61 protein-coding genes, 1 other RNA gene and 1 pseudogene (2 of these 63 only partly in view) are annotated in these 57,671 nt (G+C 40.0%); 15 read left to right on the top strand and 48 right to left on the bottom strand.

Annotated features, from left to right (window positions below; translation table 11 throughout):
- The 4 genes from LF822_RS14920 to LF822_RS14905 form a co-directional block, all read right to left on the bottom strand.
- Positions 1-994: the 5' portion of an acyl-CoA dehydrogenase family protein gene (locus tag LF822_RS14920; RefSeq protein WP_253924855.1), read on the bottom strand. The gene continues 788 nt to the left of window position 1, outside the view; only the first 994 of its 1,782 coding nucleotides appear in the window; it begins with the start codon at positions 992-994; its stop codon lies off the left edge, out of view.
- A gap of 19 nt (positions 995-1,013) precedes the next feature.
- Positions 1,014-2,189, bottom strand: coding sequence for an acetyl-CoA C-acetyltransferase (locus LF822_RS14915; RefSeq protein ID WP_253924854.1), 1,176 nt, complete (start codon positions 2,187-2,189; stop codon positions 1,014-1,016).
- A gap of 20 nt (positions 2,190-2,209) precedes the next feature.
- Positions 2,210-4,609, bottom strand: a complete 2,400-nt coding sequence (locus LF822_RS14910) for a 3-hydroxyacyl-CoA dehydrogenase/enoyl-CoA hydratase family protein (protein WP_253924853.1) — start codon at positions 4,607-4,609, stop codon at positions 2,210-2,212.
- Between the two features lie 199 nt (positions 4,610-4,808).
- Positions 4,809-5,726, bottom strand: a complete 918-nt coding sequence (locus tag LF822_RS14905; RefSeq protein ID WP_253924852.1) for a proline dehydrogenase family protein — start codon at positions 5,724-5,726, stop codon at positions 4,809-4,811.
- Positions 5,727-5,929: 203 nt separating this feature from the next.
- On the opposite strand from LF822_RS14905, the gene LF822_RS14900 reads away from it, so the two are divergent.
- Positions 5,930-6,193 (top strand): hypothetical protein, encoded by a 264-nt coding sequence (locus LF822_RS14900; RefSeq protein ID WP_253924851.1) that lies wholly within the window; start codon positions 5,930-5,932, stop codon positions 6,191-6,193.
- A gap of 12 nt (positions 6,194-6,205) precedes the next feature.
- Complete coding sequence (locus LF822_RS14895) at positions 6,206-6,541, top strand: spore coat protein (RefSeq protein ID WP_253924850.1); 336 nt, start codon at positions 6,206-6,208, stop codon at positions 6,539-6,541.
- Positions 6,542-6,583: 42 nt separating this feature from the next.
- Here LF822_RS14895 and copZ read toward each other — a convergent pair whose 3' ends face one another.
- The 15 genes and pseudogenes from copZ to LF822_RS14820 form a co-directional block, all read right to left on the bottom strand.
- The gene (copZ, locus tag LF822_RS14890) at positions 6,584-6,790 is read right to left on the bottom strand and encodes a copper chaperone CopZ (RefSeq protein ID WP_253924849.1); all 207 of its coding nucleotides are present in this window, start codon (positions 6,788-6,790) and stop codon (positions 6,584-6,586) included.
- A 268-nt stretch (positions 6,791-7,058) separates the two neighbouring features.
- On the bottom strand, positions 7,059-7,820 hold the full coding sequence (locus LF822_RS14885; RefSeq protein ID WP_253924848.1) for an STAS domain-containing protein: 762 nt from the start codon (positions 7,818-7,820) through the stop codon (positions 7,059-7,061).
- Positions 7,807-8,475: a cobalamin B12-binding domain-containing protein gene (locus tag LF822_RS14880; protein WP_253924847.1), complete on the bottom strand. Its 669-nt coding sequence runs from the start codon at positions 8,473-8,475 to the stop codon at positions 7,807-7,809. Before LF822_RS14880 ends, LF822_RS14885 begins: the two co-directional genes overlap by 14 nt.
- Before the next feature lie 12 nt (positions 8,476-8,487).
- Positions 8,488-8,844 carry a hypothetical protein gene (locus LF822_RS14875; RefSeq protein WP_253924846.1) on the bottom strand — a complete coding sequence of 119 codons (357 nt, stop codon included), beginning with the start codon at positions 8,842-8,844 and terminating at the stop codon, positions 8,488-8,490.
- A complete protein-coding gene (locus tag LF822_RS14870) occupies positions 8,841-9,146 on the bottom strand; it encodes an antibiotic biosynthesis monooxygenase family protein (protein ID WP_253924845.1) in 306 nt (101 codons plus the stop codon). The genes LF822_RS14875 and LF822_RS14870 overlap by 4 nt, the downstream gene beginning before the upstream one ends.
- Before the next feature lie 167 nt (positions 9,147-9,313).
- On the bottom strand, positions 9,314-10,123 hold the full coding sequence (locus tag LF822_RS14865; protein ID WP_253924844.1) for a VLRF1 family aeRF1-type release factor: 810 nt from the start codon (positions 10,121-10,123) through the stop codon (positions 9,314-9,316).
- Between the two features lie 154 nt (positions 10,124-10,277).
- On the bottom strand, positions 10,278-11,171 hold the full coding sequence (locus tag LF822_RS14860; protein ID WP_253924843.1) for a glycine betaine ABC transporter substrate-binding protein: 894 nt from the start codon (positions 11,169-11,171) through the stop codon (positions 10,278-10,280).
- Positions 11,172-11,336: 165 nt separating this feature from the next.
- On the bottom strand, positions 11,337-11,531 hold the full coding sequence (locus LF822_RS14855) for a YfhD family protein (protein ID WP_253924842.1): 195 nt from the start codon (positions 11,529-11,531) through the stop codon (positions 11,337-11,339).
- A 277-nt stretch (positions 11,532-11,808) separates the two neighbouring features.
- A complete protein-coding gene (locus tag LF822_RS14850) occupies positions 11,809-12,423 on the bottom strand; it encodes a PH domain-containing protein (RefSeq protein WP_253924841.1) in 615 nt (204 codons plus the stop codon).
- Positions 12,424-12,477: 54 nt separating this feature from the next.
- On the bottom strand, positions 12,478-13,305 hold the full coding sequence (locus tag LF822_RS14845) for a carbohydrate ABC transporter permease (protein ID WP_253924840.1): 828 nt from the start codon (positions 13,303-13,305) through the stop codon (positions 12,478-12,480).
- A gap of 15 nt (positions 13,306-13,320) precedes the next feature.
- Positions 13,321-14,163 (bottom strand): carbohydrate ABC transporter permease, encoded by an 843-nt coding sequence (locus LF822_RS14840; RefSeq protein ID WP_253924957.1) that lies wholly within the window; start codon positions 14,161-14,163, stop codon positions 13,321-13,323.
- Positions 14,164-14,326: 163 nt separating this feature from the next.
- Positions 14,327-15,586, bottom strand: a complete 1,260-nt coding sequence (locus LF822_RS14835; RefSeq protein ID WP_253924839.1) for an ABC transporter substrate-binding protein — start codon at positions 15,584-15,586, stop codon at positions 14,327-14,329.
- Between the two features lie 18 nt (positions 15,587-15,604).
- On the bottom strand, positions 15,605-17,722 hold the full coding sequence (locus LF822_RS14830) for an amylo-alpha-1,6-glucosidase (protein ID WP_253924838.1): 2,118 nt from the start codon (positions 17,720-17,722) through the stop codon (positions 15,605-15,607).
- Between the two features lie 87 nt (positions 17,723-17,809).
- Complete coding sequence (locus tag LF822_RS14825; RefSeq protein ID WP_253924837.1) at positions 17,810-18,826, bottom strand: LacI family DNA-binding transcriptional regulator; 1,017 nt, start codon at positions 18,824-18,826, stop codon at positions 17,810-17,812.
- Between the two features lie 134 nt (positions 18,827-18,960).
- Positions 18,961-20,127, bottom strand: a pseudogene (locus LF822_RS14820) (MFS transporter).
- A 94-nt stretch (positions 20,128-20,221) separates the two neighbouring features.
- On the opposite strand from LF822_RS14820, the gene LF822_RS14815 reads away from it, so the two are divergent.
- Positions 20,222-20,980: a TrmB family transcriptional regulator gene (locus LF822_RS14815; protein ID WP_253924836.1), complete on the top strand. Its 759-nt coding sequence runs from the start codon at positions 20,222-20,224 to the stop codon at positions 20,978-20,980.
- Between the two features lie 76 nt (positions 20,981-21,056).
- Here the strand turns inward: LF822_RS14815 and LF822_RS14810 are convergent, their stop codons facing one another.
- From LF822_RS14810 to LF822_RS14800, 3 genes are all read right to left on the bottom strand, one after another.
- Positions 21,057-21,296 carry a hypothetical protein gene (locus LF822_RS14810; protein WP_253924835.1) on the bottom strand — a complete coding sequence of 80 codons (240 nt, stop codon included), beginning with the start codon at positions 21,294-21,296 and terminating at the stop codon, positions 21,057-21,059.
- A gap of 65 nt (positions 21,297-21,361) precedes the next feature.
- Positions 21,362-21,967: a serine/threonine protein kinase gene (locus tag LF822_RS14805; RefSeq protein WP_253924834.1), complete on the bottom strand. Its 606-nt coding sequence runs from the start codon at positions 21,965-21,967 to the stop codon at positions 21,362-21,364.
- A gap of 138 nt (positions 21,968-22,105) precedes the next feature.
- Positions 22,106-22,258: a small acid-soluble spore protein P gene (locus LF822_RS14800; protein WP_253924833.1), complete on the bottom strand. Its 153-nt coding sequence runs from the start codon at positions 22,256-22,258 to the stop codon at positions 22,106-22,108.
- Between the two features lie 194 nt (positions 22,259-22,452).
- Between LF822_RS14800 and LF822_RS14795 the strand changes: the two genes are divergently transcribed.
- Positions 22,453-22,845, top strand: coding sequence for a hypothetical protein (locus tag LF822_RS14795; protein ID WP_253924832.1), 393 nt, complete (start codon positions 22,453-22,455; stop codon positions 22,843-22,845).
- A 139-nt stretch (positions 22,846-22,984) separates the two neighbouring features.
- Here the strand turns inward: LF822_RS14795 and LF822_RS14790 are convergent, their stop codons facing one another.
- A complete protein-coding gene (locus LF822_RS14790) occupies positions 22,985-23,203 on the bottom strand; it encodes a YozQ family protein (protein WP_253924831.1) in 219 nt (72 codons plus the stop codon).
- Positions 23,204-23,344: 141 nt separating this feature from the next.
- Here LF822_RS14790 and LF822_RS14785 point away from each other — a divergent pair, with 141 nt between their 5' ends.
- Positions 23,345-23,608, top strand: coding sequence for a DUF3949 domain-containing protein (locus LF822_RS14785; RefSeq protein WP_253924830.1), 264 nt, complete (start codon positions 23,345-23,347; stop codon positions 23,606-23,608).
- A 57-nt stretch (positions 23,609-23,665) separates the two neighbouring features.
- Positions 23,666-23,803: a hypothetical protein gene (locus LF822_RS14780; protein ID WP_253924829.1), complete on the top strand. Its 138-nt coding sequence runs from the start codon at positions 23,666-23,668 to the stop codon at positions 23,801-23,803.
- Positions 23,804-23,811: 8 nt separating this feature from the next.
- On the opposite strand, the gene hpaB is transcribed toward LF822_RS14780, so the two are convergent.
- The 12 genes from hpaB to ilvD form a co-directional block, all read right to left on the bottom strand.
- Positions 23,812-25,254: a 4-hydroxyphenylacetate 3-monooxygenase, oxygenase component gene (hpaB, locus tag LF822_RS14775; RefSeq protein WP_253924828.1), complete on the bottom strand. Its 1,443-nt coding sequence runs from the start codon at positions 25,252-25,254 to the stop codon at positions 23,812-23,814.
- Positions 25,255-25,526: 272 nt separating this feature from the next.
- Entirely contained in the window at positions 25,527-26,819 is a 1,293-nt protein-coding gene (aceA, locus tag LF822_RS14770) for an isocitrate lyase (protein WP_253924827.1), read from the bottom strand.
- Positions 26,820-27,281: 462 nt separating this feature from the next.
- The gene (locus tag LF822_RS22860) at positions 27,282-27,407 is read right to left on the bottom strand and encodes a hypothetical protein (RefSeq protein ID WP_256522090.1); all 126 of its coding nucleotides are present in this window, start codon (positions 27,405-27,407) and stop codon (positions 27,282-27,284) included.
- A 222-nt stretch (positions 27,408-27,629) separates the two neighbouring features.
- Positions 27,630-27,875, bottom strand: coding sequence for an aldo/keto reductase (locus LF822_RS14765; RefSeq protein ID WP_253924826.1), 246 nt, complete (start codon positions 27,873-27,875; stop codon positions 27,630-27,632).
- Between the two features lie 114 nt (positions 27,876-27,989).
- Complete coding sequence (locus LF822_RS14760) at positions 27,990-28,562, bottom strand: histidine phosphatase family protein (RefSeq protein ID WP_253924825.1); 573 nt, start codon at positions 28,560-28,562, stop codon at positions 27,990-27,992.
- A 59-nt stretch (positions 28,563-28,621) separates the two neighbouring features.
- Positions 28,622-30,418: an IucA/IucC family protein gene (locus LF822_RS14755; RefSeq protein WP_253924824.1), complete on the bottom strand. Its 1,797-nt coding sequence runs from the start codon at positions 30,416-30,418 to the stop codon at positions 28,622-28,624.
- The gene (locus LF822_RS14750) at positions 30,405-31,736 is read right to left on the bottom strand and encodes a lysine N(6)-hydroxylase/L-ornithine N(5)-oxygenase family protein (protein ID WP_253924823.1); all 1,332 of its coding nucleotides are present in this window, start codon (positions 31,734-31,736) and stop codon (positions 30,405-30,407) included. The genes LF822_RS14755 and LF822_RS14750 overlap by 14 nt, the downstream gene beginning before the upstream one ends.
- Positions 31,717-32,262, bottom strand: a complete 546-nt coding sequence (locus tag LF822_RS14745; RefSeq protein ID WP_371925928.1) for a GNAT family N-acetyltransferase — start codon at positions 32,260-32,262, stop codon at positions 31,717-31,719. The genes LF822_RS14750 and LF822_RS14745 overlap by 20 nt, the downstream gene beginning before the upstream one ends.
- A gap of 16 nt (positions 32,263-32,278) precedes the next feature.
- On the bottom strand, positions 32,279-34,033 hold the full coding sequence (locus LF822_RS14740) for an IucA/IucC family protein (protein ID WP_253924822.1): 1,755 nt from the start codon (positions 34,031-34,033) through the stop codon (positions 32,279-32,281).
- Positions 34,030-35,562, bottom strand: coding sequence for a pyridoxal phosphate-dependent decarboxylase family protein (locus tag LF822_RS14735; RefSeq protein WP_253924821.1), 1,533 nt, complete (start codon positions 35,560-35,562; stop codon positions 34,030-34,032). The genes LF822_RS14740 and LF822_RS14735 overlap by 4 nt, the downstream gene beginning before the upstream one ends.
- Positions 35,562-36,923, bottom strand: a complete 1,362-nt coding sequence (locus LF822_RS14730; RefSeq protein ID WP_253924820.1) for an aspartate aminotransferase family protein — start codon at positions 36,921-36,923, stop codon at positions 35,562-35,564. Before LF822_RS14730 ends, LF822_RS14735 begins: the two co-directional genes overlap by 1 nt.
- A gap of 523 nt (positions 36,924-37,446) precedes the next feature.
- Entirely contained in the window at positions 37,447-39,141 is a 1,695-nt protein-coding gene (gene ilvD / locus LF822_RS14725; protein WP_253924819.1) for a dihydroxy-acid dehydratase, read from the bottom strand.
- A 321-nt stretch (positions 39,142-39,462) separates the two neighbouring features.
- On the opposite strand from ilvD, the gene murB reads away from it, so the two are divergent.
- Together murB and LF822_RS14715 are read left to right on the top strand one after the other, a co-directional pair.
- Positions 39,463-40,374 carry a UDP-N-acetylmuramate dehydrogenase gene (gene murB / locus LF822_RS14720; protein ID WP_253924818.1) on the top strand — a complete coding sequence of 304 codons (912 nt, stop codon included), beginning with the start codon at positions 39,463-39,465 and terminating at the stop codon, positions 40,372-40,374.
- 314 nt (positions 40,375-40,688) lie between these two features.
- Positions 40,689-40,931, top strand: coding sequence for a hypothetical protein (locus LF822_RS14715; RefSeq protein WP_253924817.1), 243 nt, complete (start codon positions 40,689-40,691; stop codon positions 40,929-40,931).
- 44 nt (positions 40,932-40,975) lie between these two features.
- Here LF822_RS14715 and glpK read toward each other — a convergent pair whose 3' ends face one another.
- From glpK to smpB, 8 genes are all read right to left on the bottom strand, one after another.
- Positions 40,976-42,469, bottom strand: coding sequence for a glycerol kinase GlpK (glpK, locus tag LF822_RS14710; RefSeq protein WP_253924816.1), 1,494 nt, complete (start codon positions 42,467-42,469; stop codon positions 40,976-40,978).
- A 21-nt stretch (positions 42,470-42,490) separates the two neighbouring features.
- A complete protein-coding gene (locus LF822_RS14705; protein WP_371925927.1) occupies positions 42,491-43,375 on the bottom strand; it encodes an MIP/aquaporin family protein in 885 nt (294 codons plus the stop codon).
- 450 nt (positions 43,376-43,825) lie between these two features.
- Positions 43,826-44,146 carry a hypothetical protein gene (locus LF822_RS14700; protein ID WP_253924814.1) on the bottom strand — a complete coding sequence of 107 codons (321 nt, stop codon included), beginning with the start codon at positions 44,144-44,146 and terminating at the stop codon, positions 43,826-43,828.
- Between the two features lie 115 nt (positions 44,147-44,261).
- Positions 44,262-44,402 (bottom strand): hypothetical protein, encoded by a 141-nt coding sequence (locus LF822_RS14695; protein ID WP_253924813.1) that lies wholly within the window; start codon positions 44,400-44,402, stop codon positions 44,262-44,264.
- Positions 44,403-44,589: 187 nt separating this feature from the next.
- The gene (locus LF822_RS14690) at positions 44,590-44,796 is read right to left on the bottom strand and encodes a hypothetical protein (RefSeq protein WP_253924812.1); all 207 of its coding nucleotides are present in this window, start codon (positions 44,794-44,796) and stop codon (positions 44,590-44,592) included.
- 18 nt (positions 44,797-44,814) lie between these two features.
- On the bottom strand, positions 44,815-44,964 hold the full coding sequence (locus tag LF822_RS14685; protein WP_371925926.1) for a DUF1641 domain-containing protein: 150 nt from the start codon (positions 44,962-44,964) through the stop codon (positions 44,815-44,817).
- A gap of 65 nt (positions 44,965-45,029) precedes the next feature.
- Positions 45,030-45,392: a transfer-messenger RNA gene (ssrA, locus tag LF822_RS14680) on the bottom strand.
- A 93-nt stretch (positions 45,393-45,485) separates the two neighbouring features.
- Positions 45,486-45,950, bottom strand: a complete 465-nt coding sequence (smpB, locus tag LF822_RS14675) for an SsrA-binding protein SmpB (protein WP_253924810.1) — start codon at positions 45,948-45,950, stop codon at positions 45,486-45,488.
- Positions 45,951-46,094: 144 nt separating this feature from the next.
- Here smpB and LF822_RS14670 point away from each other — a divergent pair, with 144 nt between their 5' ends.
- Positions 46,095-46,952: a GNAT family N-acetyltransferase gene (locus tag LF822_RS14670; RefSeq protein ID WP_253924809.1), complete on the top strand. Its 858-nt coding sequence runs from the start codon at positions 46,095-46,097 to the stop codon at positions 46,950-46,952.
- A 44-nt stretch (positions 46,953-46,996) separates the two neighbouring features.
- Here LF822_RS14670 and rnr read toward each other — a convergent pair whose 3' ends face one another.
- The 3 genes from rnr to secG all read right to left on the bottom strand — a co-directional run bounded on the left by rnr (position 46,997) and on the right by secG (position 50,526).
- A complete protein-coding gene (rnr, locus tag LF822_RS14665) occupies positions 46,997-49,282 on the bottom strand; it encodes a ribonuclease R (protein ID WP_253924808.1) in 2,286 nt (761 codons plus the stop codon).
- A 39-nt stretch (positions 49,283-49,321) separates the two neighbouring features.
- Positions 49,322-50,065: an alpha/beta hydrolase gene (locus LF822_RS14660; RefSeq protein ID WP_253924807.1), complete on the bottom strand. Its 744-nt coding sequence runs from the start codon at positions 50,063-50,065 to the stop codon at positions 49,322-49,324.
- 227 nt (positions 50,066-50,292) lie between these two features.
- Positions 50,293-50,526 carry a preprotein translocase subunit SecG gene (gene secG, locus LF822_RS14655; RefSeq protein ID WP_253924806.1) on the bottom strand — a complete coding sequence of 78 codons (234 nt, stop codon included), beginning with the start codon at positions 50,524-50,526 and terminating at the stop codon, positions 50,293-50,295.
- A gap of 212 nt (positions 50,527-50,738) precedes the next feature.
- Here secG and LF822_RS14650 point away from each other — a divergent pair, with 212 nt between their 5' ends.
- The 6 genes from LF822_RS14650 to ytzI all read left to right on the top strand — a co-directional run bounded on the left by LF822_RS14650 (position 50,739) and on the right by ytzI (position 56,617).
- Positions 50,739-51,488, top strand: a complete 750-nt coding sequence (locus LF822_RS14650) for a DeoR/GlpR family DNA-binding transcription regulator (RefSeq protein WP_253924805.1) — start codon at positions 50,739-50,741, stop codon at positions 51,486-51,488.
- Positions 51,485-52,414 (top strand): 1-phosphofructokinase, encoded by a 930-nt coding sequence (pfkB, locus tag LF822_RS14645; protein ID WP_253924804.1) that lies wholly within the window; start codon positions 51,485-51,487, stop codon positions 52,412-52,414. The genes LF822_RS14650 and pfkB overlap by 4 nt, the downstream gene beginning before the upstream one ends.
- Position 52,415: 1 nt before the next feature.
- Positions 52,416-54,314: a PTS fructose transporter subunit IIABC gene (locus LF822_RS14640; RefSeq protein WP_253924803.1), complete on the top strand. Its 1,899-nt coding sequence runs from the start codon at positions 52,416-52,418 to the stop codon at positions 54,312-54,314.
- Between the two features lie 55 nt (positions 54,315-54,369).
- A complete protein-coding gene (locus LF822_RS14635) occupies positions 54,370-54,636 on the top strand; it encodes a phosphocarrier protein HPr (RefSeq protein WP_253924802.1) in 267 nt (88 codons plus the stop codon).
- A gap of 4 nt (positions 54,637-54,640) precedes the next feature.
- Positions 54,641-56,356: a phosphoenolpyruvate--protein phosphotransferase gene (ptsP, locus tag LF822_RS14630; protein ID WP_253924801.1), complete on the top strand. Its 1,716-nt coding sequence runs from the start codon at positions 54,641-54,643 to the stop codon at positions 56,354-56,356.
- Between the two features lie 90 nt (positions 56,357-56,446).
- Positions 56,447-56,617 carry a YtzI protein gene (ytzI, locus tag LF822_RS14625; protein WP_253924800.1) on the top strand — a complete coding sequence of 57 codons (171 nt, stop codon included), beginning with the start codon at positions 56,447-56,449 and terminating at the stop codon, positions 56,615-56,617.
- Between the two features lie 333 nt (positions 56,618-56,950).
- On the opposite strand, the gene LF822_RS14620 is transcribed toward ytzI, so the two are convergent.
- Entirely contained in the window at positions 56,951-57,544 is a 594-nt protein-coding gene (locus tag LF822_RS14620) for a nitroreductase family protein (RefSeq protein ID WP_253924799.1), read from the bottom strand.
- 15 nt (positions 57,545-57,559) lie between these two features.
- A protein-coding gene (locus tag LF822_RS14615; RefSeq protein ID WP_253924798.1) for a YdcF family protein crosses the window boundary here: on the bottom strand, positions 57,560-57,671 show its final stretch. The gene runs 473 nt beyond the window's last position; 112 of the gene's 585 nt are visible here — the last part of the coding sequence; its start codon lies off the right edge, out of view; the stop codon is at positions 57,560-57,562.

Below are 57,671 nucleotides of genomic sequence, written 5' to 3'. Positions count from 1 at the left end.
TGCTTTGCTCAAAAAGACCAACAGTACGATACACAGAGCTTTCATTAGCATACGTATTTGATGCTACTGAGGCTAATTTTTCCTGAATGAGTGGAAAGCTTGATATAGGAGTTTGAAATTGTTTACGCTCATTTGCGTATTTAACCGCCAATTCAAGCGCACGTTTCGATCCACCCACCCCTCCAATGGCCAGCTTATAACGTCCGACATTCAGAATATTAAAAGCGATCACATGACCTCTCCCCACTTCTCCCAGCACATTTCCCACTGGAACTTCAGCATCCTCCAGCACTAATGTACGAGTTGAGGAACTCTTAATGCCCATCTTTTTCTCTTCAGGCCCCGTAGAGACTCCTTTAAAATCTCTTTCAACTATGAAAGCTGTAAATTTCTCTCCATCAATCTTCGCATAAACTACAAATACATCTGCAAAAGCTGAGTTTGTTATCCATTGTTTCTCACCATTTAAAATATAATGAGTTCCTGCATCATTTAATTTTGCTGTTGTTTTAGCTCCAAGCGCATCAGAACCAGACCCAGGCTCTGTTAATGCGTATGCTGCAATTTTTTCGCCCGTTGCGAGCAGAGGCAGATACTTTTGTTTCTGATCTTCATTTCCGAAGAAAACGATTGGTAAGGAACCTATACCTACATGAGCGCCGTGAGTAACTGAAAATCCTCCGGCACGGGAAAACTTTTCAGTGATCAGTGAAGAACTGATTTTATCAAGTTGGAGTCCGCCGTATTCTTCAGGTACATCAGCTCCCAGCAGTCCTAATTCGCCTGCTTTTTTCAATAAAGTTACTGAGTGCTCGAACTCATGGTTTTCAAGGTTATCAATTTTTGGTACTACTTCTCCCAGAACAAAATCTTCTGTAGTTTTTGCAATCATTTTATGTTCATCAGTGAAATCCTCTGGTGTAATAATATCTGCTGCTGACAAATCTTCTACTAAAAATCCTCCGCCTTTTATTCTATCTTTTACTTCACTCATCTTTCATTTCCTCCCCAGGTTAAATTAATTCAAAGACACCCGCTGCACCCATTCCGCCGCCAATACACATCGTAACTACACCAAACTGTTCATTCCTTCTTTTCATTTCATTGATTAAGCTTAATGTCAGCTTAGTCCCTGTGCATCCCAGGGGGTGACCAAGAGCAATAGCTCCCCCGTTTACATTTACTTTATTTATATCAAGACCTAACTTTCTTATGACTTGAAGTGACTGAGAAGCAAACGCTTCATTTAACTCAAATAACCCTATATCCTGAAGTTCTAATCCGGCTATCTTTAACGCCTTGGGTACGGCTTCAATTGGACCGACACCCATAATTTCCGGTTCTACTCCTCCTACTGCAAAGGACCTGAATTTCACAAGAGGGTTTAAGCCCTCAGCTTCAGCCTTCTCCCGATCCATTACCAGTACAGATGCGGCTCCGTCACTCATTTGCGAGGAATTACCGGCAGTCACTGAACCCGTAACCGAGAACGCCGGCTTTAGTTTACCTAATACCTCTATTGTGGTACCTGGCCGAACCCCTTCATCCATGGAAAATGTTTTTGTTGTTTCTTTTACTTTGTTATCATCCCCTACGACCCGGTGCGTCACTTTGACAGGTACAATCTCTTCTTCAAATCTGCCTTCTTTTAAAGCAGCTTCTGCCTTTCGATGACTATGGGCAGCGAATTCATCCTGATCTGTTCTTGATATTCCAAATCGTTTCGCTACCTCCTCGGCGGTGTGACCCATGGACATATAGTACTCCGGTGCGCTTTCAACCAACTGTACATTCGGCTTAATCACATGACCACCCATTGGGATTAAGCTCATGGACTCTGCCCCGCCAGCAATTGCCGTGTCACTGTGCCCCAGCATAATTTTCTCTGCTGCATAAGCGATACTCTGCAATCCGGAAGAACAATAACGATTAATAGTAACAGCTGGTATTTTATAGTGGAGTCCAGCTAAGCCTGCTATGTTACGGGCCATGTTCATCCCTTGTTCAGCTTCGGGCATGGCACATCCAATAATTACATCATCAATGTTTCCATCGTAGTTGCCTGCACGCTTCAACGTTTCATTTATTGTCAAGGCTGCTAGATCATCCGGGCGTGTTGTTGCCAATGACCCTTTTTTTGCACGCCCTACAGGTGTTCTAGCGCCTGCTACAATGACAGCTTCTTTCACGATTAATCCCCCTTTAAAAATTAGTTACGAAGTGGTTTCCCCTTCATTAGCATGTGCTGCATACGCTGCTGTGATTTCGCTTCACCTACTAAACTTAAGAAAGCTTCTCTTTCTAAGTCTAATAAATATTGCTCATCTACCAGAGTTCCTTCTTTCACGCGTCCGCCAGCTAAGACAAAAGCAAGCTTCTCAGCGATCAATAAGTCATGCTCGCTGGCATAACCGCTCAAGGCTAAAGATTTAGCTCCAAGAAGCATTGTTGCATACCCCTGCTCCCCTACAACTGGAACCTTATTGCGTTTTGGCGCTTGATACCCTGAGTTTGCCATACCTAAAACCTTCTGCTTGGCATCATGTAATAAATGATCCAGGTTTGGGCTGATCGAATCCCTGTTATCCAGGAACCCATTCTCCCTGGCTTCTTCCCCCGAAGTTGAAACCTTGGCCATAGCGATTTTTTCAAATACACTATTCGCTACCTTTTGCAGATCGAACTCTACACCTTGAGGAACATTACGTAAGTGTTTAATATATAATTCTTTATTCCCTCCACCGCCAGGGATGAGTCCTACACCAGCTTCTACGAGACCCATATACGTTTCAGAGGAAGCTTGAATCGCTGCAGAAGGAAGACAGACTTCCGCTCCACCACCTAGAGTCATCGCAAAGGGAGCTGTTACAATCGGCTTATCAGCATATTTAACTCGCATCATTGCATCCTGAAAGTGCTTTACGACCATTTCTATTTCGAAAAAATTAAAATCTTGAGCTTCCATCAATATCATGCCGAGGTTCGCACCTACACAAAAATTCTTACCTTGGTTTCCTATTACCAATCCTTCAAAATGATCGTCTACTTTTTCTATCGCATGATTAATCATTTGAATGATATCTAAACCAATGGCGTTGCTTTGAGAATGGAATTCCAGTCCCGCCACACCGTCTCCTAAATCGATTAGGCTTGCTCCTGTATTTTTCTTTATGACTTCATTTGTCTGTTTTAACCTTCTTATATTTATAGACTTCGGATTAAAGACCTGAGGCTCATAACTCTCATTATCGTAAAAGAAAACGCTTCCATTACCTTGTTTATAGAAGCTCTCGTTCCCACCTTCAAGCATATGGACTACCCAGTCAGGTATGGTATCCCCCTCTTCTTTCATGCGTTCTACAGATTCTCTGACTCCGATTGCATCCCAAATTTCAAATGGACCTAATTCCCATCCAAAACCCCAGCGCATAGCTTTATCAATTGAAGGGATATCGTCTGCAATCTCTCCGAGCAGCTCTGCTGAATAAAGTAGGACTGGCTTGACAACAGACCACACTAAGTCACCAGCCCGGTCACCTTTTGCATTAACCAGAGTTTTTACCTTACGATTCGTCCCTATTTCTTGTTTAGCCATTTCCACTGCTTTGGACTTAAGCTTTTCTTTTGGTCCATATTCCAGCGTCTCAGGGTTTAATTGAAGAATTTCAGAGCCATTCTCTCCTTTTTTCTTTAAGAAAAATCCCTGGCCGCTTTTAGAGCCGATCCATCCATTCTCCTGCATAGTGGTCATAAACTTTGGAACCTCAAAAGCTTTCTTTTCGTTTCCTTCCACTTGATCATAAACATTCTTTGCAACATGAATGAATGTATCTAGTCCGACTACGTCCAGTGTACGAAATGTAGCGCTTTTCGGCCGGCCGATTAATGGACCGGTTACTGAATCTACCTCACCTACACTATATCCCCCTTTAAGCATTGCCTGGACAGTAATTAATAACCCATAAGTACCGATTCGATTAGCTATAAAGTTCGGTGTATCTTTTGCTTCCACTACACCTTTACCAAGTTTATCTTCGGCGAACCGCTTCATAAATTGCAGCACCTTCTCATCAGTTTGCTTGGTAGGTATAACTTCAAGCAACTTAAGGTAACGAGGCGGGTTGAAAAAATGTGTACCTAAGAAGTGCTTTCGGAAATCTTCACTACAATCTTCTGACATCGACTCAATGGATATTCCAGAAGTGTTTGAACTTACTATACTTCCTTTTTTACGGTATTGATCAACTTGAGCAAGCACTTTCTTCTTTACATCTAAATTTTCTACTACGACTTCAATAATCCAGTCTGCTTCTGCAAGCTTATCCATATGATCAGAAAAGTTGCCGGCTTCAATCAGTTCTAAATTTTTCTGGCTGGTTAATGGAGATGGCTTATGTTTTTTTAATGCTGCTTTATTCGTTATGGCCACCCGGTTTCTCACCGAAGAATCATTTAGCGTCATTCCTTTTTTCTGTTCATCTTCGGTCAGTTCTTCAGGAGCCATATCTAACATTAATGTTGGAATTCCGACATTCGCCAAGTGAGCGGCAATTCCGGCTCCCATTACTCCTGAGCCTAATACTGCAGCACGCTTGATTTTATGGTTCATGGTTGATCCCCCTATCATATTTTGAATGAATACTCATTCATTTTACAAGCAAAAAAATATAGTGGTGCAAATATTGGTATCTATTTTATACTATAAATTATTTTCTGACATTTCGCAATCGTTTTTATTCAGAAAAAACACAGGACACGCCTTTAAAACCAACATGCCAGAAAGGTACTGACATGCGGTCATTTACTAACTATTTACCCGTAACTCCTTTTAACACAAAAGCTACATTTGCCGGTCGTTCAGCCAGCCTGCGCATAAAATACCCATACCAATCCGTCCCATAGGGTACATAAACTCTCATCTTATAACCTTCTTGAACCAATTCTTTCTGCCGTTCTACTCTGATGCCATAAAGCATTTGAAATTCGAATTGTTCCAGGGGGATATTATGATCTTCTACGAGTTTTAATGTATATTCGATCATAGCGTCATCATGGGTTGCCACTGCCGTATAATTTCCATTCAGCAGATGCATTTTAATTATTTTTTTGTAATTTTCATCTACGTCTTTTTTATCTGGAAACGCCACCTTCGGAGATTCTTTATATGCGCCTTTTACAAGACGCAGGTTAGGACTGTACTGGTTAAGATCTTCTACGTCCTCAACTGCACGATATAAATAGGATTGAATAACTGTCCCGATATTACGATACTCATTTTTTAATTCTTTGAACAGTTCAAGGGTAGTATGACAGCGTTCAAAATCCTCCATATCAATTGTAATAAACACATTATTTTCCTCTGCAGTTTTCATAATTTTTTTCATATTATCTAAAGCAAGTTCATACGAAATGTCTAACCCCATTGAGGTCAGCTTTAGCGACAGCTGTGAGTCTAATTGATGTTCAGCAATCGCTTTAACTGCTTCAATACATTCATCAGCCGCTTCTTTTGCTTCCTCTTCCGTATCAATGAATTCGCCTAAATGATCAATGGTGACACTCATTCCTTGATTATTTAATTTCTGTATGGTCTCCACTGCATTAGGTATGGTTTCTCCAGCAACAAACCTTCCAGCTCCGAATCGTAAACCATACCTTCTGGCCAGCTTAGTAAAAAATCTATTTTTAGATAAAAAAAGAAAGAAGTTTCTTAAAATTTGTTCCATTACACCCCTACCCCCAAAAATAAGTTAACCAAAGTTGTAAGAATATTCATTTTTGTAAACGATCACACACTAACATTTTATCACCGGTTTACAAAATTGGGTATATATTCGCACAAAATAATATAGTGTATTTGGATATTTCTTTCATATTCGACAGAAAGTTGGATAAATTAATATTGATTTTAGAAAAGGAGGATGAAATTATGCAACAACAAACCCCAAATCCTAATATTAAGCAATCCCAGCCAATGGAACAGGCACCTGATATCGTAAGTACTAAAGATCAGCTGTATATTTCGGATATGCTGTCATGGAATTTAAACGCATGCAAAAAAGCTCATTTCTTTGCAGGACAATGCCAAACACCTGAGCTTCAGCAGGCGTTAGAAGATGCTGGACAAATGCATCAGCGTCACTACAACAAAATTTTAGAACACTTAAATACAAGCTCTCAAAAAATGAATTAAGGAGAAGATGTTATGCAGCAAAATCAGCAAAATAAAATTCAAAATCCAGAGACCCAAATTCCAAAAACACCAGAAATGAATGAACGGGATTTCATTAACGATTTCTTAACTACCGAAAAATATATGACGGGGGCTTACAATATTGCCCTGAATGAAGCAAGCAATCAAACCCTTTATCAAGACATTGCTACAATTTTCAAAGAAACTCAAGACTGCCAGCGAAACTTATATAATTTAATGTTTAAAAATGGCTGGTATGCTTTAGAACAGGCAGAACAAACAAAATTACAAAATGCCTACCAGCAATTTTCAGGCTATAAAAACCAGTTTCCCTATGCCGTTCAATAAATAGAAGGCCCAATTCGCATTTCCGAATTGGGCTTCTTTTCATTAACCCACCGGCTCATAGCCCTGGGCTTCAATAGCTTCTTTCATCATAGCTTTTGTCACATAGGCATCATCAAAAGTAACATCGACTTTTCCACTGTCAAGATCGATATTAACCCCATGGACTCCTTCCAGTGAATTTAAAGCATTCTTTACTGATTTCTCACAGTGTTCACAACTCATTCCATTTACTTCTAAAGTAAGTTGCATGTTTAATCACCTATCTTTCATAATTTTATTATCTTAAGTTGGACTACACTGAACGGGAAGACATAGAAGTACCCTGTAATACTTGGAGCAGGAACTCCTTGCGCAGCACCCCTGAATTATGGGAATATCCATCCCTTTTTATTCAACTGTGTCCTTCATATAGGATGTATTCCACAATTTTAATCAAATATAACTTTCTAATACAAATTTACAGCGAACCATAGAACAAGTTTTCTAATACAAAGTGACAAGTGCTTTTGTCTTTACCTCAGGTACAGTATTTTGCAACCGCCTGCTGTAAAGAATGAATAAACTGTACGTTAAGCGGCAAATTGAGCTCGTGAAGCTGTTTGGCCTGCTGTGGCTTTACTCCAATAACGATAATCTCTGTTCCCATGTAAAATAGAGAGGTCATCATGTCTGTCAGTACATGGATCCCCTCTCTGTGGATCTCGCCAACTGCTGTAAAATCAAATAGAAGACGGTCAATATCCTCTTTTTGAGAAGCATGAAGCAAACCTTCTTCAACGGTGTGAAACTTATCAGATGTAATATCTCCAAACAGTGGAATCAACGCAGTGTTTAAAGTAAGTTCAATGAAAGGAGCGGAAAGTTTATTGTTCTGATCAATGGCTTCCTCAAGCTTCTCTTTTTCTTCAAGTAATTCAAAATTTGTATCGTTCAAACGAGACCTGAGTTGATTTAATGTTTTAGTCACTCTGTTCAACTTATCGTCTTTCATCATGAGAATTACTTCTGCATACAAATCGTTATTCCATGTAGTATAAACATCGGCAGTTAAAGGATCATTCCCGCCATTAACCGGTTTTAAATGAGCTTCCACCGAAGATTTATGAATGTCTGGAGAAATCCACTTTTTAACTTTTTCGATACTTTCTTCGTCTATTATATGAAGAAGGTTTTCCTGATTTCCCCACAGCTTAAATGCCTCTTCTGAATAAGTCTGTACGGTGAAATTTTTATTAATTTTATAATAAGGTAAGGGAAAGGCACGGTCAGCTTGTTTCATTAACTACGCCTGCCCTTCCGTCGTTAAACCATTTATTTAAGTGATTAAGATCCTTTATAATTATAACCTGGTCCGACTCCAGTTCTTCAAGTTCAAATTTTCTTGCCATCCGTCCACCAATCATAATGATTGGCTTCCACTCCAATGTAAGAAATTCCTTTACAAGCTCTTTTAGTGTAGGCAGGCGGTAGGAAAGGGCAGCAGATAAGCCGATTACGTGAGGTTTATAATGATGAATCTGGATGAGGGAGTGGTTCATTTCCAGGTTCGGTCCCAGATATCGAACACGCCATCCTTGTTCTTTAAAAGATTCTGCAACCATCTTTAAACCTATATAATGCTGCTCGTCCTCAACTCCAAATAACAAAGCTTTTAACCTCTTCTGATGATCTCCGCGAATAGATAGAGTATCAGCTTCGACCTTTGATAATACAAAATCACAAATAGCTGTAGCCAAATGTTCATCTGCTACAGAGATTTCATTTCTCTCCCAGAGTTCTCCTACGAAATACATAGCAGGGGTAATGATATCTTCATATAAATAGAGCCTGGGGTATTCTAACAGCAACTGTTCGATATAGACTAAAGCCTCTTCCTCATCGCCTTTAAGAAAGTAGTGTGCCAACTTTTCATGATGCTTTGTCAAAATCTTCACCTCTTACTTACCTCACTCACGCATTTTTTCAAGCGCGAGTTTTAAGTGATTAATAAATGAATCCTTTTCGTCTTTGTTTTCCCAATCCACCTTGTCTAAGTTCTTAATTAAGCGCTCATAATTGTCTATAATTAACTCGGTGCCTACGCCGCGTGAAGTTAATACATTTTGCAGCCAAGATGTATAGTCTAAAAAGAAGGCAGCACTCTTCATCTCATAGGCTGCATATAAATGATCAAGATGATGGTAGTTGTCCTCTTCTGTACGCTCCCGGCCATTTTGGCCAAACCGTTCCCAAAGAAATGGATAAGCTGCATAGATTTCTTCAACTATCTGAAGTACTAACCGATCTTTTTCCCGATTAATCATAAAGCTACGACCTCATATTTTTTAACCTGCGGAACAATTCCCTGCAGTTCTTGGTCCGGGTAATTCTTTTCAAGCTCGTGGATCTTTTTGAATTGTTCGCTTCTTGCCCAATTTAAATAGGAAGATTTATCTTTCCATTCCATGTGTACCGTTAATTCTCCCTTTTTACGTTCGTTTTGCAGCAATTGAAAGGATAGAAACCCTTCTGCCTCGTCAACCAACCGGGAACGGTTTTGATAAATAGAAATTAATTCATCTGCTTTATGATCAGGAACAACCACAGTTGAATCGACGACGTACATATATGAAAACTCCTCTATGGTTATTTTTATTGAATATTATTCTATCATATAGACTCTTATCATGTATAACTAGAGACACCAACTGTTTTGGCAGCGTTCTATAAATAACATTAAAAAGAGAGCTGAACCGCAGTCCAGCTCTCTTTATTATTTGAATATATTGTTAATTATTGTCGGACAACTTCGTCCACGACTTTTGTTTCTTCATGGTCTAATAAATTCTTATTAACAAAATCATTTACAGGTTTATTCATATTATCTTCCAAATCCTTTAGTTCTTCTTTATCTCCGACCATATAAATGCGCTCCCATTCATATTCTTTAGCCAGTTTGTCTAACTTAGGTGCGACGCTCTTATACCAACGATAACGGTTAGCATCAAAGCGCTCTTGAAACTGATCCTGTTTTGTATTTTTTGCTCCGCCTGATCCCATAGAAGCATTTGCTCTATGAGGACCCTGATGCTGCTTCCAGTCTTCAGTATCCAAGTCAAGCTCAAATAGTTGGGTGTCGTTAACCATTCCCAGGTTTGCATCAATACATTTGATCTGATTTTTCTGAGTTAAAATAATTCCTGTTTTAGGAAACTTCTCCCTCATCTGCTTCAATTGATCCAATACCGGGGAGGATTCCCAGTAAAATTCGCTTTCTACCGGCATTTGGAAACGTTCCGCAAACCATATGGTATCGTCACCTGTTGCTATAATTACAGCGCTTTTGGCAAAATTTTGTTCATTCTCTTCAATATAATTTTGAACTTTTTCCTTTACGGTCCAGAAATTTCTTTTTTCATCCGGGTCACCATCTTCTTTCAAATAAGATTCAAAGTTATTCAAGCCATTTTTTAAATGTATTTTCCATTCTCCTCCCTGTTGATCCGGGTCAGAGGGATCCGTATTCAAATACATCGTAAATACCTGTTGAGGCTTTTCTAATTGTATGTTCTCCAGTTTCTTAATTTCTTTATTTAAATCCATAAACGACATCGACTCCTTTTTCTTCATTATCTGATTTATAATTACTATGTTTCCGCTCAGGAGCGATGTTAAACTTCAATATTTTTCATCCACTTCTTCCTGGCAGTATTATAAAAAAAACAGCCCGCTATTTAAGCAGGCTGTTCTCATACTGTTACTCCATCCATTCATCAATTACATCTTGGTTTTCGTCAATCCACTCCTGTGCGCCTTCTTCTTCAGATTCCGCTTCATTAATTGAAGACATTAGTTCGCCTAATTGCTGATCATCAAGCATAAAGTTATCAAACATCTCAACTAATTCTGGATTGTCTTCTTCTAAATCCAGCCTGGCTGCATAAGAAATATCCTCGGAATCTCCATATACATTTTCAGGATCTTCTAAGAATTTAAGGTCCATTTCAGAAAATGCCCAGTGAGGAGTCCAGTGTGTAACGACAATCGGTTCTTCATTTTCCATAGCGTTTGTCAATTCTGTCATCATAGAGCCTTCAGAGGATGCTGCTAATGAATAGTCAAGGTCATATTCTTCGATAGCGTCATCTGTAAGAGACATGATGCTTGCTCCAGAATCTATTCCAACGATTTGCCCGTCCAGCTCATCCGAGTGATCATTTAAATCTTCTACAGAATTAACATCTTCCATATATTCTGGCACAACAAGTCCAAGCTCGGTACCTTCGTACCATGTTTCACGCCAATCAATATCTTCCTCATACTGCTCATAGAAGGAAGCATCTGTATTTGGAAGCCAGATTTCCATTCCGATGTCCAAATCACCCTCAGCAAGTGCTTCATACAGCACGCCTTTTTCAACTTGTTCTAACTCTACTTCATAACCTTCTTCTTCTAAAATAATTTTCCACATATTTGATACGGCTATATTTTCTGCCCAGTTGTTCATCCCGATACTGACTTCTTTATCGCCAGATTCATCCCCGTCGTCACCAGAGGACTCTGACTCTGAATCTGAATCTCCGCCACAGGCGCTTAGTATTAATGATGATCCTAATAAGACAGCCGGCAGCCATTTACGAACATGTTGCATAAGTATTTCCCTCCATTTTTTAAATATTACATTATTTTTTCAATACAGTTACGAAGTATATCATAAAATGTCGAAAGTTAAAACAAAACAAACTGTACAAATAATTATAACAGTACAATCTAATAAAGCACTCAGCTTCTGGTTCAAACTGAGTGCCTGGTATATTTAACGTCTTCTTTTACTTTCGTGGTTCGCTCGGCGGTCTGCAGCTTCACTGCGTTTCATTGCTTCTATATCGTCTTGATCAGCCATATCCTGAGCAAACTCTACATCTAAACCATCGTTCTTCTCTTGCTTAGGTGTTTGAGACAGTTTTTGTTTCTTTCTGGCATTCGATTTATTATGCTCATCTCTTCCCATTTGTCCACCCTCCTCGTTTATGATTTCAATCATAGGATTTGCCAATTGAATGTTCTTATTCTAGACATATTTTTTTAAATCGTTTAGGGACTTTGTCACATTTAGAACTCCAACAGGATTAAATCGCGGCACTCCAGACTCATTCAATGAACTGATGTTTTAATAAATTCAAACACTGCGTGACCTGGAATACTCTTTAGAGCTTCTTAGTTCACGAACTAAAAAAGACAATAAAAATAGAACTTCCATAAAAATTGGAAGTTCTATTTTTATACGGCTAATTTTTTATAAATAATTCAAATACATGACCAAAATCTTTAATGTGATATTGATTCTTCGTCTCTAATAACCAATTAAATGTGGTTTCATTAATATCCCTGAATTCATGGGACAATCGCGTTTCGTGTGTTCTGCTGTTTTGCAGCGTTGCTGAAGCCGTATTTAGGCTCTGATGCGCATATTCAGAGAATGCTTGGTTTTCTTCTGAAATCTCCGCTATTTTAAGAAGAGACTTATATAAATCCTTCACTTCTTCTATAAACTTCTTATGCACATCAATATCGAATTCTTCACCGCCAAGAATAAATTTTAATTCGACATCTAAATCAATCGTTCCAGCTGTTTCTAATTCGATATTGGAGAAAGTATGTGAGTAGTAAGAATAGCGGCGTAACGTTCTTTTTTTACTTGTAGCACTTGTACCATCGACGTGAATAAGAGCTTTGTTTGTAAAGCAATATTCATCTGCTTTAGACTTTATTAAGAAATAAATTTTCTCGCCATCCTCATGCATTACATAATCATCGGCATCTACTTTATCATAATCCTCAGGAGCGATCACACTGCCTATATCACTTAATCCTAAAGCATCAGTTGCCATCTTTTTGAACATATAAACCCTCCTGATAAATCTTCATTTATACCATTTTACCATAGTTAAAAGGGTTTATTTATCTGCAGTAAACGAAAGGCCTTTCATGAAGAACTTGTTAAAGAACATATAGATTACAAGGACAGGCAGGGTGAAGACCATGGAAGCTGCCATAATATAGTTCCAATAAGTTACGTATTGCCCTTTAAATGAATTAAGTCCTACAGTTAACGTATACATATCAGCGTCCGTCATAATAATCAGAGGTCGCATAAAGTCATTCCAAAAGCCCATAAATACGAAAATGGCTTGAGCTGCCAGTGCCGGCTTGGCTAACGGAAGTACTACCTTCAAAAACATGCCGAACCTTCCAAGCCCGTCAAGTGAGGCTGCTTCCTCTAATTCTTTCGGAAAGTTAATAAAGAACTGTCTCATCATAAATATAAATGTGGCATTGATCATGGCTGGAACAATCATTCCCTGGTAGCTGTTGAGCCAGCCCAGCTCTTTAAGAATTAAATAGTTAGGAATCATTGTAACTTGAACAGGAATCATGATCACGGCTAGAATAAGCATAAACCACACCCGTTTACCCGGAAAACTTATCCTTGCGAGTGCATACCCTGCCATTGAATTAAACAGCAGGTTAAGTGCTGTCCCACCTCCCGCTATCGCAACGGAGTTTGAAAGCCAGCGAAAAAAGAGCTCCTCTTCGATAAAGATTTGTTTATAATTCTCAAATGTGAATTCTCTTGGGATAAAGCTCATTACACCGCTCGATATTTCAGCAAACGTTTTGAAAGATGATGATAGCGCCCAAACGAAGGGAACTAATGTAATTAACGCATAGGTGATCAACACAACATATAACAGTTTCTTTGCCCACGACCTTTTTCTTTCCATCTTTGATCCCCTCCATTAATTGAATTGTTCTTCCTTCGAAAGCACCCGTTGAAGTATACTTGCAATTAAAATAATCAGTGCCAGCATAAATGCAATGGCTGTTGCGTACCCCATAGTGCCTAAAGATTTGAAGGCATATTGATAAATAAGGAGCACGACAGTAAGTGTAGAATTTGATGGTCCTCCGGATCCCCCTGAGAAAATGTACGATTGATCAAATAATTGGAATGTGCCAATTAATCCCATAATGACAACAAATGAAGTAATCGGTCGAAGCTGAGGCACAGTTATGTGCCAGAAACGCTGCAACACATTAGCTCCATCAAGCTCGGCCGCTTCGTATAAATTCTTCGGCACCCCTTGTAAAGCTGCAAGGTAAATAACCATGAATAATGGAGCTGTCGCCCAAATGTTCATAATCATAATCGAATACAATGCAATATTAGGATCGCCTATCCAGTTGTATGTAGGCATATTTAATTTATCCAGCACATTATTAATGAGTCCGTTTTGGTTATACATCCACATAAAAATCAATGTCAGTACTGCTGAAGAAGTTAGTGTCGGCAGAAAATAAATAATTCTAAAGATTTTCTCACCTTTAAGGCCAGCATTTAGAGTAGACGCTAGAAATAAAGCTAGAAACGTTTGAACTGGCACTACAATTCCTACATATAAAGCCGTATTTAATAAAGCTCTTTTAGCTCTGGAGTCATCCATAATTCTTAAGTAGTTGTCTACTCCCGTATAATCAAGAACCGTACTGCCTAACAGCGTTACATCAAAAAAGGACAGGAAAACCGCATACAGAACAGGTCCTAAAATAAATACCAGTAACACCAGGATTGTAGGCAGCATAAAGCCATACCCTTGAATGATGTTCCTAAGTAAACGAGTGTAGTTTCTTTTCTTCTTACTATTTGCTTTAGAGTAACTTCCTGCCTCAGCCCGTTCCATATGAGGCCCTCCCTTTTATAATTTTCTATAGAGGCTGAACCATACTCAGCCTCTATAGAATCAATCAGTCACTAATTTCGTCATTTGCTACTTCTTCTCCAGTTTCAAGCGCGTCTTCGAGAGATTTCTCTCCCAAGAAAGCGGAAAGGAATTCATTATCGAAGTTATTATATATGGTCGGAAGATTAGGGCCATCTGACCAGGCAGTAGCATATTCAGCCCCTTCTACCAGTGGTCCGCGAACTTCATCCTCTTCGTATCCTAGTTCTTCAGCCACTGATTGCCGCGCAGGCAATTCCAGCCCTGATTCCGTCCAGGTCTTCATACCTTCTTTACCAGTAAGGTAGGAAATTAACTCCCAGGAAGCTTCCTTTTGTTCTGATGCCTGATTCATTACATAGGAAACCGTATATGCCATGGTTGCTTCTGTATCATCAAATGTAGGAACTTCAGCAACTCCATACTCCATGTCAGGGAAGGTTTCATTTAAGTAAGGTACATTCCAGTTACCTTCCATCACCATAGCAGCCCGACCCTGTCCAAGCATTTCGCCGGTGGATTCTGAACCCATTTCAGATGGTGCAGCAGCTGCTTCATCTTCATTCCTTAGATCTACTAGAGGCTGTAGTGCATCGATTACTTCCTGACTTCCAAAGTTCGCTTCTCCTTCAGTCACCATATCACCACTACCGGATTCGCCGATGAACTGGTTACGTGCCATTTCAGGTGAGACTCCAAGACCAACTGTATCTTCTGTTGTAAGCTCTTTGGCAGCTTCTTCAAGCTCCTCCCAGTTGGTCGGCACTTCTACCCCTGCTTCATCTAACATTTCTTTGTTATAAAACAGTCCAAGAGTGGAATAGCCTTTCGGAAAACCGTACACTTCATCCTCTTCGTCTTTAAAAGGATCGATTAAATTTTCTTCAAAATCTTCAGCATCAAAATCATCTTCTACATAGCTGTTAAGAGGTTCCAGTACTCCTGTTTCAATAAGAGCCGGAGCTTCGACTGCATCTAAATAAAAGACATCAGGTCCTTCTCCACCTACTAATCGAGTTTTAAGTACATCCATGTATTGATCTGCAATAACCTCATGCTTAACCGTAATATCAGGATGTTCTTCTTCAAAGTCATCTAATTGCTGCTGTAACAGCTTCTCTTCTTCAGGAGATGAGGACCATCCTGCCAGCGTTACTTCCGTTTTTCCATCTTCTGTTTCCCCGTCACTTCCACCATCACCAGATGTCCCATCATTTCCTGAACATCCTGATGCCAGGAGTGTAAATGTTAAAAGAGCGCTAATGATCCACCATTTTGATTTCATACATATTCCTCCTCGTTATTATTTAGACACTACAAGCTGGGGTGATAATACTTTTAAGCCTGTAGTGTTACCTAACACTTGTGTTCGAACTAAACCGTCTTCTCTAAACACCTTCAGACTTAAGTAACCTCTTCCAATTGGAATTCTCTCTACTTCAAGTTCATTCATCCCATTGATAAGTGTCGGATTCAAATGAATCTCACCTGTTAGAACATTTGGAAACAAGCCTAAAAGGGACTGCACTAAAGTTAAAGATGTTCCAGCTGCCCACGCTTGAGGGGAGCAGGCTACTGGATAGCGAATTAATCTGCCCCGCTTCAGGTCATAACCACAAAACAATTCAGGGAGTCTGTAATAATCAAATGAGGAAGCAGCTTTAAGTAACCCTTCTACCGTTTTATTAACCTCTTCCGTATACTTCTTTTTACTCATTCCTAAGAGAGAAAGGCTGTTATCATGAGGCCAAACGCTACCGTCATGGTAACTCATCGGATTATAAGCTTTCTCCTTTACTCCCATTGTTCGAATCCCATATCCTGAAAACATTTCATTAGACAACAGCCTTTTTGCCACAGCCCGGCTTCGGCTTTCAGATATCATATTAGAAATTAACGTATGTCCTGGATTTGATGTGATGGTGCCGACCTGCTGCTTATTTTGATCCAGGGCAATAGCATAGAAATTCTCATCATCCATCCAGAAAGCGTCCTCATATAAGCTGCGCAAATCCTCTGCTTCGTTACGAAGAGTGTCAGCCCGTGCGCTTTGATGAGTTATTTCAAAAAGCTCAGCCATGCCTGACTTCGCGTGATAAACGTACCCTTGCACTTCAGCCAGGGCAATCGGTGCTTCTGCATATTTTCCTGAACGGTGAACGATCGAATCAGCTGAATCCTTCCACCCTTGATTAGCTATTCCTTTTGAGGACTCCTGAAAATATTCAACAAAGCCATCCTGGTCCCGGTCCCCGTATTTGTTAACCCATTCCAGAGCACGTTCTACATGTTCCTCCAACAGCTCGAATGTCTTTACATCTCCTGTCCACTTTACATACTCACTTAAAAGCACAAGAAATAGTGGTGTTGCGTCAATCGTCCCATAGTATGGAGTAAAAGGAACCTGGTTCGTATTCGCAAGCTCACCGTATCTAATTTCATGCATGATTTTACCGGGTTGCTCATCTCTCCACACATCTACTTTCGTTCCCTGCATGGAAGCCATAGTAAAAAGAGTCCCTTTTGCTGCTTCAGGATAAAAGGGAAGCATCTGCCAGGCTGCAATTAGACTGTCTCTTCCAAATGGCACTCCAAACCACGGTAACCCTGCTACAGGAAATGGCCCATGACCTAAATCTGTAAGCAACACACGGAGGTCATTCAAGCCCTGTTTTACTGAGTCAGTGAGTACCTTTGAATCAGAAGTAACATTTGGCAGGTCTTCATTCCACTGCTGGTGGGAAGCTTCAAGAGAAGCAAGAGCTTTATCATAATCTAAAACTGTTCCGCTGAATTTATCTTTGATAGAAGCTGAAATGTTAACGATCAATTCTTTTTCTTCCTGAGGGTTAAGATGCATTGGAAAATGTACTAAAGTATGATCATTTCCATCGACCTCACCTTTGATACTCCATGTTACCGTTGTGGAACGAATAAGGTTATCAGCTCCTTTATATTTAAAAAATAACTGATCTACCCCAGCCGTCTCTTCGATGATTTCTCCAATTTCTCCTGACTGGAACCCACGGATTAGAAACATATCTTTAAAGTCAGAACAGGCTTTTATACTAAATGTAAAATCTAAAGATTGAGGACTGAAATTTTTAAATGATATTTTTTCATATAGCACATCATTTACAATAAACTGTTCTATGGCAAGCTCTACAGATTCCCTCCAAAGCTTAACCTTCCCTTCTTCTTCCTGATGAGGGTTAGTAAGAATCATACGGGAAACATAATTACTGGAGCCGTCAGAATCTAATAAAATTGGAGATTCTCCATTAATAAACGTTTCTAAATGACTTAGGAATCTTGTATCTTCTATGTAGAGACCGAGTCCGTAAGTCTCCTTTGGATAGATATCTCCTCCCGGGGTCGTTAGTAAAAACATATTGTTTTCTTTAATTGCTCTATAGTCCAATGAAATCCCTCCTGCTAAACTTTTCCAAAACGTTTCGGGTAACTTCCAAAATAAAATCCGAAACGTTTCGGATTTTATTTAAAATTTTTAACGAATTGAAGTCGAAGTTGATTGTCGAATCTTTAATTCTGTTTTTAAAATACATTTTTCTGGTTTTTGTTGATTTTTAAGTATATTAATCAGCATCCTTGCCGCGTAATAACCTAAATCATATTTATTTTGTGCGATAGTCGTTAATGCTGGTGATACGTAGCTGGCTAGCGGGATGTCGTCATATCCTATGATGGACAATTCTTCAGGGATTCTGTAACCTAAATGAGTTGCTGCATCGATGGCGCCGATTGCCATAAGATCACTTGCACAAAAAACTGCTGAAATTTCTGGATGTGTTTGAAGCAGTACAATCGCTTGATTATAAGCTTCTTGTTCAATAAACGATCCATCCTTCACATATTCAGGAACGTAAGTAATTCCATGCTGCTGAAGACCTAGTTTGTACCCCTGCAGTCTTTCCTTACTGACAAAAGCCTGTTCATGACCGTTGATCATCCCAATATTACGATGGCCAAGTTCAGCTAAATGACTCGCAGCAACCCTTGCTCCTTCAATGTTGTCAGTCGATACGAATCCGACGTGGTCGGAACTTACAGGAATATCAATAAACACACAAGGGATATCTGATTCCATGACTTCTTCTAAATATGGGTCATCTGTTTTAATTCCTTGAAGAATAACTCCATCTACCCTTCTTTCTTTACAAAGCTGCGTGTACGTTTTCTTTCTTTGCTTTGAAGAATCGGTATTAAATAAGACTAGATCATACTCCGTTTCAGCTACATAGCTGTTGATGCCGGACATTACTTCTACAGTAAAGCCATCTTTTATACTTTCTTTAGTAAAGCCGGATACCAGCAGCCCAATCGTTTCTGACTGATTTCTAACCAGACTTCTTGCAAGCGAATTTGGACTGTAGTTTAATTCTTCAGCAACCTTTTCAATTCTTTTCCTCGTTTTTGCATTAACATCTGAATAACCGTTTAAGGCGCGAGAAACAGTAGTAACTGAGACTCCAGCCTGCTTAGCAATGTGTTTTATTGTTGTCATGACGTGCCTCCAAAACGTTTCGGATCAACTTGTTTATTAGCTTATATGAATTTTCAAACAATTGCAACCCCTTTCATATTAATTTTTTTAAAAACAGGATCACTCTTTTTAACAACGAGTAACCCTGTTAACTGCTAGCTTATATTCTCAGCTGCGACACTACCCCCATTTCTCGTGATCGAGAAAAACGCTGCACATAATGCCATGAATACAAATAACCCCCCAACGGAAGCATTGTGAATAACTGATGATTGTTCTATTACTACCGCTCCTACCGTGGAACCCATAGCAATCCCAAAATGAAGCGCAGAATTATTAAGACTCTGCTGAATATCAGACGTCTCTGGTGCAGATGTAATAAGATAGCTCTGCTGAGCAGGCGTTATCGCCCAGCTCAGCATACTCCACACAACCATTATGATTAAAAATAATGGAAGTGAGAAGGTGACATACGGGATAAGAAAAATAGCAACAGCGAATAACCCGATAATAGCAATTATGCTTCGCTCTGCTCCCCACCTGTCAGAAATCGAGCCGCCAATACCCCCGCCTAATACCGCTGCTACCCCAAAGATAAAATAAACTACACTTACCCAAGTACCATTTAATCCCAGCATTGTTTTAAGAAAAGGAGTCAAATAAGCGTATAATGTTAGGTGACCGGTAAGAAATTAAATCGAGGTAAGCTGGGCGGAAAATATTTTACTGTTTTTCAATGTGCGAATTTGTTCTTTAATCGGCAGAGCAGGCTTAGGTTCAATTTTTTCTAAAGAAAACGCTACTCCGATCATGGATGCAATAGTTAAAATAGCAACCAGCAGAAATGGTGAACGCCACCCAAATATATTACTTAATGTTAAGCCAATTGGTACACCAAGAACTAATGAACCGCTGATCCCCATGTAAATAATACCAATGGCCCGTGCCTGGTAATCTTTCTTTACAATCGAAGAAGCAATCGTAATACCCAGTACAACGAGCAGCGAGCCGCTGGCCGCCGATATAATTCGAGCTGCTAGGATGATCGAGTAAGTTGGACTCCAAAAAGCAAGTAAGTTCCCAAGGAAAAACACAAATAGAGATAGGAGTGTTAGTTTTTTCCGCTCCACCTTTGCCGTCAAAGTTAATAAAATAGGGGACGCAATGGCAAACACAAGAGAGAATATTGTAATCAGCAGGCCGGCTTGACCAATAGTTACATCCAAATCTTCAGCCACCAGATCCAGAGTGCCGCCAATAATAAGTTCTACAGTTCCCACAACGAATGATACAATAGCCAGCATATAAACTTTTTTATTCATAATATGTCTCCCCTTTTGTTAAGTTACCACTACAATGGTAACCTTATAACAATAGAAAGACAACCGTTTTTTTTAATAAGGAAAGGAAGAGATTATGTTACAAAAATTTGGATTCACACAGTATGAAAGTAAAGTTTTTGAGGCTCTTACCGCCAGTTCTGCTCCACTTGACGCCTCAACCATTGTTAAACACTCAGGTGTTCCTAAGTCCAAAGTATATGAAGTATTAAATCGCTTAGTTGAAAAGGGATTACTTCTTACTTCATTTCAACAAAAGAAGAAGCTGTACTGCGCTCTTCCTTTGGAAACTACCATTGAGAAATTAACCTCAGAATTTGAATCTCATATTAAGGATTTAAAGGAAAGAAAGTTTTCACTGCCTCCTGGTGATGAGCAAGTGTGGTCACTGAAAAGCAAAAAGAGTATCGATGCTTTACTTTACAACAAAATAGAACGGGCAGAGCATTCCATTTATGTATCTGGATGGAGTAAAGACATAGGATCTCTCCTTCCTCTTCTAGAATCAAAAAGTACAAACGGTATTGACGTTGAGATGCTTTCAGTCGGGGCAATTAACTCCAAGCTTAATCAGCTGCACGTGCTTGAGCCGGCTGAAGGACATGAAGCATTAGAGCAGTACCAACTTATTGTTATAGATGAAGAAGATATTCTCTTTGCAGGGGTTGAAGAAGGGAACTGGCAGGGAATCACGACAAAATCTCGTCCTCTGGTTAAATGTTTCATTGAATTCTTTCAACATGATATCGCCCTGACGACGATTACCAAGAAATACGAACAAATCCTTATGGAAGATGAAGATATTAAGAAGCTCCTTATGAGACTAAGATATTAAGAAGCTTTATAAATAAAATCGAGTATAAAACCACAATGGTTTTATACTCGATTAGTTGTGAATAAGCATATGCCTTTTATACTTTTTCCACCACGTAAGCTTTTTTCTCTCGAAAATATTTCTCACCATTTTCAGAGGAATGCTCAAAGAACCCTTCAAATTTATCGGTAACTTTATACTCACGTTCCGGATCTGTAAAAAGCTGAGATTCATTATTAGCCAGCAGTACTACATCCGTCGTACTTACAAAACTGTCTAACTCTTTAGCAGAATAGTTCTTTCCTACTTCTACATTGTTTAATCGTTGTTGTGCCAATTGATCTACCACCTTTCCTAATAGAACGATTCCCACATTCGTTTACTATAAAACATGAGAAGAGGTTAGATAGGCAGTAATCGTTTACGGTATAAACGTATAATAAATTCAATAAATAAAGGAGTAAAGCGTTTTGGAAAATACCGTTTTTGATAGTAGCTGTAATATGCCTTCTTTAAATCAGACCAGTGGGGACACTCCTCTGATTGCGTGAAACGGACCACGTCTATAACCTTTATTTTATGATCTGGTGTCAAAATAATATTTTTCAGATGGGTGTCTGATGGATTCAACCCACATTTTCTAGCATAATCAAGGGCCTCGTCGACCATCGCTACCATAACCGGCGTAATAGAAACCCCGCTGACAAGGCAATCATAAAAGGTAATCCCTTGTAAGTACTCTAAGACTAAATAACCTTCTCCTGCTTCAATAAGCTCTGGATAATAAACATGATTTGCTAATTTGGCATAAATGGATGCTTCTTTAAATGCCAATTCTCTAAACTCTGTGTAGAATACTTTAACTGCAGCCGGCCGAACCCCATCCAGCTTGAATACTGCCGCGCTTCTTCCTTGGCCGATGAGTGTAAACTCTGCAGGAACACCTTTTACCTTATGATCAACAAACCGAACACCCTGAACTAATTCAGCAATGCTTTTTGTTTTCATGTTCATCCCCTCTAAAGAGCTTCTTTTAATTCATTATATCAAAATTTCCTTGATTTAACTTAATTTTAATTTAAAAAGAAAACAGCTAAAGAAGAGGATGCAAAAAGCCGCTGACAAGGTGTAGTCAGCGGCTTATTATTACAAGTCGTGATCTGAATGCTGGTTCTGGCGGCTGTGATTGGCCTGCTTTACTTTATGCGAGCCCTTCAATTTTTCCCCATACTCTTGCTGTGGGCTTTGGGGCAGGTCTGGTTGGTCTTTTTGTTTAGGTCCCTTTCTTCTATTTGTCACAGTATTCCCTCCTTTATCAGTGCTTAGTTTTTGATAACGAATGACAAAATATTCTTATTCACCTTAAACCAACTGTTTAGAAATCATTAAATATAACTAAGAGCAAGATAAATTATTCTGGTTCTTTATATCCCTTGACATTGATAATCATTATCAATTAAAATGAAAAAAACGCGTAAAGAGGTGAAGGATTTATGCATCAGCCTTTAATAGTTACAGAAACTTTCGATCACATTTTTAATGCGGCCTACTCTCAGCTTACACACACAATTTCTTTTAATAAGTTCGAAACCATTTCACTTAACGGAACTCCTCATTATATTGAACCGCTTGGGTGGTACGTCCCTTTGATCAGCAATAATTCATCATTTCACATGTCTTCAGCTAAGTTGGAGGAATATTATGAGCAGGGATTCGTAACTACTTATGATGATCTTGTATTAAAAAAGAATTATTGTCAGTTTAAAGTCAATCAATCTTTAGATTTAAATGAAAAAAATTACTTCACAAAATATGCTGCTCAATTAAATGATACAGAACTTCTCCTTCAAGAGTATGAGAAAAGCAGAACCCCCGTTGCCAATTAAGGGGCATTGAAAAACTAATGATGAAATGTATAAATAAGTACAGTAAAAAGGTAGAACGCGCCTAATATAATAGGTGCTCTTCTACCTTTTTGTCTTATAAGCCATTTTTCAGTGGCTTCCGATTACACCCGCTGTTTTTTTATTTTTCCTCTTTCTTTTTTATCTCTTCTCCTTGGTGGCTGATTAAATGGCCATCTTTATCAACTTGATCAATCTTAACATCATACGTGCCTTCCGTGAAGGTATCCGACACTTGTTCATGTGTATCCGCTAAACCCTTAGACGTTTCATCTTTGCGCTTATAGTCAGATGCTTCGTACTTTCGGTCACCGATTGTCTTTCTATTTTGTTTTTCCACACCAACACCTCCTCCTACTTTATTTATTTGCAAAATACCAACGAATAAACATATTCGATTATTCGAATAGAATATTGTATAATACCCTGAATTTCTGAAACCCCTGCGACAGGTTTATCGTATAGAGAAATAATACGAACTATGGAGGGATTTACTATTGGCACACTTATTATCATCCTTGTCAGCATTGTTGTGTGTGTAACGATTATTATGGTGCCTGTACAAATTCGATATTTAAAAGGGATAAAAGAAGAGATTGAACAAAAAAATATTTCTCAGGAGAAATATTTTGACCAAATGCCTGTTCAGGAGGAAATCCTTCACGCTAATTCGCAAATCCACCCTTTCTTTATTCCTGCTAATATAATTGCATGGTTATGGTTAAAGATAAAGAAAGAAGTGTAATGCTTTTGAATAAAGTTTACAGCTTATACTCCATACTATCACCAGGAGGTGGCTTGAATGAGTAAGAAAAGTAATGCTGATAAAAGTAAAAAACCTAAAACAGTAAATACCCAGGGGCTGTCAGAAGATACGACTGATCAGCAGCCCGACTCACAGCTGGAACAATCTGCAAAGAAACACAACAAAAGAGTTTAGAAAGCTGACTAAAATAAGTCAGCTTTTTTCGTGAATTTGTTGTTAACAAAAGAAGCAGCCTGATCTAAATCATAGGTTTGGTAAATCATTTGCGCCAACCTGACAGGGTCTCCAAAGAAAAAACGTTCATATAACGTCTGTCTGGAACCAAAGCTGCTCATACACAAGTCAAAAGCCAGTTGAAAGAGCTGAACCCTATCTTTTCCTTCCACTTCGAAGCCTTGCATATAGTGATTAAGCTTAGGACCTATAGGGGAATTAAATTGGTTCTCATCCGGCAGGTTTATCATCCCGCTCGCACCGAGGAGCTGTATGATTTCTGTAAATCGAGGATAATAATCTTGAAACTGATTCACAGCTACATACAAGGGCATTCTTGCTGGCAATAGTACTTCATGTTCATTAACTTCGGCTTGAGTCTCTGCAGCTGAAAGCAAAGCTTTTGTGCTTTCTAGCCCTTTTATAATTTCAGTCACTTTGCTTTGTACGTGCTGGAATTCATTAATGTTGATTGTATCTACTATTAATTTTGCAATTCCAAGAATAAATTCTGTTTTTATTACTTGTCTGCAAACTATTTGATGAAGATTAAACGGTATGAAATTTCCGAGCTTATAAAAATCATTTGCTGTCTTAATGTTGTCGTAAAAAAACACACGATCCCAGGGAACTAGAACATTATCAAAAATCACCATACTATCCATTTCTTCAAAACGTGAACTAAGAGGAGAATTATAATTAGAATAGTCGTGAATTAAAGATTTACGGCAGACAAATTTCAGGCCTTCTGTGTTACTGGGAATAGAAAAAGCAAAAGCATGAGAGGGGTCCTGGATACCGGGAGCTGAAAAAACTATAATTTCATCTGTCATTCCACCTTGAGTTGCCAGCAGCTTTGCTCCTTTTATGACTATACCTTCTTCAATCCTTTGAACCACACGTGCATTTGTTGTATCTTCGTTTAAATAGTGAAGGGTTGAACGATTAGTCTGGGGATTAATAAATGTGTGAGTGAAAGATAAATCCTTAGATACGGCAAATTCATAAAAATCCTTTAAGTGATCTGGAAAACAATTAGCTTGATTTTCCAGTAAATGAGCAGAACTGACAAAAGCAGCCAGAGCGGTGTTCATGTAATCAGGACTTCTTCCCATTAGTCCACCGGTGTGTCTTGCCCATGTTTGAATCATTTCTCTTCGTTTTTCTAAGTCTTCTTTTGTTCTAGGAATTAAATACGAAGCACCTATGATTTCCCCCTTGTATAGACCTGTCATTTTTTCTTTTAGATCTTCACGATGTTGAAGATCATATAGCTCGGCCTGACTTTTCATGACACCTTTAAACGCGGCATGTTCTGAAACAGCACCGTTTACTTTCTCCCCTGAAATCCATATTTCAGAGTTCAATTTGTTAATTCGTTCTAAGTACTCAGACCCTGTTATTATCGACATTATTCCCACCCTGCCTTCTATACAATTTGAATAGTATAGTTTATGGCTGGGCGTATGAATGGTGCCTGAGTAATTGAAGTCAGAGGATGACTTTTGAGGAATTTTAATTATCATCAGTACAGGGGCAAACCTTTTAATCCCTTGTTTCTAAAAAAGCCCCCCTGGCTTGGCAGAGAGGAACTTTCCTAACCTCTGACCAGTCAAAAGGGGGCCGCTGTTGATTCGACTTAATGAAATCAAGCACATTTCATTTATATCAACCAGACATAATTTTAAGATTTTACAGTATTACTTTTAAATTGATCGGCCTCCGTGGATCCTTTAAGAGCTGTAGTCGAAGAAGTCCCCCCTGTGATAACTTGGGCCACCTCATCAAAATAGCCTGTGCCTACCTCGCGCTGATGTCTCGTTGCTGAATATCCATATTGTTCACTTTCAAATTCGTTTTGCTGAAGTTCAGAATATGCTTCCATCCCCCGCTCTTTGTATTGTCTTGCAAGTTCAAACATGCCGTGATTTAAAGAATGGAATCCAGCGAGAGTAACAAACTGGAACTTATATCCCATAGCTGCCAGCCGCTCCTGGAATTCAGCTATAGTTTGATCGTCTAACTTGCTCTTCCAATTAAATGACGGAGAACAGTTATATGCCAGCAATTTCCCAGGAAATTCTGCATGAATCGCGTCTGCAAATTTCTGAGCTTCTTCAATATTGGGTTCTGAGGTTTCACACCAGATCAAATCTGCATAAGGAGCATATGCCAGCCCTCTGGCAATAGCCTGGTCTATACCCGCTGTTGTTTTGTAAAATCCTTCTGCTGTACGTTCTCCAGTTATAAATTCATGATCTTCAGGATCCATGTCGCTTGTAATTAAATTAGCTGCATTTGCATCCGTTCTGGCAATGATGATCGTAGACACTCCCATTGTATCTGCCGCGAACCTTGCGGAAATAAGATTACGTACTGCCGTTTGAGTGGGCAGGAGTACCTTACCACCAAGATGTCCGCATTTCTTTTCGGATGAAAGCTGATCTTCAAAGTGAACTGCAGCTGCCCCCGCCTCTATCATACCCTTCATAAGTTCAAATACATTCAACTGTCCGCCGAAACCTGCCTCTGCGTCTGCTACAATCGGAGCAAACCAGTCAATTTCCTCTTTCCCTTCCATGTGGCAAATTTGATCAGCTCTTTGAAGGGCTTGATTAATTCTTCTTACCACCTGTGGTACGCTGTTAGCGGGGTACAGGCTCTGGTCTGGATACATGTGACCGGAAAGGTTGGCGTCTGCTGCTACCTGCCAGCCGCTCAAATAAATCGCTTTAAGTCCAGCTTTCACCTGCTGCATAGCCTGATTACCGGTCAAAGCCCCCAACGCATGTACATAATCCTCCTTATGTAGAAGGTTCCAAAGCTTTTCTGCTCCATGTTCAGCTAACGTATGCTGAATATCAATCGAACCCTTCAGCCGAATTACATCTTCAGGTTCATAAGGCCTTACAATTCCTTCCCACCGCTCATTGTCTGACCAATCCTTACGCATTCTTTCGATTCGTTCTTTTTTCATATTAAATTCCTCCTTAAATGTATGTGTTAATGATTTCAGGGTATCTCTCCCCGTAGTCTGTACTTTTGATCCTTTACCTTCATCTTTTCCTAACATCTTCCGCATTGGTATATTCCATGAAATACTTTAACATGGTACAAATTACGCCCACATGGACGGTTCAAGTCCCAATGCGCCCATCACTTACTTATTGTTCCATAAATTTCTTTGCATCCTCACCAGTCATTCTTTACTGTAATTTGTACATCTGTATATAGTTTTATTGATTTCCTAAGATTCAATATTGTCTTTGACGCTCTAGAAAGACTAGAGCGTCCTTAGTTGTTATCTCTTCAATTCTTTCTAACAATTCTCCAGTAATTGAAACTCCCGCTAATACCCTCTTCATTCATAACCCACCACCGTTGTTATATATTAACACAAAAATAAACCCGATGTTATATAACAGAGAGACTAAAAAAATTACTCTTCTTTCTTAGAAAGACAACGATTACATTCCATCATATACGTATAATTACCGCCTTCTACTTCTGTACCACACTGTGGGCAGGGTACCCCGACATTTCTTCGCGTTTGATTTGTTTTCATGATTTCTCCTCCTTTTTATATAACAGAAGTACATTTAACTAACTGTTATAAAACAGTGTACGATGCTAACTCTAGAATTGCAACCCCTATTTTATAATTTTTTGAATTTTTGATTAGTAAGCCTATTTTATTAATTTAGAAAATCCTTCTAGAAGAGCCTTTATAGGTTTTGATACAAAGAAAAAAACCCACCATTGATGGCAGGCTCGATTTAGTCATGATTTACTTAAAGATTTGATTTATCTTTTCTGCTTCATCAGCGGATAATTCCAAGTTGAGTGTTCGCAGGTTATCAACTACCTGCTCTTTACGTTTAGTCCCTGGGATAATTGCATCAATAGAGTCCCGGGTCAAATACAAGGCAAGTACAAGATGAGAAACTTCTGCTCCTTTTTCTCTTGCGATCCCCCGTATCTGGTCTACTTTTTTAAGGTTACGCTTAAATTCCTCTCCTTGGTGCAAGACCAATTGGGTTAACTGCTATATTTGACTTTCCAAGCCTGGCGAGTTTGTGCATAAATTCATCAATTTCTTAGGAATTAGTAACACAATACCTTACCACGATTTGGATAAAACAAACATTTAACTATGTAAATGACTCAGGTCGTTGAATACTTCTATGTTCCACTTCTTTCCTTCCAGCACCAAAATAGTTAAAGAAGTGTTGCCTAACGATTCCTCGATTTCTTCTCCTGTCAATTCTCCAATTAAATGCTTTAAAAAAGAGCCATGACTGACAACGAGAATGCTTTCATTTACGTGCTGATCGGTCACATCTGTCAAAAAATCAAGCGCCCTCTCTAGAGCTTCCTCCTTTTTCTCAATCCCGAGTTCCAATTCCCGCCAGTTTTCTCCCCATTTCTTAACACGCTCAGTTTCAGTTGTTCCTTCAATTTGACCCCCGCCAAGCTCACGTAATCTTCTATCAAGATTTAATCTGTCCATTACCCCCTCATCAACGAGGGTTTGAGCAGTTTGCCGGGCTCGGCTCAAATCACTGCTGTAAATACAGGACCAGGATGCACTATCCATTTTTTGGGCTAAGGCAAATGTATCTGCCCGACCATATTCATCAAGTGGAACATCGTAATGACCCTGGGCCCTGCCTTCTTTATTCCAGGAAGTACTACCATGTCTAATAAAACCAATTCTCATACTGGACCTCCTCTTTTTCTACATTTTACCATAAGGAAAACCCTTGCCGGAGCAAGGGCTTACTTTTTCCATAACGCAAGTACGTTTTTGACCTTTCCATATTCTGAAGCATGAGGACGGTCATCGCCATCACCATATCCGTAGTCCACCATCCGGTTACGGTTTAAGCAGAGCTTAGTAAATTCTTCTTTAAAGAAATCAAAGGTTTCAAACCGTTCTTTAAGGTGAGGGAATTTACTTTGATATGCATGAATCGCATTGGCGAGTTTATTCCAAAAATGTTTTTCTTCCATTAGGTTATGATTATCCATAATACGGGCTAAATATCTTAGATGACATATAAACAAGCCTGTAAAAATAAATTGCGTCAGGCCTTCAGGCGGCTCGCTTCGCAGCACACTTTTAATCTCATCTGTCAGTCCCTCTAATTCTTTAAAAGGCTGATCACTTATATTTACATCATCAACGAAATCTTTGACAGCTAGACGATGCGGCTGAGAGTCCTTTAATATGAGGATTGTATTTTGACCATGCGGGGAAAACACAGTGCCATACTGATAAAGAAAATGTAACAGTGGATCCATTACAATCTTGAAAAATTTCTCCATCCACTCTTCTTCTGCTAAGGTTGAATTTTCTATTAAGCTTTGTATATAAGGCTTTCCCTTCTTATCGATATGAAGGAGAGCTGCCAGAGTGATTGCCTGCTCTCCTTCTTCAAGATAGCTGTATATGCTTTCCCGCCAAATCACACCAAGCATTTCAAGGTATTGATAAGGTGCATTCTTCAATTGATCGTAATATTTGTGAGGGACATTAATACTTGCCACCTCCCCTGGAAGAATAACTCGGCACTCCTCCTTTAAAAAAGAGTCTCTTTCATATATTCCCTTAATAAATTCAGTAATTTGAGGAGCAATCAGCGTACGCTCTGCAGGTAACCCTCTGTAGACCAGTGTATTTAAAATGCTCATCGGTATTTTCACATGCTTTTTTAATGGATGATCCTGATTTACAAATGTCCGTATCGATTGCTGGGGCAGATAGTGATCTTCGCCTGTACCTAAAGGAATAATTAAGGACTGGGCCAAATCATCAGGATACTGTTGGATAATCACATTTTTCCACTGCCACTCATGAATCGGTATCAAAAAATAATCCTTTACAGCAGCATCATGTGCTTGAATCTGGTTCCAGAAGTCTTCAATTTCTTGATCGCTGAGTTCTTCTTGAATAATGTGATTGTAAGAGAGACCTTCTACAGATTGGAAGCTTGCCGTCTTCTTATGAACAGCAAGCCATAATAATCTCACAGAGTTCTGCCTCTCAGGTGCATAATTCAAATAATCATCATACCCAAAGCCAATCCGTCCTTTATTATAAGTGATCCAGGGATGTCCCGACATCTCCCCTTCTAATTGCGCATAATCCTGCATGATTAAACGATCCGAAGAAGTGGAATTGTCTTTCAGCTGGTGCGCGTCCGCCAGAAGCGTATGATTTAACTCTTTCACTAAATGTCCAGCCGTTTCAGCAGACATGCCAATTAAGGGCTGGACGTCTAATAAAAATTCAATGGCACTTACCGCTTTTCTCTCCTTCTGTCCTTCAACAATCATAATGGATCGTGCATCTACCTGATAACTGTCAAAATAATGGGATTTTGCGTTGTATCTATAATATTTTTCTGATGTTATTGTCAGCTGATACTCTGCCCAAACCGCTTCATTTAATTTATTAGGATGGAGCATATCTTCATACATATATTCAGAAATCATTTTTGCCAATAATTCCTGATTTACTTTCGTCCATTCATTTTGCTCCAATACCGAATTGATTGTTTCAGCGTATAACATGTGTACCCTTCCTTCTATTAGCTTTTTGAATACCAAAGGTTTGAAATACATAGTCTTCCTGGATAGGAAAGACCTCTCTTCCTGCGATGCTGTTAATAATTACACTATTTCGATAGGCTCCCAGGCCTAGATCGGGTGCTCCTACTCCATGAGTGTGCATTTCACCGTTTTGAATGTAGATATTCGCCTCCAACCCACTTCTTATTACATAATTCTCTTCCACCTCGTATCTACCATGCTGATCCCAATGAAAATGACAGCTGATAGGTGAAAGAAAATCTGGTACAGCCGGCTTATAGCCTGTACCTAAAATAACTGCATCACTGTGTCGTTGGAAGTTGTCTCCGTTAATAAGATGTCTTCCTGCGATTTTCCATACCGTATCCTGGCATTCAATATGTTCAATCTCCGACATAGCCTGAAGTCTGGTGTTCATTTGTTTATCCCCGACCGTTCCTTCATATAAAGAATCATAGATTTCTGAGATAGTTTCAGCACTGATGCCTTTATAAAGTAAATCCTGGCTATTTAGGAGCTCATCTTTTTTGGATTGTGACAGCTGATAAAAGAACCGAGTGTAGTCCGGCGAAAAATGTTCAAGCCCAAGCTTTGAATACTCCATTGGAAAGAATCCGTTTGATCGTGTATACCAATGGATATCGGCTTCTGTTCCTTTTTCTTTGATTACATCAAGAAAAATTTCTGCTGAACTTTGCCCAGAGCCGACAACTGTAATAGCTTCAGCTTGGTTAACAGTTTCTTTTTTGTATACATATTCAGAAGAGTGAAAAACGGATTCACCAAGCTGTGATTTTAAATGCTCGGGTACGAAAGGGACAGAACCTATCCCTATGGCAAGATTCCTGGTGTAATAGCTTTTTTCATTACCTCTTGCTAAGTTTTGAACAACAACTTGATAGATTTGCTCTCCGTTCCATTCATTCAAGTGCACTTCAACCACTTTACTGCCAAAATTACAATTTGACAGCCTGCGAGCAGCCCATTGACAATAATCATTGTATTCTTTTCTTGAAATATGGAATTTTTCTAAAAAATAAAAATGGTACATGCGGCCGTGTTCCTGTAAATAATTCAAAAAACTAAACTCACTTCTTACATCAGCTAAAGAGATCAGGTCTGCGAAGAAAGGCACCTGAAGTGTAGTTCCCTCAATCATCATCCCTGGATGCCAGTTAAAATCAGGTTCCTGTTCGAAAAACAATCCATCGACCTGCCCTGATTCTTCACTCATAGCAGCCAGACCTAAATTAAATGGTCCCAGTCCAACTCCTATTACATCATGCACGTGGGTCATCATGATTCCACCTCTTTTCAAATTCTTCTCTTTCACAAAACATCAGCATGGCTTTTTTATCTGGCAATATAATTTCTTTCACCTTATAGAATCCACATTTCTCAAAGACATGGATCATCTTCTCATTGCGGTGATCCGGCTCTGCAATGACTTTGTTCGTGTGCGCACACTTAAACTGAAAAGCAACCATCTCCCGGAGAAGCGGCAGAGCGAGTCCTTTACCCAGATAGGATGACTCCCCAATTAACAGGTGTATTCCCTGATCAAAAGGAGCAGGTTCATAGCAATTCTCTACTACGTCACCCCTCACCCAGTATGCCTCCCAATAACTCATCGGAATTCCATCTATAGAGCCTATATATAATGATTGATGAGTATCTTCTCGAGCTTTATGCATATGCTTCTTTAACACTTCTTCTGAATGGTTCAACTGCCAGAAAGGAATCACGTGGGGCTCGTGCATCCACCGATGAATCCTTGAGAAATCTTCTTCCATAGCAAAAGGTCTAAATGAAATTTCCTTATCTATTTCTTTATCCAATACACTATGTTTCATAAGAACCGACCTTACTGGCAAGAGGGTTGTCAACAGATGTATAAACAGACTGGTGTGCCAGTGATCCCTGTAATTCATCCATATCATGGAACCTCGTCAATAGATTCGCCTTACATGGAAGGCTGGATTCATTTAGTAAACTTCTAATTAATGGAGAATCCTGCTCATACTCTTGTAACCTCTCCCTCAATATATCAAGAAGTTCCCTTTCATTGACCAGTTCATTGCTCCCAAAGCTGTTGACTAACCCAAATAAATGGTTAAAGAAAAAGTAGTAACGGATTCGTTCGACTGCTATATTATCTGCGCAAATGGTATCACTCGATTGATTTAACGCAGGCAGGTATTTTTTTAGTTTCTCTGCTTTCGATTCACTAAAATAATAGCCCTGGTTATCTCGGTAATAGAATTCTTCCGGGTAGCCGCCTGACAGTCGGACTAAGGAGTTCTGCTGATGTGCTTCCAGTGCTAAACCATAAGTTTCGAATAACCAAAGCAACGGGTCTAACGAAAGGGATAAATATTGCTTAAACCAATCCTTACTCACTTCCTCTTTTGACCTTCCTTCTCGGCGGGCAAGACTCGTCACGATGGAGAACAGCCTTGACTGTCCTGAATCTATTTCTTCCTGGCAAAGTCCCGCAATTAGCGAAACTCCTTCTGTGTGACCTTCTTTAAAAGGATTTTGTCTCAAAACTGCATCGTAGGCAGTAGAAGAATGGTTCACTTTAAGCTTTAAATATGCTGGATCCTTTAATACGCGAAACTTCGGAAACTTATTCCTCAATTCAATCCCGAACTCCGTGTTTATTAATCTTGAGACCTCCACTCCCCGGTCTAGTTCTTTTTGAAGATTTCCTCTCAGTGAGTTTGTTATTTTTATAGGCAGTGAGAATTTAAACATATAGTCAGCCCGTTCATTATAAACCGTCCTAAACGAAGATGTCGCTTTAAATCTTGAACCCGCCGGTCCTAGATATACCAACTTGCCTTGAGTAATCAAATCTTTCACTTCTTGATTCTTAAGCATGTCCTTCGCTTGCAGAGGATGAACAGGAAGTAATGAATAGTCTGCTTCGATCGTTTCCTTAAGCCAGTTGTCGTTAACCTCAGGATCGTTCGATAATTGGTCGACCACCTCTTGTGAGGCTGATTGATCAAGAGACGAATCTTGAATCACGACATCATTTTTTGCTTTAAAATAATGAAGCTGGAACTCCCCTTTAAGTTCCGGCGAATACAATTCATCTTCCTTTTCAGACAACCCTTGCCGGCTTTTGGGAGTTGGATGCATGAGGTGTCCAAGCAATAATGACTGCTCTGCATCAATGTAATGAAAGGTGGGATCCATTAATTCTTCCTGATCAGACTGCCTGTTCTCAATTATGTCATTTATTTTTTGACAGCTTAAAATGACACGGAGCATTAGTTCATCTTCGGCATCATTACGGTTATTTTCAATGGCCAGCTCCTTTATTATGGTGGAAACAAGTGTGATATAATCCAGCTTTATAAGTGAACCCATTTTTCTTAAGTAAATGGGAAATTTGAATTTATGTCTTCCGGTTTCAGACCAGTATTCAACAGGAGCAATAATGATTTCCTTCAGGTTCGATAAATATGATTCAACGGTTCTTATATTTTCTCCTTCATCTGCAAACCTGACATTTCCCGTTTCTCTTAAATAACAATTGAGGAAGGCTTGCATTGAAGCTTCCTCTGCTAAGTTCTTTAAGTTCTTCATATTAAGACCCTCCTCTTATCTACTTCCTGGATTCCTAACTCTATTATTCTTTTAAAAATTGCTTTTATGTCTGACAAGCTGGTTCTGGGGTTAAGCAGTGTCAGCTTAAGGTATACATCGTTATTTACTTTTGTTTTCGCTGCAAATGCTGCACCCTCGTATAACAATTTCTGCTGAATGACCCGATTCATCTGATTAAGCTCAGATTTAGAGATTTCTTCTGCCGTAAAACGGAAGAGCACGGTATTAAGTTCAGGATTCCGGTTCACTCCCTCTAGTTCTTTTACTGCTTCAATCTCATCAGCCGCCTGCTGGGCAATAACAAAAGTATGGTCAATCATCTTTTGAAATCTCTCTATTCCCACTACTCTCAAGGAGGTCCACAGTTTAAGAGCGTCAAACCTTCTCGAAGTCGCAACAGTTTTATTGACTAAATGAGGGATTCCCTCTTCTTCGTCTTCTTTAGGATTTAAATAATCCGCATGATGATTAAGATATTTAAAACAGGATTGATCGTTAATAAGAAAGGCTCCACAGCTGATAGGCTGATAAAATAATTTATGAAAATCTACAGTAATTGAATTTGCTTCCTGAATTCCTTTGAGCTTTTCCCTATGAGAGTGACTTAAAATAAGAGCTCCCCCATATGCTGCATCTACATGAAACCAAAGATTGTTTTCTTTTGAAAAATCAGCTAGTTCCTTCAATGGGTCGATGCTTCCAAAATCTGTCGTCCCACATGTACCTACTAAAGCGAAAGGTAAGTCCCCGTTATTTTTAAGATGTTTGACTTTAGTCTTCAAATCAGTAAAGCACATCCGGTGATCTTCGTCTGTTTCTATAAGCACTACCGCTTCTTCACCAAGACCCAGCTGAGCGGCAGACTTTTTCACAGTGAAATGGGCCTCTTTGGAACATAGAATCTTCAGGCGGGATGAGTGTGAAGGAAGTCCTTCTTTCTGTACATCGTGTCCAAATTCTCGTTCACAATAATAGTCTCTCGCCAGTAGCAGCCCCATATAATTTGACTGAGTCCCACCGCTTGAGAAGACACCATCAGATTGTTCTCCTAACTGAAATTGATCAATAAGCCAATGAATCATCTTTTCTTCTACAAAGCCGGCAGCTGGACTTTGATCCCATGAATCCATTGATTGATTAAACACAGAGAGAATTAATTCTGCTGCAACCCCAGGCAGTAACGGAGGACAATGTAAATGTCCTACCGCTTGTCTGTGATTGACATGTATACTGTGATTCATAACTGATTGATCAAGTTCTTTAAGAAAGTGAGGCAGATGGTCCCCCTTGCAGCTTGCCTGCTTTAGAGCCTCTACTTCCTGCTTCACTTCTGCTGGGGATTTTCCGTTATATGGTTTGGTTTGTTCCATTTGAAAGTCAATTAGCTGGTTAGTTACAGCTTCCATCATTTCTTCGAATGCTTTAATCCCTGACTGACCACTATGAAAAAACAAATCTTCAAAAGATTGGTCGTTATCTTCTTGTAAGGTTTTGGATTTGACGTGCATTATTCGGCTCCTTCCCCTTCTACCGCATGTAGAATGGATTCTCTTAATATTTCAGCTACTTCGTCAGCCTGTTCTTCAGAAATAATTAGAGGTGGCAGAATTCTAATTACGCATCCATGTCTTCCTCCTACCTCTACGATTAGTCCCCGCTTAAGGCACTCAGCCTGTATAGAGCTTGCTAGCTCTGGATTAGCCGGACGACTCCCATTCTTATCCGGTGAATACTGGCTCTTAACCATTTCCACCCCGATCATTAATCCTCTGCCTCGAACTTCACCTACCTCAGGAGTATAAGCTTGGACTTGTGTCAAAGCTTCCATTAACCGGTTCCCTATTGCATCGGCATGCTCAATCAGCCGTTGCTCCTTTATATATTTCATCGTTGCATTTCCAGCTGCCATAGCCATTTGGTTCCCTCTAAATGTTCCGATATGGGCTCCTGGCTGCCATTGATCCAATGATTGATCATAAATGACTACAGAAAGAGGCAGGCTCCCTCCTATAGCTTTAGAGGAAACAATAACATCAGGAACGATGTCTGCATGTTCAAAGGCGAAGAACTTGCCCGTACGTCCGATGCCGGTTTGTATTTCATCAATAATCAAAGGTATACCTCTCTCTTCCGTAATTCTTCTCATTTCTTTTAACCATTTAATATCCGCAGGAATAGATCCGCCTTCTCCCTGTACTACTTCTAAAATCATAGCTGCCGGCGGCAGAATACCGCTCTCTGGATCATCTAACATATTCTCAATATATTGACTGCTTATTTGATGGGACTGTTCACCTCCGAAGCCAAAAGGGCAGCGGTATTCGTAAGGATAAGGCATAAAATAAGTATCCGGCATTAAATTATTCACCTTCTCCTTTGGACCGAGAGTTCCGCTGATTGCCATCGTTGCATGGGTTGACCCGTGATATCCCCCGTGGAAGGTGAGAATTCCTCTTCTTCCTGTTGCTGTTTTCACTAATTTCAGTGCTGCTTCTATCGCATCTCCTCCAGTAGGTCCGCAAAACTGAATTTTCGCCCTGGCGGCTAACTTTTGGGGAAGATTAGAAAACAGCTCATCGACAAAATCTTCTTTTACTTGAGTAGTAAGGTCTAAAGTGTGTAATGGAAGCTGGCTGTTTAATACTTCCTGCATCGCTTTCACGATAATAGGATGATTATGGCCGAGAGCGAGTGTACCCGCACCGGCAAGGCAGTCATAATAAGTTTTTCCGTCCATATCAGTAACATATATTCCATTTGCTTTCTCAATCGCAATCGGAATTCTGCGAGGATATGATCTTGCATTTGATTCCCGGAAAGATTGGGATTGTAATAATGTTTCGTTTGCTGCAGATATATTTAGTGTCACTTGAAATCTCCCTTTCTAAATGAAAATGATTATCAATTGATTTGCAACTCTAGCTTAATTGATAATGATTTTCATTGTCAATGATACTTGTGTCTCACTTGTTAATTTAAGCTCATTGATTCACTCTGGTTTATTAGGCATATTCAGCTATTGTTATCAATCGTTACTTAATCTGACTTTCCACCCCATAAAAAAAGAAACGCCGGTAACAGCGTCCCTGATCAGTGCTTGAATATGATGTTAACTGTAATATTCACGGTGTCTTTATAACTAAACTCGTTCATAGAAAGATGAGCTTTTAAAATTCTTCAAGCTGTCTGGAAAATCGGCAATTTTATGCATTGGTCTTTCGGCTGCTGATAAAAAAACTATTTGTTCACACGTTGATTTTCAAACCTTATTAATTTTGCAGGAGGCTTGCTTGCTCAGCCATAATGCCAAAATTGTCCCTCTAAAGGTATAAAAAAAGCTTGCAGAGAAAACATAGGTTTCTCTGCAAGCTGAAGGGTTTTTTAGTTGTTTATTAATCTAAATCAAGGTCAGTTACTGCACCTTTGGCTGATGAAGAAACAAGTCGCGTATATTTGGCAAGCATACCTGTTTTATGCTTCGGTTCAGGCCGCACCCATTCCTTCCGTCTTTGTTCAAGCTCTTCATCTGTTACATCAAAATTAATCTGCTGTGTTTCACTATCGATCGTAATGGTGTCGCCTTCTTTTAATAAGCCTACAGGACCGCCTGCAGCAGCTTCGGGAGCAACGTGACCGATTACAAAACCATGAGAACCGCCAGAAAAACGACCGTCTGTAAGAAGAGCTACTTTTCCTCCGAGCCCTTTACCTACAATCATTGCTGTAATAGAGAGCATCTCAGGCATGCCGGGTCCTCCTTTAGGACCCACGTTGCGAATGACGACCACATCTCCTTCTTTTACCTGATTTTCAACAATTGCTGTCGTCGCTTCCGCTTCACTGTCAAACACACGAGCAGGACCTTCAAAACGACTGGCCTTCTGTCCGGACATTTTAGCTACTGCGCCCTCTGGTGCCAGATTTCCTTTAAGTAGGACTAACGGACCATTTGGCTTAATCGGCTTATCAAAAGGTACAATTACCTTCTGTCCTTCTTTTAAAGACTCGGCCTCTTGTAAATTCTCAGCCAGCGTTTTTCCTGTAACCGTCAGACAATCGCCATGAAGCAGTCCTTCTTCCAATAGGACTTTCATTACAGCTGGTACACCGCCTGCTTCGTAAAGGTCCTGCATCACATATTTTCCACTTGGCTTCATGTCAGCAAGGTGAGGAACATTCTGACGTACACGTTCGAAATCATCCAGAGATAAATCTACCCCGGTAGAATGAGCCATAGCCGTTAAATGTAAAAACGCATTAGTAGAACCGCCTAAAGCCATTACAACAGTGATTGCATTTTCAAATGCCTTTTTCGTCATAATATCGCGCGGATATATCCCTTTTTCGAGAAGCTCAACGACCATTTCACCGGCTTGTTTACATTCTTGTTCTTTATAATCATTAACAGCTGGAGTCGATGATGAACCAGGAATACTCATTCCTAAAGCTTCTACTGCGGATGCCATTGTGTTAGCTGTGTACATGCCGCCACATGCTCCAGCTCCAGGACAGGCATTACATTCAACTTGATGCAGTTCTTCGTCATTGATATTACCTTCGTGGTATTGGCCGACAGCTTCAAAAGAAGAAACGATATCAATGTCTTTTCCTTTTAATTTACCTGGCTGGATCGTCCCGCCGTACACATACACGGAAGGAATATTCATTCGTCCGATTGCCATCAAGCATCCTGGAGTTGTTTTATCGCACCCGCCGATAGCTACTACACCGTCCAGGCGTTCTGCGTTGGAAACTGTTTCGATAGAGTCAGCGATAATCTCACGACTCGGGAGAGAATAATGCATGCCCTCGTGCCCCATGGCAATACCGTCAGACACCGTGATCGTATTGAAAATCATAGGAGCACCGCCATTACTGGATGCCCCAGACTTTGCTTCTTTAGCAAGGTCATCAATATGTACGTTACACGGTGTAACCTCGCTCCACGTGCTTGCTATACCAATCATCGGTTTTTTAAAGTCTTCGTCTTTAAAGCCTACAGCACGAAGCATGGAACGGTTCGGTACCCGGTTTACCCCTTCACTGATGACTTTACTTCTAATACGCAGATCTTTTTTCTCATCCATTAAGCTCATCCTTCCATATATAAGTGCATTCAAAGTAAAATTAAAGCTACTTACAATGATGATACAGATTTCGACTAAAGTTCGCAATCAATATTCTGAATATAGACAACTTTCTTTTAAATAAAGCGCTTACACAGGTTGATGTGCTGTAACTTTTTCCAGAAAATCCATATAATAAAAAAGAGTAAATGAGAAAGAATTCACCTTTATTACATAATCCCTCCACTATTACAATAAGTCATTTTTGTTAAAATGCTTTGAATTGCCTTGATTTTGTTATAAACTGCTTAAGGAGAAAACTATTTAATAGGACTGATATGAATGGAATCACAAAAAATCTATAATAAATTACTGGAATTGGTGAAGAAAGATAACGTTAAAGTTAATGAAGTACTTAAGAAACACCTTTATACAAAGCTGGGCGGGAAAGCAGATTTTTTCATTACGCCAACAAACTTCAAGGAAATTCAAAATGTAGTAAAGTTCTCGAATGAAGAAAACATCCCTTTTACCCTCCTCGGCAATGGCTCTAACTTAATTATTAAAGATGGGGGCATACGCGGCATCGTCATCAGCCTTAAAAACCTGGATGATATCTCAACGGATGGAAACACCATTGTTGCTCAAAGCGGAGCTCGGATCATTGATACCTCACGCCACGCTCTTAAGGAAAGATTATCTGGCCTGGAGTTTGCCTGCGGTATACCAGGTACAGTAGGAGGAGCCTTATATATGAACGCAGGAGCCTACGGAGGAGAAATCAAAGATGTGCTCGATTATGCCTACGTAATTGATCGACAAGGGAATTTAGTTAAACGGCTTGCTTCTGAATTAGAGCTCGATTACCGAACAAGTAACATCGAGAGAGAAAAAGACATCGTTATTGAAGCCACTTTCAGCTTAAAGCCAGGAAAATATGAAGAAATCAAAGAAGTGATGGACGACTTAACATATAAAAGAGAATCAAAACAGCCGTTAGAGTATCCATCCTGCGGAAGTGTGTTTAAGCGTCCGCCTGGATATTTTGCAGGAAAGCTTATTCAAGACAGCCAGCTGCAGGGGAAGAATATTGGAGGAGCGGAAGTATCTACGAAGCATGCCGGATTTATCGTAAATAAGAATAATGCGACAACCACAGATTACATTTCCCTCATAGAACACGTTCAAAAAACGGTGAAGGAAAGGTTTGGAGTTGACTTAGAACGTGAAGTACGAATTATAGGAGAAGATTAAATGGAGATCTGACTGTCTGTGCCAGTCAGATCTTTTGTTTATCATCTAATGCATCATCGTAATGACGATTTGCCGAAAGCTTCAAATAATGCTGTGAATTTTAGTACATTTAATTTCGTTCAACCGCGCCTTAGTTTCAATCAAGATTTTGGTTGTATTCGCGATACTGATAGCAGGAAGTTATCAGAAATTTTTCGTGAATTATTAACATCCGAATGTCCTTCAGCTTAGTTTTTAAAAATTATAAGACAGATACCCTCTCTTTCGCCTCAAGGTATTCATAGGATAGAGAAAAAGGAAAAGGGGGTTCTCCTATGTCCGCTTTTGAGACATATCAGCGTATTTACGAGTTAGAAGCACAAGTTAAGGAATTAGAAGAACAACTGGAAGAGGGTACATCCACTACTGAAGAAGGAGATAACTTTTTATTATTTTTGGTCGCCGTGCTTGTACTCATGAATGTTGACCTTAGTGATGTTACAGACATTATGACTAATTCAAATTTTGTTACTGAAGGAATGCAGCTGTTTGATGTTCTTAAGAACTTAAAAGTCTAATTTCAATTGTTAAACACAAAAAAGAGCCCCTTAAGGGCCCTTTTTTATTTGAATTCACGAGTTGCTGCAACTGCCTTCTTCCAGCCACTATATAATTGATCCTGCTCAGATTGTTCCATTTCGTTTGTAAAGGTTTTTTCAATATTCCATTGCTTCGCGATATCGCTTTTATCCTTCCAATACCCCACAGCAAGTCCAGCTAAATACGCAGCGCCTAATGCCGTAGTTTCCTGGACAACAGGACGTTCTACAGGTACACCTAATATGTCACTTTGAAACTGCATAAGGAAGTTGTTTTTTACGGCACCTCCATCGACCCGCAGCGTTTTTAAATCAATCCCTGAATCTGCAATCATCGCATCAAGTACGTCTTTCGTCTGGTAAGCGAGTGATTCTAAAGTGGCACGGATGACGTGGTCTTTGGACGTACCTCTTGTTAGACCAAACATCGCACCACGTGCGTCACTATCCCAATATGGTGTTCCGAGCCCTACAAAAGCCGGGACAAGATACACCCCTTCCGTCGACTCCACATTGAGTGCATGCTTCTCACTGGCCGGAGCATTATCAATCAGCTTCAATCCATCCCGCAGCCATTGAATGGCTGAACCTGCTACAAAAATACTTCCTTCCAAAGCATATTCAACCTTACCATCTACTCCCCACGCCAGAGTAGTCAGCAGTCCCCGTTCAGATTTAACTCCTTCTTCTCCCGTGTTCATCAACATAAAGCAGCCTGTGCCATAAGTATTTTTCGCCATTCCTTTTTCAAAGCAGGCCTGTCCAAATAATGCAGCCTGCTGATCTCCAGCGATCCCGGCAATTGGGACTTCATGACCGAAGAAATGGTAATCGACTGTATTCGCATACACTTCAGAGGACTGTTTCACCTCGGGAAGCATGCTTTTAGGAACCGTTAAAATATCCAGCAATTCCTGATCCCATTTAAGATCATAAATATTAAACATCAGTGTCCTTGAAGCATTTGAATAATCAGTTATATGAGTCTTTCCGCCGGATAATTTATAAACAATCCATGTGTCCATAGTGCCAAACAGCAAATCGCCATTCTCAGCTTTTTGGCGTGCTCCATCCACGTTATCAAGTATCCACTTCACTTTCGTACCCGAGAAATAGGGGTCGAGCAGCAGTCCAGTTCTCTCATTGAAAAGGTCGTTATGTCCTTGAGCCCGCAAATCTTTACAAATATCCTCAGTTTGACGTGACTGCCAAACAATTGCTTTGTAGATCGGTTTACCAGTATGCTTGTCCCACACTACAGTGGTTTCACGCTGGTTGGTTATACCTATTCCTGCGATTTGATCTGGTTCAACATCTGATTTCCTTAGTACGTCTGCTATACATGCAAGAACTGAAGTCCATATTTCATTCGCGTCATGCTCAACCCAGCCCGGTTTTGGAAAAAACTGTTCAAATTCCTTCTGCCCTGTTTCAATAATTTCTCCTGCTTCATTAAATAAAATAGCTCTTGAACTAGTTGTCCCCTGGTCTAATGATAGAATAAATTTTTCACTCATTTAAGATCGCCTCCGTTTTTTTTAACCTACTTTTTCTTCAATTTGATCGGCCTTTGTTTCTCCTTTTTTCAGTTCAGATGAAGCAGCACCTATTAAAATAACTGCCATAATTACACTTAAACCCCAGAAGACTGGAGTAAAATCCCCTAAGAACAATGCTTGATAGAAAACTGCACCGTAGATCCCTCCAAGAATAGGGCCAGCAATAGGAATCCAGGCATATCCCCAGTCTGATCCTCCCTTGCCAGGAATCGGCAGTAATGCATGAGCGATTCGCGGTCCTAAATCACGCGCCGGGTTAATTGCATATCCAGTTGCCCCTCCGAGTGACATACCTATGGCTACGATCAGCGCCCCGACTATAAGAGGATTTAACCCATCAGTAAAATCATTTGCCCCGATAAACAACAAGCCCATAAGTAATACGAAGGTACCAACCATCTCACTTACTAAGTTTGAGAAAGGACTGCGGACGGCAGGATCTGTAGAAAAAACAGCAAGCTTCGCACCCTGGTCACTCGTTTTTCTCCAGTGAGGGAGATAGTTTAAAAATACGATAACTCCACCTATAAAAGCACCAATCATTTGAGCTGTAATGTACAATGGTACTTTGGCCCATTCAAATTCTCCCACAGCAGCAAACCCTAAGGTTACGGCGGGATTAATATGCGCTCCAGAGAAATTCCCCACAGCATAAACTCCCATAGCCACTGCAAGACCCCACCCAATCGTGACCACTACCCAGCCAGCACCTTCAGCTTTTGAGTCCTTCAGTACAACTCCGCCTACTACACCGCCGCCAAAAATGATAAGAATCATTGTACCAATCAACTCGGCTGCAAATTCCGACATAGTTTTTTTCCTCCTTTTTTCATGATAACTATGGGAATAAGAAAAGAGACCCACACAAAAATAAAGTAAGCTGCAGTTATCGTGCAGTACTAAATCTTGTGTGAGTCTCCTAATCTCCGTCACATAGTTAACTTGTTGTTTACAATCTACCTTATTGTGTAAGCGCTGTCAACTAATTTTTAATAATATTGATAGATTTTGATGTATTTTAGCAATGGTTCGCTTAAATTGCATGTAATCATATTTACACATGCCAATCGTCATAGTTCTTTTATACACAAAATAACTCATTTAAAGTTGCTCAAAATTGGGCAGTTTAAATGAAGAATCAATCCCGGAAGATTGTAAAAACTTCAGAGGAAAAGAGTGCGATTTCACAAAAGCTGATTCGCATCCCCTAAATAAGTAACCAATGTCTATTCCTTCTTCCAATAACGTGTGCTTTAATGGAATAAGAAAAGCATATGTGACGCACTTATGCTTTTCTTATTCAGGCACAATGGTCTATTTTTTCTTAATCAAATTAGATACTTTAGAATATTGAGCACGAACATCATTCATCTGTTGTTTCAAATCTTGAACTTGTTGATTGAATTTTTGAACTTCTTTCAGGAAGCTCCCTGATTTAGCAGCGTCTTCTTCAACTTCAAAGTTATTTAACAGAGAGTTAATTGATTGTTCAGCTCTTTCCACCGTGTCGGCTTCAAGTTCAACTTTGCCTTCTAAGGCTTCTTTATTTTTCGGATCCTTCAGCTGCCCCAGTAAATTAGACGCTAGATCCATAATTCCATTCATTTCTAATTTTTCTTTCTTAAACTTACTCATTTCACATTCACTCCTCCTGGATTAATTGAATATCGTATAATTAAAAGTCCTCAAAGCAGCCCTGTACAGCTTCCTTGAGGACTCGAGAGGGACACTCGCTTGAAGTTAATTAAAATTAACCGATAGTTGCAAGAATATCAGTAATTGCTTGAATGATAATGTCTCTTTGTTCCTCGGAACCAAGAAGAAGCGCAATTAGTAACGCCAGCAGCAGCAGAACTGTAATCAAGAGTGCAGCTAGAGTAGTTAGAATCATTTTATTTCCCCTCCCTCTATCTTTTTTTAGGAGACGTCTCTAAATACCATATGCAGGAATTGCTTATATGAATGGCTAAACGCCTTACTAAGCAAAAAAGAGGGATTTGTCTATATCTATTATTAATAATAGATTTTCATTTTTTCCTAAAAAAGAACGCCCGGCTAAGGACGTTCTTCTTTTTTATTTATTCTTCTATGATAAAACCACTGTCCATGACAGCTTGCTTAATATCAACCGGTGATGCTGCTTCTTCGTTGTAGATAACTGCAAGTTCACCGAGGGTAGAATTTATCTTGGTTTCTCTTACTCCCCAAACAGCCGCTACATGTTTTTTTAGGCTATCTTCTTGCCCATTGTTTACTTCTTTAACTTTAACTACAAATTCTTTCACGTCTCCACCTCTTTAGCATTACTTTGCTTTTAACCCGCTGCCCATTCCTTCAAGAAAATGAATAAAAGTGGAAAGTGATCGGTTCACTTCGGGGTCTTTCACTGATTTCATCATCCCCCATATTCCAATTTTCTCGTCTTTTTCCTGTTTATCTCGTAACTTTAATATTATATAGTTGAATCACAGCATATCCCTTTTTAAAAAAATTCATAAAAAAACCACCAATTATGTATTGGTGGAGACGGTGGGAGTCGAACCCACGTCCGGAGATATCGGCACTCGGGCTTCTACAAGCTTAGTTGATATATTATATTTCACTCACTCTTCAGCCTACCAACAGGCTTCAAAGGAGCTAACCTGATTAGTCTCTTCGTCCTTCCTCAGGTGGTGGAAGAACGCGTAGCCCGCTTCAGTTTGAGACCCTTCGATCTGGCACACGAGCGATGCCAGGAAGGATCAGCTATAGACTACTTACGCAGCTACAGCTAGGTTATCGTTAGATTCGCCAGTTATTTTAGGCAAATGACGTTGTACGAGTCGTCGCCTCGACCTGCAACCCGAGCTCGACCTATCCCCGTCGAATCCGTAACGTCCCCGTTAGGATTAAAATGGGAGCCTCAAGCTCACTTCAATATCACTTTTACGACATCAATTATTATATCACAAATACAAATAAATTCAACCCTATACTACTTTAGGCTGTCTTTAATCGCACGGTCGATTTCACGCTTCACCTGCTTCTGCTTTAAGTCTTCCCGTTTGTCATATTTTTTCTTCCCTCGACCTAAACCGATTAACAGCTTGGCTACACCATTTTTAATATAAAGCTTTAACGGCACGAGTGCATACCCTTTTTGCTGGGTGGCGCCGATCAGCTGGTTAATTTCTTTTCGGTGCATGAGCAGCTTACGACTTCTTGTCGGTTCATGATTGTAGATATTCCCTTGTTCGTAGTGAGAAATATGCATATTATGAATAAAAACTTCACCCCGGCTGATCCGGGCGAAGCTCTCTTTCAAGTTTACCCGGCCTGCACGAATAGATTTTATTTCAGTCCCTTGTAAAACAATTCCTGCTTCAAAGGTTTCTTCTATAAAATAATCGTGACCGGCTTTTTTATTTTGTGCAATGGTTTTACCTTTACCTCTTGGCATAACGGTTTCCTCCTAATTCAGCTTCATTAATTGTATCAAAAAAGCAAGGCTAATCCAATTTTGAAAGAATTCATCTTAATAGAATTATAATGGACATTGTGAGAGTATATTTTTAAAACTACATAAGTAAAGGGGGCTGATTGAATGAATCAGCAGCTTCTTCAAGTCCGCCGATTGAAGGTGGACGACCTGCCCGCATTAGAAAAGATGAAAACAGGCATTGAGGATGATTATGTCATTCACATTTTTGATCGGTTAATCCATTCTTCAACACAAGGTCTGTTTGGCCTTTTCCAGGGGAACCGCCTGATTTCACTTGCAGGCTATAGTCTATTCGGTCAAAACCAGTTTGCCATGATCGGCCGGCTCCGCAGTGATATGCGTTATCGTGGTAAAGGATTTGCAGCGGATCTCCTTAAGCATGTCATTGAACATATTAAAGATAAAAATTATATAAAGTGGATAGGAGCTAATACCCACGTACACAACCTATCCGCGCGGCGGCTCCTTGAAAAATCGGGATTCACTCCAGACAAAGTTACTCATTGCTTAACCTTAACTAAACCAGCGTCTCTCAGCAGCCACACCCCCGGCCCAATCTGGGAAGAAATAGCTGGAACACAAACGAAAAGAAAGATCCTTCTCTCAATAGAATCAAACGAGTTAGGTTTATTTCCATATGAATGCTATTACCCTTTTCCTTACGATCCCGCTTTTTTCACTGACCATTATTTACACGATGCTCATTTGTACATGAATCCTTCTGGAGATAGGTTTGTACTCATAAAGAATGATCAAAAGAAATATAAATATTCGCATACTAAATATTTTTGGAATGATCATTATGAGCAGCCGGGATTTTTTGAGACAATTCTTCATCACTGGCAGCAAAACCCTGAAAATACCGGGTGCTGGATTGATATTTCAGAAGAAGGTTTTAGAAAAATTCCCGACCTGTCACCATACGATGTTCAAAAGCCCTGGGTGCTTTACAAGCATTAGTCATAAGAAAACGCGCTGAATAAACAACAGCGCGTTTTACTTTTTTATTTCTTTTTCTTCCGTCCTTTTTTAGGAACTCCTTTATTTCTGTAAAAAGGTTTGTTCCCTTTTTGTTTCTTTTTCTTCTTCTTTTTATCATCCGGGCCTTTTGCGTCGATTTGCTTAGGTCTTGCTGGGCGTTCTCTCTGCGGGCGCGGCTTCATCCCTACAACTTCAAAATCAACTACCCGCTCATCTAAGTTAACATTGGAGACCCGGATCGTAATTTCATCACCGATACGATACATAGTCCCTGTTCGTTCACCAATCATAGCAAATTGCTTTTCCTGGAAATTATAATAATCATCGGTCAGAGTACTTACATGTACCAGACCTTCTACCGTATTCGGCAGTTCCACAAACAGACCAAAGCTTGTCACAGAGCTGATGACGCCGTCATACTCTTCTCCAATTTTATCCTGCATATATTCCGCTTTTTTCAAGTCATCCGTTTCACGTTCCGCATCGACCGCCGCTCTTTCCATTTCTGAAGAATGCTTCGCTATATCTGGCAGCTGGTCCTTCCAATGCTTCCTTGTTTTATAATCAAGTTCTTTATTAACTAAATACGTACGGATTAAACGGTGAACGATTAAGTCCGGATAACGCCGTATTGGCGATGTGAAGTGAGTATAAAATTCGGTCGATAATCCAAAGTGTCCGAGACTTTGCGGGTCATATTTCGCCTGCTGCATCGAACGCAGCATCAGCTTGGAGATGATCATTTCTTCCTGAGAGTCTTTAACGGATTCCAGAACTTTCTGAAGCGCCTGCGGGTGCACATTTTCTGCAGTTCCTTTAACGGAATAACCTAAATTAGCTACGAATTCAAAGAAATTCTGAAGCTTCGATTCATCAGGGTCTTCGTGAATACGGTGTATAAAAGGGACGTCCATCCAATGAAAATGTTCAGCCACTGTTTCGTTTGCAGCCAGCATAAATTCTTCAATAAGACGTTCAGCTACAGAGCGTTCTCTCAGCTTTACATCTATCGCTTTACCTTCATCATCAACAATGACACCAGCTTCTTTAAAGTCGAAGTCGATTGCCCCGCGGTTGAATCTTTTTTTACGAAGTGTAGCCGCCAGACCTTCCATTTCCGTAAACATCGGCACGAGATTTTTATACTTATTTGTCAGCACTTCATCATTTTCTTCTAAAATCAAGTTCACATCTTTATAAGTCATTCTTTCATTCGTTTTAATTACACTTTGGAAAATTTCGTGCCCTACAACTTCACCTTTTGAATCAATTTCCATCTCACAGGATAACGTCAAACGATCAACCTGGGGGTTAAGGGAACATATTCCGTTCGATAGACGATGAGGGATCATCGGTATGACTCGATCGACTAAATAAACACTAGTCGCTCTCTCCCTCGCTTCTTTATCGATGGGTGAGCCCTCTTCTACGTAATATGTGACATCCGCGATATGAACACCCAATTTATAGTTGCCGTTGTCCAGCTTTTTCACTGTAACAGCATCATCTAAATCTTTAGCATCAGCACCATCAATCGTTACAATGGTTTCATTGCGGAGATCTCGTCGGTTTTTAATCTCGCTTTCAGAAATTTGATCAGGCGTCTGCCCCGCCTGCTCTAATACTTCTTCAGGAAAATCCGTTTTAATTCCGTGCTTGTGAATAATAGAGATAATATCAATACCGGGATCATTTTTGTGACCTAATATTTCAACAATTTCTCCTTCTGCACTCATCCGCTCCTCCGGGAATTTAGTAATTTCTACAATTACCTTGTGCCCATCCACTGCTCCGTTGACTTGTGCTTTAGGTATGAAAATGTCATGAGGGATTCTCTTATCATCAGCAACGACAAAACCAAAGTTACGACTTGATTCGTATGTGCCTACAACGCGGGTGGTCGCTCTCTCCAGAATACGGATCACAGTACCTTCAGGCCGGTTTCCATCTTCGTCTCTCTTTTCTACCCGAACAAGGACTTTGTCATTGTTCATAGCCGAATTAAGGTCAGAATGATGTAAATAAACATCGTCTTTAGCATCGTCATCGGGAATAAGAAAGGCAAAACCTTTCGCATGCATTTGAATTTTACCCCGGATGAGGTTCATTTTCTCAGGCAGACCGAAACGGTTTTTACGCGTACGGACAAGTTCACCTTCCTCTTCCAATTCATTGAGTGCTGTCATTAACACTTTTAATTCTTGAGAGTCGTTAAGTTCCAGAACCTCTTCCAGATCCTGGACAGATAGAGGTTTTGAGGCTGTTTCATTAAAATACTGCAATATTTGTTGTTTTAATTCTGGGTTCATTATCTTTCCTCCTTATTTTAAGGAACAAGACTCTAACCTTCAGGACCAGTCCAGTAACTCTAAAAATTCTAGAATATCTTCATGAAGCTGTTCTTTTTCTTTGTCCATTGTAATTACGTGGCCAGAGTTTTTGTACCATTTAATGTCTTTATGATCAGTTTCTACATTTTCGTAAATATAATCAGCACTTTCTATGTTAATCATTTCATCTTGTTCAGCTTGAACGACTAAAGCAGGAGTGTAAATTTGATCAACTTCATCATGAACACTTGTGATGAAATCTCCCAATTGTTTAAACATCTCCTTAGACTCATTCATTAATTCTTCAACTTCCTGCTTGATCGTTTCCTCATCTTTTCCCTCTAATTGCTTGTACTGGTTTGCTTTAAAGCGGAAGCCTTGAGTTAATTGCTCTTCGTTATCGAAAAACATAGGACTGCACATCGTGACAATACCCTTAATTTGTTCAGAATATGCAAGTTTTAACCCAAGAACTCCACCTAAAGATAATCCCGCTACGGCAATATCCTTATATCCTTCTTCCCGAAGGTAGTTAAGTGCGTCCACAACGTCACTCCACCATTGGTCGGGTGTAGCGTCTATTAAAGCTTCAGGCTCTTTCCCATGACCACGGTAAATGGGTGCATGTGATGTATAGCCATTTTTCTGAAGAAACCGGCCTAACATACGCACATCAGCAGAATGGCCGGTAAAACCGTGTAGTAAAAGAACCGCCTTATCTCCACCTTCAAAAGTAAATGGCTCTGGGTGCTTAATTTTCATATATCTTCTATCTCCTTTACTTTAATCTCATCTATGAATTCTGCTTTTATTAAATTCTCCAATTTGAATTAATATTCTCTGCTCCAGGTACCGGGACGTCGTATAATGCTCTCTATCCACCATTATGCCCTCAGTACCTGGTACTAATCCTCCATAAGTATTCAGCTGCATTACACACACCAATAATAAAAGCCGTGCACATGCACGGCTTCGCTGCAGATATTTACTTATCCTAAAATATAGGCAGATAAAAAAGCAAGTACGAAGAACAATACGCCTGTAACAACCGTTGCCTTGTGGAGTACTGCATCTATTCCCCGAGCTTTTTGTTTGCCGAACAACTGTTCAGCGCCACCAGAAATTGCGCCGGACAAACCTGCACTCTTTCCAGATTGCAGCAGCACAAGAACAATTAATACGATCGTATCTATAGCTAATAATGTAATTGCAAGTGTTTCCATGATATGCCACACCTCCCAAAGACGCACAATAAACTATTTTAAATGTAGCACAAAACAATATATACAGCAACAAGATTATAGTAAGAGATCCCCGTGATTGTTTTTGATCGTTGGAATGATTTATTTTGAATGAATTTGAATGTTTATGATTGATTTTTGTAAGGGCTTACTTTACAATAGAATTAACAAGTATTACGAAAGGGGGCAACGGGTTGCTTACACCGGAACGTCACCAATTCATTTTGGAGCTCCTTAACAAGCATCACACGATTAAATTAAAAGAATTAGTTGAATCTACAGGTGCCTCAGAATCCACAATCCGCAGAGATCTAGACCAGTTGGAGCAACATGGGGAATTACGCAGGGTTCATGGCGGGGCTTCATTGCGAAGACCGTCTATTGAAGAGCCAAGCATCGGGGAAAAGCGATCCCAGCATCATGCTGAGAAAGTATTAATAGCAGAAGAAGCTTCCAGACTTGTAGAAGACGGACAGTCTATATTTTTAGACGCAGGAACAACAACGTATGAGATGGTCCCTTACCTGGCAGGCAAGAAAATCACAGTAGTAACTAACGGATTACCGCATTTGGACGCTTTAGCCACCCATAGTATTCCTACTTATGTACTCGGTGGTTTTGTAAAAGGAAGAACACAAGCTGTTGTCGGTGCAAGCGCCCTTCAGAACCTCTCACAGTACCGGTTCGATCATTGCTTTATGGGAGCTAACGGAGTCAGTCTTGAGGATGGATATACTACCCCTGACCCTGAAGAAGCTGCAATAAAGAGAACGACTCTTACACTCTCTCAAGCCAGACATATGCTGATTGACGCTTCCAAATTTAATGAAGTTACATTCTCACACATTACTCCCATTTCAGAAGCAAATATTATTACGAATTATAAGGGTGCTTTGCTGGAGCAAATCCTGGAAAAAACGAATATAAAGGTTGTGACATCATGATTTACACTTGTACATTAAACCCTTCTATTGATTACATTATGCATGTGGAGGAGTTTCAGCTGGGAGAGCTTAACAGAGCTCACAAGGCAATGTACTACCCTGGAGGGAAAGGTATAAACGTCTCCCGTGTAATGAAACGGCTGGGGGTCTCCACTACCGCTCTAGGGTTTATAGGGGAATTCACAGGACAATTTATAACTGACTTCCTTGATAAGGAAACTATTTCCCACCGCTTTGTAAATACAAAAGATTATACGAGAATTAACGTAAAGCTTAAAGGTGATAAAGAATCTGAAATTAATGGACCAGGTCCAAACGTCTCAGAAGATCAGCTCAGTTCTCTTTTTCAACAAATCAAATCCTTACAGCCTGAGGATATATTCATTTTAGCTGGCAGTGTGCCTTCTTCACTGCCAAAAGATTTTTACTCTCAAATTGCTGACATATGTGCTTCTAAGAACGTTCCACTTGTAGCGGACACCTCCGGAGATGCTTTAAAGCAGTTAATTGGAAAACCCGTATATTTCTTGAAACCGAATGACCATGAACTTGGAGAATTGTTCAATACAGAAATTGAAACTAAAGAACAAGCTGCCTGCTACGCAAGCAAACTTGTGGAGAAAGGCACAGAACATGTTGTAGTTTCCATGGGTGGTAAAGGGGCTGTTTATGTCAGTAAAGAAGAGCAATTATTCGCCACGGTTCCTCATGGTAAGGTGAAGAACTCTGTAGGGGCAGGCGATTCTGTAGTGTCCGGTTTTATTGCAGCCGTCAGTCAGGGACAATCTGTTAATGAAGCCTTTAGAAGCGGTGTGGCAACAGGAAGTGCTACGGCATTTCAAGATGATTTATGCCACAAAGAAGATGCAGATCTGCTAAAGGATCAAATTGAAATATCCCCTATTTCTATAAAGGAGGGTCTATAAAATGAAAATTACTGATTTATTAACTAAAGATACAATTTTATTAAACATGACAGCTTCCTCTAAACCAGAAGCTATTGATGAATTAATAGGAAAGCTTGATCAAGCTGGTAAACTAAATGACCGTGACGATTATAAGAAGGCTATTGAAGAACGTGAACAGCAGAGTACTACCGGAATTGGAGAAGGTATTGCTATCCCACACGCCAAAACGGCTGCAGTTAAAGAGCCAGCCATTGCTTTCGGTCGTTCCCAGGAAGGATTAGATTATGAGTCACTCGATGGCCAGCCGACGAATTTATTTTTTATGATTGCAGCGTCAGAAGGTGCTAATCAAGCACACTTAGAAACGCTTTCGAGCCTTTCTTCATTTCTAATGGATAAAAACTTCCGTGAGAAACTGGAAACGGCTAAAACTGAAGATGACGTAATAGAAGCGATTAATGCTAAAGAAGCGGAATATAATGACGCAGAAACTGAAGAATCTGCAGAACCAGCAAGAAAAGTGCTTGCCGTAACTGCTTGCCCGACAGGGATTGCCCACACTTATATGGCAGCGGATAAATTAAAAGAAACAGCGAAAGAAATGGGCATAAATATTAAAGTTCAAACGAATGGTTCCAGCGGTGTAAAAAATAAGCTGAAGCCTGAAGATATTAAAGAAGCCAGCGCAATTATTGTAGCTGCCGATACTCACGTTGATATGAGTGAATTTGATGGGAAACCTGTCATTGAAGTTCCTGTAGCTAAAGCCATTCATGAACCTAAAGAATTAATTACAAAAGCCATGAATCAGGATGCACCAGTTTATCACCACGAAGGTGGCCGCTCTGAATCGACTGGAGAAGGTAAACAACGAACTGGTATTTACAAACATTTAATGAACGGTGTATCCAACATGCTCCCGTTTGTTGTGGGCGGTGGAATCCTTATCGCCATTTCCTTTTTCTTTGGAATTAATTCGGCAGATCCTGAAAGTGAACAATACAATCGTTTTGCTGAAATGCTGAATACAATTGGCGGAGGTAACGCATTCTTCTTACTAGTCCCTGTACTGGCTGGTTTTATTGCTTCAAGTATTGCTGACCGTCCAGGCTTTGCACCTGGTATGGTCGGTGGGTTAATTGCCACAACTTCAGGTGTAGAAGGTGCCGACGGAGGCTCGGGCTTTCTAGGTGGTTTAATTGCAGGTTTCTTAGCTGGTTATTTAACTCTGTTTATTAAGAAGCTGCTTGAAGGTCTTCCAGCTATGATGGATGGATTGAAGACGGTTCTTTTCTATCCAGTATTAGCTATTTTCAGTACAGGAATGATTATGCTTCTGATCAATCCACCATTAACCAGTATATATACAGGCTTACTGGACTGGTTAGAAGGCTTAAGTGGAGCTAACGTAGCTCTTCTAGGAATTATCATTGGCGGTATGATGGCAGTAGATATGGGAGGGCCAATTAATAAAGCCGCTTACACATTTGGAATTGCCACATTGGATGCAGGTAACTATTCTATTATCGCTGCGGCTATGGCTGGCGGTATGGTACCGCCTTTAGCAATGGCTTTATCATCAACGATTTTCAAAAATAAATTTACGAAGCAGGAGCGTGAATCAGGAAAAACAGCCTATGCGCTCGGTGCATTCTTTATTACAGAAGGGGCTATACCATTTGCTGCCGCCGACCCTGCGAGAGTTATTCCTTCCATGGTCATTGGGTCAGCTTTAACAGGTGCTCTTACGATGTTATTCAGCATTGGACTAACAGCTCCACACGGAGGAATCGTTGTAATTGGTCTCGTTGAAGGTGGGTTTATTCAGGCCGCCTTATATATATTAGCTATCTTAATTGGTTCAATCGTTGCAGCAATTATTGTAGGAACCTTGAAAAAAGACCTAAGAAAAGCTTAAAATAATAGAGTTAGGGTAATCTTTCAAAAGAGACTTATTTTGAGGAGGAATTAAAATGGTAGAAAAAACATTCAACATTACATCATCAGACGGCGTACATGCTCGTCCAGCTACTGTACTTGTACAAAACGCAGGGAAGTATGAGTCAGATATTAACCTTCATTACAAAGAGAAGGCTGTTAACTTAAAATCCATTATGGGTATTATGAGCCTTGGTATCCCAGCTGGCGCTGATGTAAAAATCACAGCTGAAGGAAGCGACGAGCAGGAAGCTATTGATCACATGGCGACTACAATGAAGAATGAAGGGTTGGGGGAATAACAGCATGACACAGCTACAAGGGATTGCAGCTTCCAGTGGTATAGCAATTGCGAAAGTATACCGTCTGGAAGCCCCAGACCTTTCTTACAACAAGACAAAAGTAGATAATCCAGATCAAGAAATAAAAAGACTACATGACGCTTTAGATATTTCCAAGCAGGAATTGGAAAAAATTAAAGCCCATACAAAAAAATCTTTGGGTGATGAGCATGCAGAAATCTTCTCCGCGCATTTGCTGGTTCTAAGTGATCCTGAACTCATTAAGCCGATCGAGGATAAAATTAAAGCTGACAATGTGAATTCAGAAGCAGCGTTAGATGAAACAGCCAACATGTTTATTGACATGTTTAAAGGAATGGATAACGAATACATGCGCGAGCGTGCTGCCGACATTCAGGACGTTACTAAACGTGTAATGGCACACCTGCTCAACGTCACCTTCCCTGATCCGGCGCTTATTAACGAAGAAGTAGTGATCGTAGCAGACGATTTGACTCCTTCAGATACAGCACAGCTTAATAAAGAATTTGTTAAAGGGTTTACAACGGATATCGGCGGGCGCACATCCCACTCTGCTATTATGGCTCGTTCTTTAGAGATTCCAGCAGTTGTTGGAACAAAAGAAATTACGAGTAAAGCTGACAAAGATGTCATGATTATCGTAGATGGTATCGATGGTGATGTAATAATTGATCCTTCTTCCGACGAAATTAGCAAGTATGAACAAAAACAGCAGGATTTTGAGAAGAAGAAGCAAGAATGGGCTAAGTTTAAAGATGAGCCTACGATTACTTCTGACGGGCAGCACGTTGAACTAGCAGCTAATATAGGCACACCGGAAGATATTGCAGGTGTACTTAACAACGGCGGCGAGGGTGTAGGTTTATACCGCACGGAGTTCCTATACATGGGCAAAAACCAGCTTCCTACAGAAGAAGAGCAGTATGACGCTTATTCTTCTGTCTTAAAACAAATGGGAGAAAAACCTGTTGTCGTACGTACGTTGGACATTGGCGGAGATAAAGAGTTAGATTATTTAGATCTGCCGGAGGAAATGAATCCGTTCTTAGGCTACCGCGCTATCCGCTTATGCTTAGAACGCGACGATATTTTCCGAGTACAGCTGCGCGCTTTGCTGCGTGCCAGTGTGCATGGCAACTTAAAAATCATGTTCCCTATGATTGCTACCCTTGAAGAATTCCGCCAGGCTAAAGTTATTCTTGACGAAGAAAAGCAAAAGCTGGTAGATGAAGGACAAGAAGTAGCAGAATCCTTTGAAGTAGGAATGATGGTTGAAATCCCTGCCACAGCTGTAATTGCACGTCAATTTGCTAAGGAAGTTGATTTCTTCAGCATCGGGACAAACGACCTCATTCAATATACAATGGCAGCAGATCGTATGAATGAGCGAGTATCTTACTTGTACCAGCCTTATAACCCGGCTATTTTAAGTCTGATCAATAATGTTATTGAAGCTGCTCACGCAGAAGGTAAATGGGCTGGAATGTGTGGTGAGATGGCTGGAGATGAAATCGCAATTCCAATCCTGCTTGGACTTGGATTAGATGAATTCAGTATGAGTGCAACCTCTATTCTGCCGGCCCGTACTCAAATTAAAGATTTATCCAAGAAAAAGCTTGCATCATTTAAAGATGAAATTCTTTCAAAGGGTACTTCTGAAGAGGTCGTTGAGTTTGTAAAAGAAAAAACAAATCTTTAGTCATCCAGCATGTTACACTGGGACTATATTTGAAGAAGGAGGGGATTTCCCCTCCTTCTTTTTACAATGAATAAAGAAAGAAGGATACGTATGACTTTTACCTTAGTTATGATCGTATGTATTGCCATCGTACTTGGAATTGCTGGAGCCTTCTGGGCTGCTATATCGAAAGGATACGATTATAAGCATACGATTGATCCGCACCCCGATGATACGCCAGGCACTAAAGATTCCTCATCGTCAAAAGAAGCTGAGCAATAAGAATTGCTCAGCTTCCAGCTTGTTGTGAAACCCTGGTTTCATGTAATTGTTTTCATGCCAACAGGAACTAAGGCCTTTTCCCTCCGCGGATGAGCGCCCTGGCTTCCTTCCTCGCGAAACATCAATACACCCATTGGCGTTTATAAGGTCCTTTTCCACAAGGCTCTGGGATCCAATGGTTCCTAGAGTCTCTTTTAAAAAGTGGTTCAAATGAGGGAACCATGAGACACCATGCGCACATACACCCAAACTTTTTCAACAGGCTGAAAAGATGAGCAACAAAAATTGTTCAGTTTCTTTTCCTTGGTGGATAGACTAGGAACAAGCTTAATATCAACATCTCGAGTTTATAAAATAATTCTTTTCTACTTCGAATAATACTTGATCTCTCGGCTTAGCCTGGGGAATTTTAGCAGGGTAGCCCATTTGCAGAACAGCCACCGCTTTATGCTTCTTTCCATCAAGACCGACACCTCGAATAAACGTTTCATCATATATATAAGGACTTGATGTCCACAGCATGCCTATTCCTTTCCCCCATGCAGCCAGCTGTATATTTTGTATAAAGGCACATACCGCTGCATAATCTTCTTCAAATCTATGCAAGTTCCCATCCTTCTCCATATAAACAAGAGCATGATGTGGTATTTTAACAAGAAACCCTTTGATACCCTCCATGACTTTATCAGTTTTCTCTTTGGAATACCCGTCTGTAAAACCGCTTCTTTTATAGCTTTCAATCACCAGCTGCGAAAAGTCTTCAGCACCTTCCTGCTGGAACATTTTTATTTTCCACGGTTGTTTCATCCGATGGTTAGGGGCCCAGCCCGCTATTTGAATAATCTCTTTCAGCAATGCTTCATCAATCATTTCAGTTGTGAAATCATGAATCGATCTTCTCGCTTTGATTGCTTCATAAAGGTCCATTAAAAGCCACCTCAATTAGTCTTTGAAAACTTGAATAAATGGATCAGCGATATAATACAGCCACTCCTGCATAAAAAAAGGTATTTTTGTTTCCCATGATTGATAGGCAGAATACTTTGTCGGTACA

It is taken from the genome of Halobacillus sp. A5 (assembly GCF_024189315.1).
Classification (GTDB): domain Bacteria; phylum Bacillota; class Bacilli; order Bacillales; family Halobacillaceae; genus Halobacillus_A.
The sequence above is the reverse complement of the archived record's forward strand: the minus strand, read 5'-3'. Positions and strand labels throughout refer to the sequence as shown.

Excerpts from the sequence above, each read along its gene's own strand:
- LF822_RS14910 (WP_253924853.1), bottom strand. The coding sequence starts at position 4,609 with ATGAACCATAAAATCAAGCGTGCTGCAGTATTAGGCTCAGGAGTAATG.
- LF822_RS14905 (WP_253924852.1), bottom strand. The coding sequence starts at position 5,726 with ATGGAACAAATTTTAAGAAACTTCTTTCTTTTTTTATCTAAAAATAGA.
- LF822_RS14900 (WP_253924851.1), top strand. The coding sequence starts at position 5,930 with ATGCAACAACAAACCCCAAATCCTAATATTAAGCAATCCCAGCCAATG.
- LF822_RS14895 (WP_253924850.1), top strand. The coding sequence starts at position 6,206 with ATGCAGCAAAATCAGCAAAATAAAATTCAAAATCCAGAGACCCAAATT.
- copZ (WP_253924849.1), bottom strand. The coding sequence starts at position 6,790 with ATGCAACTTACTTTAGAAGTAAATGGAATGAGTTGTGAACACTGTGAG.
- LF822_RS14885 (WP_253924848.1), bottom strand. The coding sequence starts at position 7,820 with ATGAAACAAGCTGACCGTGCCTTTCCCTTACCTTATTATAAAATTAAT.
- LF822_RS14875 (WP_253924846.1), bottom strand. The coding sequence starts at position 8,844 with ATGATTAATCGGGAAAAAGATCGGTTAGTACTTCAGATAGTTGAAGAA.
- LF822_RS14870 (WP_253924845.1), bottom strand. The coding sequence starts at position 9,146 with ATGTACGTCGTCGATTCAACTGTGGTTGTTCCTGATCATAAAGCAGAT.
- LF822_RS14865 (WP_253924844.1), bottom strand. The coding sequence starts at position 10,123 with ATGGATTTAAATAAAGAAATTAAGAAACTGGAGAACATACAATTAGAA.
- LF822_RS14860 (WP_253924843.1), bottom strand. The coding sequence starts at position 11,171 with ATGCAACATGTTCGTAAATGGCTGCCGGCTGTCTTATTAGGATCATCA.
- LF822_RS14855 (WP_253924842.1), bottom strand. The coding sequence starts at position 11,531 with ATGGGAAGAGATGAGCATAATAAATCGAATGCCAGAAAGAAACAAAAA.
- LF822_RS14850 (WP_253924841.1), bottom strand. The coding sequence starts at position 12,423 with ATGTTCAAAAAGATGGCAACTGATGCTTTAGGATTAAGTGATATAGGC.
- LF822_RS14845 (WP_253924840.1), bottom strand. The coding sequence starts at position 13,305 with ATGGAAAGAAAAAGGTCGTGGGCAAAGAAACTGTTATATGTTGTGTTG.
- LF822_RS14840 (WP_253924957.1), bottom strand. The coding sequence starts at position 14,163 with ATGCTGCCTACAATCCTGGTGTTACTGGTATTTATTTTAGGACCTGTT.
- LF822_RS14835 (WP_253924839.1), bottom strand. The coding sequence starts at position 15,586 with ATGAAATCAAAATGGTGGATCATTAGCGCTCTTTTAACATTTACACTC.
- LF822_RS14825 (WP_253924837.1), bottom strand. The coding sequence starts at position 18,826 with ATGACAACAATAAAACACATTGCTAAGCAGGCTGGAGTCTCAGTTACT.
- LF822_RS14815 (WP_253924836.1), top strand. The coding sequence starts at position 20,222 with ATGTTACAAAAATTTGGATTCACACAGTATGAAAGTAAAGTTTTTGAG.
- LF822_RS14805 (WP_253924834.1), bottom strand. The coding sequence starts at position 21,967 with ATGAAAACAAAAAGCATTGCTGAATTAGTTCAGGGTGTTCGGTTTGTT.
- LF822_RS14795 (WP_253924832.1), top strand. The coding sequence starts at position 22,453 with ATGCATCAGCCTTTAATAGTTACAGAAACTTTCGATCACATTTTTAAT.
- LF822_RS14785 (WP_253924830.1), top strand. The coding sequence starts at position 23,345 with ATGGAGGGATTTACTATTGGCACACTTATTATCATCCTTGTCAGCATT.
- LF822_RS14780 (WP_253924829.1), top strand. The coding sequence starts at position 23,666 with ATGAGTAAGAAAAGTAATGCTGATAAAAGTAAAAAACCTAAAACAGTA.
- hpaB (WP_253924828.1), bottom strand. The coding sequence starts at position 25,254 with ATGTCGATAATAACAGGGTCTGAGTACTTAGAACGAATTAACAAATTG.
- aceA (WP_253924827.1), bottom strand. The coding sequence starts at position 26,819 with ATGAAAAAAGAACGAATCGAAAGAATGCGTAAGGATTGGTCAGACAAT.
- LF822_RS22860 (WP_256522090.1), bottom strand. The coding sequence starts at position 27,407 with ATGAAAACAAATCAAACGCGAAGAAATGTCGGGGTACCCTGCCCACAG.
- LF822_RS14760 (WP_253924825.1), bottom strand. The coding sequence starts at position 28,562 with ATGAGAATTGGTTTTATTAGACATGGTAGTACTTCCTGGAATAAAGAA.
- LF822_RS14755 (WP_253924824.1), bottom strand. The coding sequence starts at position 30,418 with ATGTTATACGCTGAAACAATCAATTCGGTATTGGAGCAAAATGAATGG.
- LF822_RS14750 (WP_253924823.1), bottom strand. The coding sequence starts at position 31,736 with ATGATGACCCACGTGCATGATGTAATAGGAGTTGGACTGGGACCATTT.
- LF822_RS14740 (WP_253924822.1), bottom strand. The coding sequence starts at position 34,033 with ATGAAGAACTTAAAGAACTTAGCAGAGGAAGCTTCAATGCAAGCCTTC.
- LF822_RS14735 (WP_253924821.1), bottom strand. The coding sequence starts at position 35,562 with ATGCACGTCAAATCCAAAACCTTACAAGAAGATAACGACCAATCTTTT.
- ilvD (WP_253924819.1), bottom strand. The coding sequence starts at position 39,141 with ATGGATGAGAAAAAAGATCTGCGTATTAGAAGTAAAGTCATCAGTGAA.
- murB (WP_253924818.1), top strand. The coding sequence starts at position 39,463 with ATGGAATCACAAAAAATCTATAATAAATTACTGGAATTGGTGAAGAAA.
- LF822_RS14715 (WP_253924817.1), top strand. The coding sequence starts at position 40,689 with ATGTCCGCTTTTGAGACATATCAGCGTATTTACGAGTTAGAAGCACAA.
- glpK (WP_253924816.1), bottom strand. The coding sequence starts at position 42,469 with ATGAGTGAAAAATTTATTCTATCATTAGACCAGGGGACAACTAGTTCA.
- LF822_RS14700 (WP_253924814.1), bottom strand. The coding sequence starts at position 44,146 with ATGAGTAAGTTTAAGAAAGAAAAATTAGAAATGAATGGAATTATGGAT.
- LF822_RS14695 (WP_253924813.1), bottom strand. The coding sequence starts at position 44,402 with ATGATTCTAACTACTCTAGCTGCACTCTTGATTACAGTTCTGCTGCTG.
- smpB (WP_253924810.1), bottom strand. The coding sequence starts at position 45,950 with ATGCCAAGAGGTAAAGGTAAAACCATTGCACAAAATAAAAAAGCCGGT.
- LF822_RS14670 (WP_253924809.1), top strand. The coding sequence starts at position 46,095 with ATGAATCAGCAGCTTCTTCAAGTCCGCCGATTGAAGGTGGACGACCTG.
- rnr (WP_253924808.1), bottom strand. The coding sequence starts at position 49,282 with ATGAACCCAGAATTAAAACAACAAATATTGCAGTATTTTAATGAAACA.
- LF822_RS14660 (WP_253924807.1), bottom strand. The coding sequence starts at position 50,065 with ATGAAAATTAAGCACCCAGAGCCATTTACTTTTGAAGGTGGAGATAAG.
- secG (WP_253924806.1), bottom strand. The coding sequence starts at position 50,526 with ATGGAAACACTTGCAATTACATTATTAGCTATAGATACGATCGTATTA.
- pfkB (WP_253924804.1), top strand. The coding sequence starts at position 51,485 with ATGATTTACACTTGTACATTAAACCCTTCTATTGATTACATTATGCAT.
- LF822_RS14640 (WP_253924803.1), top strand. The coding sequence starts at position 52,416 with ATGAAAATTACTGATTTATTAACTAAAGATACAATTTTATTAAACATG.
- LF822_RS14635 (WP_253924802.1), top strand. The coding sequence starts at position 54,370 with ATGGTAGAAAAAACATTCAACATTACATCATCAGACGGCGTACATGCT.
- ptsP (WP_253924801.1), top strand. The coding sequence starts at position 54,641 with ATGACACAGCTACAAGGGATTGCAGCTTCCAGTGGTATAGCAATTGCG.
- ytzI (WP_253924800.1), top strand. The coding sequence starts at position 56,447 with ATGACTTTTACCTTAGTTATGATCGTATGTATTGCCATCGTACTTGGA.
- LF822_RS14620 (WP_253924799.1), bottom strand. The coding sequence starts at position 57,544 with ATGGACCTTTATGAAGCAATCAAAGCGAGAAGATCGATTCATGATTTC.